General features: G+C 66.6%; 52 protein-coding genes and 3 tRNA genes (2 of these 55 only partly in view). 23 read left to right on the top strand and 32 right to left on the bottom strand.

What is annotated here, in order from left to right; all coding sequences use genetic code 11:
- From EXR94_03565 to EXR94_03550, 4 genes are all read left to right on the top strand, one after another.
- Positions 1–593, top strand: the 3' portion of a protein-coding gene (locus EXR94_03565) for a serine hydrolase (GenBank protein MSR01806.1). 829 nt of this gene lie to the left of the window's left edge; the window shows 593 of its 1,422 coding nt (coding positions 830–1,422); its start codon lies off the left edge, out of view; the stop codon is at positions 591–593.
- A gap of 334 nt (positions 594–927) precedes the next feature.
- Positions 928–2,628 carry a hypothetical protein gene (locus tag EXR94_03560; GenBank protein ID MSR01805.1) on the top strand — a complete coding sequence of 567 codons (1,701 nt, stop codon included), beginning with the start codon at positions 928–930 and terminating at the stop codon, positions 2,626–2,628.
- Positions 2,629–2,669: 41 nt separating this feature from the next.
- A complete protein-coding gene (locus EXR94_03555; GenBank protein MSR01804.1) occupies positions 2,670–3,218 on the top strand; it encodes an ion transporter in 549 nt (182 codons plus the stop codon).
- Between the two features lie 147 nt (positions 3,219–3,365).
- The gene (locus EXR94_03550; GenBank protein MSR01803.1) at positions 3,366–3,758 is read left to right on the top strand and encodes a DoxX family membrane protein; all 393 of its coding nucleotides are present in this window, start codon (positions 3,366–3,368) and stop codon (positions 3,756–3,758) included.
- A gap of 68 nt (positions 3,759–3,826) precedes the next feature.
- On the opposite strand, the gene EXR94_03545 is transcribed toward EXR94_03550, so the two are convergent.
- From EXR94_03545 to thrS, 14 genes are all read right to left on the bottom strand, one after another.
- Positions 3,827–4,639, bottom strand: coding sequence for a YHYH protein (locus EXR94_03545; protein ID MSR01802.1), 813 nt, complete (start codon positions 4,637–4,639; stop codon positions 3,827–3,829).
- Between the two features lie 59 nt (positions 4,640–4,698).
- Positions 4,699–4,775 (bottom strand) — tRNA-Met (locus tag EXR94_03540).
- A 36-nt stretch (positions 4,776–4,811) separates the two neighbouring features.
- Positions 4,812–5,099, bottom strand: a complete 288-nt coding sequence (locus tag EXR94_03535; protein ID MSR01801.1) for a hypothetical protein — start codon at positions 5,097–5,099, stop codon at positions 4,812–4,814.
- Positions 5,096–6,382, bottom strand: coding sequence for a phosphopyruvate hydratase (locus tag EXR94_03530; protein ID MSR01800.1), 1,287 nt, complete (start codon positions 6,380–6,382; stop codon positions 5,096–5,098). The genes EXR94_03535 and EXR94_03530 overlap by 4 nt, the downstream gene beginning before the upstream one ends.
- A gap of 64 nt (positions 6,383–6,446) precedes the next feature.
- Positions 6,447–7,190 (bottom strand): 1-acyl-sn-glycerol-3-phosphate acyltransferase, encoded by a 744-nt coding sequence (locus EXR94_03525; protein ID MSR01799.1) that lies wholly within the window; start codon positions 7,188–7,190, stop codon positions 6,447–6,449.
- A complete protein-coding gene (gene thiL / locus EXR94_03520; GenBank protein ID MSR01798.1) occupies positions 7,157–8,086 on the bottom strand; it encodes a thiamine-phosphate kinase in 930 nt (309 codons plus the stop codon). Before thiL ends, EXR94_03525 begins: the two co-directional genes overlap by 34 nt.
- Positions 8,083–9,636, bottom strand: coding sequence for an NAD(P)H-hydrate dehydratase (locus tag EXR94_03515; protein ID MSR01797.1), 1,554 nt, complete (start codon positions 9,634–9,636; stop codon positions 8,083–8,085). The genes thiL and EXR94_03515 overlap by 4 nt, the downstream gene beginning before the upstream one ends.
- Positions 9,637–9,653: 17 nt before the next feature.
- Positions 9,654–10,079: a hypothetical protein gene (locus EXR94_03510; GenBank protein MSR01796.1), complete on the bottom strand. Its 426-nt coding sequence runs from the start codon at positions 10,077–10,079 to the stop codon at positions 9,654–9,656.
- Positions 10,076–11,362 carry a serine hydroxymethyltransferase gene (locus tag EXR94_03505; GenBank protein MSR01795.1) on the bottom strand — a complete coding sequence of 429 codons (1,287 nt, stop codon included), beginning with the start codon at positions 11,360–11,362 and terminating at the stop codon, positions 10,076–10,078. The genes EXR94_03510 and EXR94_03505 overlap by 4 nt, the downstream gene beginning before the upstream one ends.
- The gene (gene rpiB / locus EXR94_03500; GenBank protein ID MSR01794.1) at positions 11,363–11,806 is read right to left on the bottom strand and encodes a ribose 5-phosphate isomerase B; all 444 of its coding nucleotides are present in this window, start codon (positions 11,804–11,806) and stop codon (positions 11,363–11,365) included.
- Between the two features lie 39 nt (positions 11,807–11,845).
- Positions 11,846–12,688: a 3-hydroxybutyryl-CoA dehydrogenase gene (locus EXR94_03495; GenBank protein ID MSR01793.1), complete on the bottom strand. Its 843-nt coding sequence runs from the start codon at positions 12,686–12,688 to the stop codon at positions 11,846–11,848.
- Entirely contained in the window at positions 12,685–13,080 is a 396-nt protein-coding gene (locus tag EXR94_03490) for a CPBP family intramembrane metalloprotease (protein ID MSR01792.1), read from the bottom strand. Before EXR94_03490 ends, EXR94_03495 begins: the two co-directional genes overlap by 4 nt.
- 9 nt (positions 13,081–13,089) lie before the next feature.
- Entirely contained in the window at positions 13,090–14,277 is a 1,188-nt protein-coding gene (locus EXR94_03485) for an acetyl-CoA C-acetyltransferase (protein ID MSR01791.1), read from the bottom strand.
- Between the two features lie 37 nt (positions 14,278–14,314).
- Positions 14,315–16,240, bottom strand: coding sequence for a threonine--tRNA ligase (gene thrS, locus EXR94_03480; protein MSR01790.1), 1,926 nt, complete (start codon positions 16,238–16,240; stop codon positions 14,315–14,317).
- 198 nt (positions 16,241–16,438) lie between these two features.
- On the opposite strand from thrS, the gene EXR94_03475 reads away from it, so the two are divergent.
- The 9 genes from EXR94_03475 (at position 16,439) to EXR94_03435 (ending at position 27,184) form a co-directional block, all read left to right on the top strand.
- Positions 16,439–16,885, top strand: coding sequence for a hypothetical protein (locus EXR94_03475; GenBank protein ID MSR01789.1), 447 nt, complete (start codon positions 16,439–16,441; stop codon positions 16,883–16,885).
- The gene (locus EXR94_03470; protein MSR01788.1) at positions 16,882–19,569 is read left to right on the top strand and encodes a valine--tRNA ligase; all 2,688 of its coding nucleotides are present in this window, start codon (positions 16,882–16,884) and stop codon (positions 19,567–19,569) included. Before EXR94_03475 ends, EXR94_03470 begins: the two co-directional genes overlap by 4 nt.
- Positions 19,557–20,879, top strand: coding sequence for a hypothetical protein (locus tag EXR94_03465; GenBank protein MSR01787.1), 1,323 nt, complete (start codon positions 19,557–19,559; stop codon positions 20,877–20,879). Before EXR94_03470 ends, EXR94_03465 begins: the two co-directional genes overlap by 13 nt.
- Positions 20,876–22,234 carry an L-seryl-tRNA(Sec) selenium transferase gene (locus EXR94_03460; protein ID MSR01786.1) on the top strand — a complete coding sequence of 453 codons (1,359 nt, stop codon included), beginning with the start codon at positions 20,876–20,878 and terminating at the stop codon, positions 22,232–22,234. The genes EXR94_03465 and EXR94_03460 overlap by 4 nt, the downstream gene beginning before the upstream one ends.
- Positions 22,231–22,791 (top strand): HAD-IIIA family hydrolase, encoded by a 561-nt coding sequence (locus EXR94_03455; protein MSR01785.1) that lies wholly within the window; start codon positions 22,231–22,233, stop codon positions 22,789–22,791. The genes EXR94_03460 and EXR94_03455 overlap by 4 nt, the downstream gene beginning before the upstream one ends.
- Before the next feature lie 6 nt (positions 22,792–22,797).
- On the top strand, positions 22,798–23,388 hold the full coding sequence (locus EXR94_03450) for a phosphoribosylglycinamide formyltransferase (protein ID MSR01784.1): 591 nt from the start codon (positions 22,798–22,800) through the stop codon (positions 23,386–23,388).
- Positions 23,389–23,394: 6 nt separating this feature from the next.
- A complete protein-coding gene (gene purH / locus EXR94_03445) occupies positions 23,395–24,924 on the top strand; it encodes a bifunctional phosphoribosylaminoimidazolecarboxamide formyltransferase/IMP cyclohydrolase (GenBank protein MSR01783.1) in 1,530 nt (509 codons plus the stop codon).
- A 1-nt stretch (position 24,925) separates the two neighbouring features.
- The gene (locus EXR94_03440; protein ID MSR01782.1) at positions 24,926–27,085 is read left to right on the top strand and encodes a DUF2723 domain-containing protein; all 2,160 of its coding nucleotides are present in this window, start codon (positions 24,926–24,928) and stop codon (positions 27,083–27,085) included.
- 12 nt (positions 27,086–27,097) lie between these two features.
- Positions 27,098–27,184: transfer RNA gene (locus EXR94_03435), tRNA-Ser, on the top strand.
- Between the two features lie 41 nt (positions 27,185–27,225).
- On the opposite strand, the gene EXR94_03430 is transcribed toward EXR94_03435, so the two are convergent.
- From EXR94_03430 to EXR94_03420, 3 genes are read right to left on the bottom strand one after another with little or no spacing between them, the layout of a single operon-like run.
- Positions 27,226–27,768: a hypothetical protein gene (locus tag EXR94_03430; protein MSR01781.1), complete on the bottom strand. Its 543-nt coding sequence runs from the start codon at positions 27,766–27,768 to the stop codon at positions 27,226–27,228.
- Between the two features lie 39 nt (positions 27,769–27,807).
- A complete protein-coding gene (locus EXR94_03425; GenBank protein MSR01780.1) occupies positions 27,808–28,326 on the bottom strand; it encodes a TlpA family protein disulfide reductase in 519 nt (172 codons plus the stop codon).
- Positions 28,323–29,930, bottom strand: a complete 1,608-nt coding sequence (locus EXR94_03420; protein MSR01779.1) for a peptide chain release factor 3 — start codon at positions 29,928–29,930, stop codon at positions 28,323–28,325. Before EXR94_03420 ends, EXR94_03425 begins: the two co-directional genes overlap by 4 nt.
- 109 nt (positions 29,931–30,039) lie before the next feature.
- Between EXR94_03420 and EXR94_03415 the strand changes: the two genes are divergently transcribed.
- Positions 30,040–31,068 (top strand): HDOD domain-containing protein, encoded by a 1,029-nt coding sequence (locus tag EXR94_03415; protein ID MSR01778.1) that lies wholly within the window; start codon positions 30,040–30,042, stop codon positions 31,066–31,068.
- A gap of 112 nt (positions 31,069–31,180) precedes the next feature.
- On the opposite strand, the gene EXR94_03410 is transcribed toward EXR94_03415, so the two are convergent.
- Both EXR94_03410 and EXR94_03405 read right to left on the bottom strand, forming a co-directional pair.
- The gene (locus EXR94_03410) at positions 31,181–32,434 is read right to left on the bottom strand and encodes an FAD-dependent oxidoreductase (GenBank protein MSR01777.1); all 1,254 of its coding nucleotides are present in this window, start codon (positions 32,432–32,434) and stop codon (positions 31,181–31,183) included.
- Positions 32,431–33,729, bottom strand: coding sequence for an aminopeptidase P family protein (locus EXR94_03405; GenBank protein ID MSR01776.1), 1,299 nt, complete (start codon positions 33,727–33,729; stop codon positions 32,431–32,433). The genes EXR94_03410 and EXR94_03405 overlap by 4 nt, the downstream gene beginning before the upstream one ends.
- A 96-nt stretch (positions 33,730–33,825) precedes the next feature.
- Here EXR94_03405 and EXR94_03400 point away from each other — a divergent pair, with 96 nt between their 5' ends.
- On the top strand, positions 33,826–34,293 hold the full coding sequence (locus EXR94_03400; GenBank protein ID MSR01775.1) for a hypothetical protein: 468 nt from the start codon (positions 33,826–33,828) through the stop codon (positions 34,291–34,293).
- A gap of 349 nt (positions 34,294–34,642) precedes the next feature.
- Here EXR94_03400 and EXR94_03395 read toward each other — a convergent pair whose 3' ends face one another.
- The gene (locus EXR94_03395; GenBank protein MSR01774.1) at positions 34,643–35,017 is read right to left on the bottom strand and encodes a hypothetical protein; all 375 of its coding nucleotides are present in this window, start codon (positions 35,015–35,017) and stop codon (positions 34,643–34,645) included.
- 301 nt (positions 35,018–35,318) lie between these two features.
- On the opposite strand from EXR94_03395, the gene EXR94_03390 reads away from it, so the two are divergent.
- From EXR94_03390 to EXR94_03365, 6 genes are all read left to right on the top strand, one after another.
- The gene (locus tag EXR94_03390; protein ID MSR01773.1) at positions 35,319–37,025 is read left to right on the top strand and encodes a M28 family peptidase; all 1,707 of its coding nucleotides are present in this window, start codon (positions 35,319–35,321) and stop codon (positions 37,023–37,025) included.
- A complete protein-coding gene (locus EXR94_03385) occupies positions 37,022–38,572 on the top strand; it encodes a peptide ABC transporter substrate-binding protein (GenBank protein ID MSR01772.1) in 1,551 nt (516 codons plus the stop codon). Before EXR94_03390 ends, EXR94_03385 begins: the two co-directional genes overlap by 4 nt.
- Positions 38,573–38,584: 12 nt before the next feature.
- Positions 38,585–39,526 carry an ABC transporter permease gene (locus tag EXR94_03380; GenBank protein MSR01771.1) on the top strand — a complete coding sequence of 314 codons (942 nt, stop codon included), beginning with the start codon at positions 38,585–38,587 and terminating at the stop codon, positions 39,524–39,526.
- On the top strand, positions 39,523–40,308 hold the full coding sequence (locus tag EXR94_03375; GenBank protein MSR01770.1) for an ABC transporter permease: 786 nt from the start codon (positions 39,523–39,525) through the stop codon (positions 40,306–40,308). The genes EXR94_03380 and EXR94_03375 overlap by 4 nt, the downstream gene beginning before the upstream one ends.
- A gap of 27 nt (positions 40,309–40,335) precedes the next feature.
- Positions 40,336–40,426: transfer RNA gene (locus EXR94_03370), tRNA-Ser, on the top strand.
- 18 nt (positions 40,427–40,444) lie between these two features.
- Positions 40,445–41,869, top strand: a complete 1,425-nt coding sequence (locus EXR94_03365; GenBank protein ID MSR01769.1) for a glutamate--tRNA ligase — start codon at positions 40,445–40,447, stop codon at positions 41,867–41,869.
- A 15-nt stretch (positions 41,870–41,884) separates the two neighbouring features.
- Here EXR94_03365 and EXR94_03360 read toward each other — a convergent pair whose 3' ends face one another.
- From EXR94_03360 to trxA, 11 genes are all read right to left on the bottom strand, one after another.
- Complete coding sequence (locus EXR94_03360) at positions 41,885–42,322, bottom strand: hypothetical protein (protein MSR01768.1); 438 nt, start codon at positions 42,320–42,322, stop codon at positions 41,885–41,887.
- Complete coding sequence (locus tag EXR94_03355; protein ID MSR01767.1) at positions 42,319–43,233, bottom strand: hypothetical protein; 915 nt, start codon at positions 43,231–43,233, stop codon at positions 42,319–42,321. The genes EXR94_03360 and EXR94_03355 overlap by 4 nt, the downstream gene beginning before the upstream one ends.
- The gene (locus tag EXR94_03350; protein MSR01766.1) at positions 43,214–44,413 is read right to left on the bottom strand and encodes an aminotransferase class I/II-fold pyridoxal phosphate-dependent enzyme; all 1,200 of its coding nucleotides are present in this window, start codon (positions 44,411–44,413) and stop codon (positions 43,214–43,216) included. The genes EXR94_03355 and EXR94_03350 overlap by 20 nt, the downstream gene beginning before the upstream one ends.
- On the bottom strand, positions 44,410–45,024 hold the full coding sequence (locus EXR94_03345; GenBank protein ID MSR01765.1) for an FAA hydrolase family protein: 615 nt from the start codon (positions 45,022–45,024) through the stop codon (positions 44,410–44,412). The genes EXR94_03350 and EXR94_03345 overlap by 4 nt, the downstream gene beginning before the upstream one ends.
- A gap of 41 nt (positions 45,025–45,065) precedes the next feature.
- Complete coding sequence (locus EXR94_03340) at positions 45,066–47,579, bottom strand: helicase (GenBank protein MSR01764.1); 2,514 nt, start codon at positions 47,577–47,579, stop codon at positions 45,066–45,068.
- Between the two features lie 55 nt (positions 47,580–47,634).
- Entirely contained in the window at positions 47,635–48,816 is a 1,182-nt protein-coding gene (locus tag EXR94_03335) for an asparagine synthetase B (protein MSR01763.1), read from the bottom strand.
- Between the two features lie 107 nt (positions 48,817–48,923).
- The gene (locus EXR94_03330; protein ID MSR01762.1) at positions 48,924–50,657 is read right to left on the bottom strand and encodes a hypothetical protein; all 1,734 of its coding nucleotides are present in this window, start codon (positions 50,655–50,657) and stop codon (positions 48,924–48,926) included.
- Positions 50,654–53,908: a hypothetical protein gene (locus EXR94_03325; protein MSR01761.1), complete on the bottom strand. Its 3,255-nt coding sequence runs from the start codon at positions 53,906–53,908 to the stop codon at positions 50,654–50,656. The genes EXR94_03330 and EXR94_03325 overlap by 4 nt, the downstream gene beginning before the upstream one ends.
- Positions 53,909–54,565, bottom strand: a complete 657-nt coding sequence (locus tag EXR94_03320; protein MSR01760.1) for a DUF4159 domain-containing protein — start codon at positions 54,563–54,565, stop codon at positions 53,909–53,911.
- 8 nt (positions 54,566–54,573) lie between these two features.
- A complete protein-coding gene (gene rsmI, locus EXR94_03315; protein MSR01759.1) occupies positions 54,574–55,401 on the bottom strand; it encodes a 16S rRNA (cytidine(1402)-2'-O)-methyltransferase in 828 nt (275 codons plus the stop codon).
- 80 nt (positions 55,402–55,481) lie between these two features.
- Positions 55,482–55,811, bottom strand: a complete 330-nt coding sequence (trxA, locus tag EXR94_03310; protein ID MSR01758.1) for a thioredoxin — start codon at positions 55,809–55,811, stop codon at positions 55,482–55,484.
- A gap of 72 nt (positions 55,812–55,883) precedes the next feature.
- On the opposite strand from trxA, the gene mce reads away from it, so the two are divergent.
- Complete coding sequence (gene mce, locus EXR94_03305) at positions 55,884–56,282, top strand: methylmalonyl-CoA epimerase (GenBank protein ID MSR01757.1); 399 nt, start codon at positions 55,884–55,886, stop codon at positions 56,280–56,282.
- A gap of 15 nt (positions 56,283–56,297) precedes the next feature.
- On the opposite strand, the gene EXR94_03300 is transcribed toward mce, so the two are convergent.
- On the bottom strand, positions 56,298–56,747 hold the full coding sequence (locus EXR94_03300; protein MSR01756.1) for a hypothetical protein: 450 nt from the start codon (positions 56,745–56,747) through the stop codon (positions 56,298–56,300).
- A 56-nt stretch (positions 56,748–56,803) separates the two neighbouring features.
- On the opposite strand from EXR94_03300, the gene EXR94_03295 reads away from it, so the two are divergent.
- On the top strand, positions 56,804–57,121 hold the start of the coding sequence (locus tag EXR94_03295) for a pyridoxine 5'-phosphate synthase (GenBank protein ID MSR01755.1). 405 nt of this gene lie beyond the right edge of the window; only the first 318 of its 723 coding nucleotides appear in the window; the start codon lies at positions 56,804–56,806; the stop codon falls past the right edge of the window.

Below are 57,121 nucleotides of genomic sequence, written 5' to 3'. Positions count from 1 at the left end.
ACCTGAACGGCGGGATGTGGCAGGGCCGGCGGATTCTGTCGGAAGCCTCAATCCGGAAAATGCACGAGCCCCAATTCGGCGGGGCCTACGGGTTCGGCTTTTTCATCAAGAAAGACGACAAGGGGCATACGATCATCAGCCACGGCGGGAGCATTCCTGGCCAGCTCGCCAACATGATGGGTGACCTCGATGCCCGCGTTGGGGTGTACTACATGACGAACTCCGGGCAGATCCAGGAGCTGGCGGACGCGGCGATCGCGCTGCTCCGGGGTGAAGACTACGTCCCCATCGCAGCGCGGAAGAGCATCGCGGTCGATCCCAAGCTCCTGGACAGCTACGTCGGTGCCTATGAACTGGGTGCCGGCGCCGCGATCACCATCACCCGCGAAGGCGGAACCCTGTACGCCCAGGGTCGGGGGCTCGGAGGCGCCGCCCGAAACGAGCTGTTGGCCGACACTCCGTCGCGGTTCGTAGTCAAGGGCCCCGATCTTCGGGTCAGCTTCCTGAAGAACCAAGCTGGCCTCGTCGATCGGCTGGAAATCGAGAACTACGGCGGTCCGATCACCACGGCCAAGAAGCGGCCGGCCCAATGATACCCGGCCTCGTTGCCGCCGCCGGTGTATTGCTGGCGGCCAACGCGGGGCCATGCGAAGCATTGGGCGCGGTCAAGTTCGTGTGCATTTCGTCGCTGGCGGAGGACCTGGTAGCCATCCCCAACGATGCGCTGTGGTGTTGGGCATCGGGGCCGGATCTGGAATGGCGATGGTGGTTCTCTTCTTTGCATTGGCGTGAGCAAGCCCGTACCGATAGATGGCTCGGTAGGCTACGAGTGGAACATCACGCTGATTAGTCGCTGCAGACGGCGCAATGACACCCGCAGGCCGACAACCAGACTCTCCCAACCCTTGGTAAAGGGGGCAAGGCTTGATGAAAGCCATGGTCCGACTCCTCCTGACAGGGGTCCCGCTCCTCGCCTTGGCGGCCTGTGGTGGAGGGACGACGGCTCCCAATCCGCCGCCCCCGCCGCCACCCCCGCCCGCCGTCGCATCGGTCGCCGTCACCCCAAGTTCGGCAACCCTGATCGCGGGGGCCACGACGCAGCTCACGGCCACCCCGCGGGACGCGCAGGGCAACCCACTCACCGGTCGGACCGTGACGTGGACGTCCTCCCTCGAGTCAGTCGCGACGGTTTCGACGGCGGGGTTGGTCTCCGCGCTCACACCGGGGTCCGCTCAGATCAGGGCGACGAGCGACGGGATCACGGGCGAGGCGACGGTCACCGCGACCCCGGGCCCCGTGGCCGTCGTCTCGGTGACCCCACCGACCCTCGCGATGCTAGTGGGGGCGACCGCACCCCTGTCCGCGACGGCACGCGATGCCCGGGGGAATCTGGTCACGGGTCGGCCGATCACCTGGACCAGCAGTGCCCTCGCGGTGGCCTCCGTCAGCGCGGGGGGGGTGGTGAGTGCCCTGGCGGTCGGCACCACGACGATGACGGCGACCGTTGACGGGATCGCGGGGACCAGTAGCGTGGTCGTCACGGCCCCACCCGCGAATCTGGAGATCCACCAGATCAACGTGGGGTGGGGCGGCTCCATCCTGGTCCGAGGTCCCGACGGCACCACCGTGCTGCTGGAGGCCGGCAACACCGGCGACGGTACGGCCTCGGTGGTACCCTACCTCAAGAGCGTCGGCGTTCAGCCGGGTCAAGGCCTCGACTACACCATCGCCGGTCACCAGCATTGCGATCACGTCGGGGGATTGGATGAAGTGGTCCGGGCGGGATACGACGTCCACAGGAAGAACTATTTCAATGGGTCGTCGAATACCACGTCCTGTACCGATCAGTGGAAAGCCGTCACCCCGACGACCTCGGCGGGGCGGCATGTTGTCCCCGTGCTGGGCTCGACGATCCCGCTCGGCAACGGCGCGACCCTGACGTTCCTTGCCTCCAACGGGAGCCTCATCGGCGGCGGGCACGTGACCGTCTCCGACGAGAACGACCGCTCGATTGCGGTACTCATCAAGTACGGCGGATTCGACTTCCTCTGGGCCAGCGACCTCGGGGGGGGCAGCGCGGACAATGCCTGCACCGGACGGTCCACCTCGCAAACAGATGTAGAGACCGCACTCATCACGGCGATTTCACCCGGAGGGAGTACCCCCCTGATCTCAACCGGGGGCATCGACGTACTCGTCGCCAATCACCACGGCAGTGAGAGCAGCACCAACAGCACCTACATGAATCGCACCCGGCCCACGGTGGCGCTGATCGGTGTCGGGGCCGGGCAATCGAGCAACTTCGCGCTTCCTCGACGGAGCGTGGTCGAAAGCGTGCTCCTGGCCCAAGCCCCGTGTGTGACGGTGCCACCCGCCGTGGTCCTGCAGACCGAGGAAGGCAGCCCGACCGGACCCCAAGCGAGTTTTGCGGGGTTCAGCGTCGGCGATATTCGGATCACGACCGACGGGCGGTCCGGATTCACGGTGGCGGCGTCCGGTCGGGTGTCCCAAGGCCCTTTTGAGGGCGCGTTGGCGGGACTCCCCCGCACGTTCCTGCTGGATGACGCGATGCAGCCAAGCGGGGTCGCCCGGGCCTTGATGGTGGCGTCGAACGGCGGGCACTGGTGAACGCGGCGAGTCGTCCCGTCTTGGGGCCGTTTGCACTCCTGATGTTGTTGCTCTCGGTCGCCTCAATCGGGATCCTGGTGGGGCTCGCCGCCGTGCGGGGGGATCCGGAGATCACGCGGGTCTTGGAGCACGCCGACACGGCGGTCGCCGTCGTGTTCCTCGTTGATTTTGTGATCACCTTCCTTCGCGCCCCGAGCAAACGTCGCTACTTCTTCACCTGGGGATGGCTCGACCTCCTCTCAAGTATCCCCCTCACCCCCGTCCTCAGGCTCGGTCGACTCGGGCGCATCCTTCGACTGGTGCGGTTGGCCCAGAGTATCAAGGCCATCCGTATCGTCTCGGATACGTTTCTGGCTCATCGAGGACAGTCGACGGTCGTGGCGGCGTTGCTCCTGACCTTCTTGGTCGTCACCACCGTCGGGTACGGTGATCGCTTCCCGGTGACCAGCGAAGGCCGATTGGTCGGCGGGCTGCTCATGTTCAGTGGCGTTGGGTTGTTCAGCACGCTGGCCGGCCTCGTCGCGAGCTGGTTGGTGACCCCACCCCAGCCACCCGGAGACGGTACCTCAGAGAACCGGGCGTCGACGTGACAGTCGGAGCCTCCGACGGGGCCGAGGACTGACGGGCCGGAGTGGAGCAGGCGGCCAGGGTCCACGCTGCGACGCTGGCCGAGAAGCATTGGCGAGGAGACATGGTGACTCTTGGCAGGGGGTTCGCGTTCGATGTACCCTTTGGCCATGACCATCACACGGGCGCTCGCAGCCCTCTTCTTCGCCGCCGCCGGCCTCGGCCACTTCATCGTCCCGTCGTTCTACCTGGCCATGATGCCGCCCTGGCTCCCCGCGCCCCTTTTCCTGGTTCAGTTGAGCGGCGTCGCGGAAATCGCCGGCGGAGTCGGCCTGCTGATTCCTCGGCTCCGGCGCCCGGCCGGGATCGGATTGGTCCTCCTCCTCATCGCGGTATTCCCCGCCAACATCCAGATGCTCCAGAACGCCCGGGCCGCCGGCACGCCCGAGTTGGCCCTCTGGATCAGACTCCCCTTCCAGGTCCTCTTCATCGGCTGGGTCCTCTTCGTGAGCCGGCCCGCACCCGCTGCGCCCTTTCAGCCGGGCGCCGCATCTAGACCCTAACCCCAACCAAGTTCGCCCATCAAGGTCAGCTGGAGCCATACCGCATTCCCGTAATGTGGACCTGACGATCAGGGGTGCATCCCCGGCATCGGCGCCACGCTCATCGTCACCTCACCGGAAAAGCACCGAATCGAGGACGTGGCGTTCGCGGCGTTCAGCAGGACATAGTGGTAAATCCCCTCGGGAAACTCAGGCGTCGGGCTGGTGATTCCGCTGCACTGGTCGAGATCGCCGGCGGTCAGCTGCCGGCCGGTCAGGTCCCGGTCGCCGTAGATCGGATAGCCGTCGAAGGCGATCCCGATCAAATGGGAGGGGCCACCCGCCCCGTCGACGACCGCGGTCACACAGGGCGGCAGCGCGTGGTAGTGATACGACCCCATCGGCGTCGGGTGGCCGTTACAGGCATCGAGAAACGCCACGTCCTGCCCTGCCGCGTTCTTGACCGTGAAGTTCGAGGCGGTCGCGACGGTCACGCCGTCGCCCTCGTAGGGGTTGAAAAGCGCCGCACCCGAGATCATCACCCCGATGGTACCGAGACTGGTGGAGGTCGGGCGGGCGGCCTTCCGCGGCGTCGTCGGAATCCGGAAATCATAGTTCTGCGCCACGGTCGGGTCCGGGGCGGCAATGGCCGTCATGGCGTTTGGTACCCGGCCCCCGCCGTTCGGCACCGCGTACTCGGCCTGCCGGGCGTGATTGGGAATCCCGTTGGACCGGTAGCGCACCGACCCGTTCTCGAATGAGATCGTGACGTTGGATCCCCACTTGGCCGCCTGAAGGCCGGCGGCCGTGGAGGCGGTGTCCGGTACGGACTCGACGTCGGTCGAGCCGCACCCCAGGGCCACCAGGGCCGATGTCATTTGGATCACAGTTCGCCAGATCATGGGGCCACTACTTCGGATGGGGACGAGTTTGCCAGCAACGCCCCCGGCGAATTTTCCGATGATAGCAGGGGCGGGACTCGAACCCGCGACCCCGGCATTATGAGTGCCGTGCTCTAACCACCTGAGCTACCCTGCCAGGGGCGCCAATCCTAGCGCCCCGGCCGTACCCCGGTCAAGGTTTCCGGTCCTTGGCTTCGATCAGGCGGAACTCGTGCTCCCCCGGCTTGAGCATTCCGTACCGCTCCCGGGCGATCTGCTCTTGGAGCTCCGGATCCGTCTCCACCTGCTTGGCGTACCGGATCAAGGAGTCGACCGTCCGCCGAAGCTCCCGGACCCGGGCCGCCTCGGCCCGCTCCTCCCGCCGGAGTTTGAACCAGGCCACCGTGCTGTACTCCCCTCCTTGAAGCGCAAACAGGAGCGCCAGCGCGAGGACCAGACCCACCAGCCAACGCGACTTCACAGAGAGTAGAGGTCCCGGCCCGGATAGTGGGCCAACTCGCCCAGCTCTTCGGCAATCCGGAGCAGCTGATTGTACTTGGCGACCCGATCAGTCCGGCTCGCGCTCCCGGTCTTGATCTGGCCGGCACCGGTGGCCACGGCCAAATCGGCAATGAAGGTGTCCTCGGTTTCGCCCGAGCGGTGCGAAATGATGACTCCATACGAGCTGCTCTTGGCCAACTCGATGCACTGCAAGGTTTCGGTCAGGGTCCCGATCTGGTTGACCTTGACCAGCACCGCGTTCCCGGCGCCTTCCTCGATTCCCCGCCCCAGCCGGTCGACGTTGGTCACGAACAAGTCGTCGCCCACCAGTTGGGTCCGATCGCCGAGCGCCTCCGTCAACAGACCCCAGCCGTGCCAATCGTCCTCGGCCAGCCCGTCCTCGATCGACACGATCGGATAGCGATCGACCCATTGCCGATACATCTCAACCATCTGGGCGGCGGTCCGACGGCTCTTGTCGCCCTTCTTGAACACGTATTCTTTCGTTTCCTTGTCGAACAACTCCGACGCCGCCACGTCGAGGCAGATCGCGAGGTCCCGGCCGGGTTCATAGCCGGCACTCTGGATCGCCTGCATCACCACATCCAGGGCGGCCTCGTTGGACGGGAGCATCGGGGCAAAGCCCCCCTCGTCGCCGACCGCGGTCGAGAGGCCCATTTTGGTCAGCACTTTCTTCAAGGCGTGGAACACCTCGACGCCCATCCGAAGCCCGTCCGCGAAGTTATCCGCCCCGATCGGCGACACCATGAATTCTTGGGCGTCGACGTTGTTGCTGGCGTGCGCCCCGCCATTCAAGATGTTCATCATCGGCACCGGGAGAATCCGGGCCATCGGTCCGCCCAGGTAGCGATAAAGCGGAAGGCCGGTCTCTTCGGCCGCCGCCCGCGCCACCGCCAGCGACACCGCGAGGATCGCGTTGGCGCCGACCTTGCCCTTGTTCGGCGTGCCGTCCACCTCCATCATCTCGGCGTCGACCGCAATCTGGTCTTCCGCCGCCATGCCCTCGAGGCGCGGCCCGAGAATTTCGTTGACATTCTTGACGGCATCGAGCACGCCCTTGCCGCCATAGCGCTTGGGATCCCCGTCCCGGAGCTCGACCGCTTCGTGCTCACCCGTCGAGGCACCGCTCGGCACGGCCGCCCGCCCCTGGGCCCCGCTGGCCAAAACGACCTCGGCTTCGACGGTCGGGTTGCCACGACTGTCGATGATTTCGCGAGCGCTGACTTCGATGATGGTTGACATTGAGTTCTAGGGTTGAGGAATAGGTCAAGAATAGGCGAGCAGAAGGGGCCGACACAACCGCCCCTTACTCCGGGGCGCCAAGGGCAACCATCGCGGCGCGGGTTTGATCGGCCAACTGGTCGCGGTCATCGTACCGGAGGCCGGTCGTCGGGATTGGCGTCCCGATTCGAACGGTGACCACGCCCGGCCGAGGCGAGATGCTGCCCTTGGGCAACCGCTCAAACGAGCCCTCGCACACCACGGGGACCACCGGCACCCCGGCCGCGATGGCCAGGACGAAGGGCCCCTTCTTAAACGCCAGTAGCCGACCGTCGGCGCTCCGGGTTCCTTCAGCGAACACGATGGTCGAGGTACCGCCCCGAATCTGTTGGGCCGCTCGCTCGTAGGAGGCGAACGCCGAGCCGCGATTGCCCCGGTCAAGCGGCACATGACCCATCGCGTTGATGGCCGGCCCGAGAAACGGGATCCGGGAAAGCTCCTTCTTGAACACGAACCGGGTGGTGCCCGGCAACGTGACGAGGAGCATCCAGATGTCCACCCAGGAGACGTGGTTGACGATGTAGACAACCGACTGCCCCGGGAGGAGGCGGTCGAGTCCCTCCGCCTTGACCGCAATCCGGCTGCTCTTCAGCAGTTTGTCGCCGTAGCGATGCTGCATCCGGTCGTAGAACCCGCCCGGTACCTGACGGACCCCGACGAGCGCGGCGACCAGGATTCGGGTCCCGAGCCAAATCGTATAGCCACCGATCGCAGCCAGGTACCGGAGCGCGGCCATCATCGGAAATGATCGTAGCCGGCCAACGTCCATTCGGTCCCGGCCAAGGTCGTCGAGACGCCGGGCCCCGGCGTGACGGTCCCAATCCGGGTCAGGGGCGCCGCGTCGATTCCGGGCGGAAGCGTGACCAGGAGTTCGAAGTCCTCGCCCCCGATGGCAGCGAAGACCTCCGGCGGCTGGCCGGCCTGGCGCGCCGCTGCGGCCACCTCATCAGCCAGCGGCAGTCGATCGAGTTCCACCGCCAGGCCAACTTCACTGGCGGCGGCCAGATGCCGGAGGTCGCCGCCCAAGCCGTCCGAAAGATCAAGCATGGCCGTCGCGCCCAATTCGGCCAACCGGCGACCCTCGGCAATCCGGGCCTGGGGCCGGGCAAACCGGTGGCGCGGCCCGGCCTCGGGTTGCCGGCCGGCCGTCCACTCCGCGACGGCAGCCCGGGCACCGCCTAACGAACCCGTGACCCAGATTCCGTCGCCGGGCCGGGCCCCCCGGCGGCGCACCGGGCGGTCGGCCCGGCCGAGCACCGTGACCGCGAGCGATAGGTCCCGGGCCCGGGTCAGGTCGCCGCCCACCACCGAGGCGCCGAGTTCACGGGCCGCGTCACCCACCCCGCCCATGATGGCCGCGATGACCGCGGCCGGTTCGTCACCCGGGGCCGCGAGGCCGACCAGCAGCGCCTCGGCTGTTGCCCCAACGGCGGCCAGGTCGGACAACGCCGCCATGGCCGCCCGCCAGCCGATCTCGGCGGGATCGAGCCATTCGCGCCGGAAGTGGACCCCCTCGACGCTGACGTCGAGGCTGACGCACCAACCCCCGGGCAGGAAGGCGCAATCATCGCCCAAGCCCCGCCCTGCCCCGCCGAGCGCCGTGGCAATGGCCCGAATCCGATCGAACTCGAAACCCGAACCGAGCGGAGTCCACTCGGCCGTCATGTTCGGGCCGGAGCCGACATTTCGTGCAGGATCGGCGCGAGCGGAGCGGCCGGCTCGCGCCGGACCTGGTCCCACCGCCGCCAGACGTCGGGCAGCGCGGCAATCACATCCATCGGGCGCATGGCCCGGGCGGTGAACCGGCGGGCCGCGAGGTCGGCCGCATCGCCTAACGCCAACGCCCCGGCGGCCGCCGCCGCGCAGGTGTCGACCCCCTGCCCAAGCCAGGTGCCGATCATCCCGGCCAAGGTGTCGCCGCTGCCGCCGGTGGCCAGACCCGGATTCCCGGCCGCGATGGTGAGCGGCGCTTGGCCCGGCATCGCGACGATGGTCGGAACGCCCTTGAGCAAGACGGCGGCGCCGAGTCGGTGGGCCGCGGCATCGGCGGCGCTCCACGGATCGACACCGAGTTCTGACGCTTCGGCGGGAAAGAGGGCTCGGAACTCACCGGCATGGGGCGTGGCTACCAGCGCGCGGCCCTCCGCCAGTTGAGCCAAGCCGGCCGGATTGCCCCCGAACGCCATCAAGGCATCGGCATCGACGACGAGGGGAGCCCGGGTCGCGGCCGCTACCGCGGCGATAAACGCGGCCCGTCCCGGAGCCCGGCCAAGGCCGGGCCCAATCACTACCGCGTCGGCCCGGGCCAGCAACGCCGCCGCGGCCTCCGACAGCAAGTCGAAGTCTGAGATCGTGGTCTGGAGATCCGGTTCGGCAGCCGCTAACACAGCAATCGAGTCGGCCGGCGCCGCCACATGCACCAACCCCGCGCCCGCCGCGAACGCGGCCCGCGCCGCCAGCCGAACCGCTCCGGTCATGCCCGAGTGCCCACCGACGATTACCACCCGGCCTCGGTCGCCCTTGTGGCTGTGGCCCGGCAGGAGCGGAATCGCCCGCGCCGCATCGCGGGCGAGGAACAGGCGGGGCCACTCGGCCGCAGGGGCCACGAAACCCAGATCAACCACCGCCAGATCGCCGACCTCATCGCGGGCCAGCAATTGGCCGCGCCGATATCCGCCGAAGGTGATCGTGAGGGTCGCGCGAAGCACCTCATGCGAAATGCCGGTATCGAGATCAAGCCCGGTCGGCCCGTCCACCGCCACGACCGGAACGGCCAGCTCTCCAAGCCGGGCCAGCAAGGCGGCCACATTCGGCCGGGGGCGGCCGTGCGCCCCGGTTCCGAGAATCGCATCGACCACGAGTCCGGCCGCCGGCCAAGGGCCATCGGGCTCCAGTTGCCGGACTCCGGCATCGATCGCGAGCCGCGCCTCGAGGGCATTGAGCTCGGAGCTACTGCCCCCAATCGGCACCACCCACACCGGCAATCCAAGCGCGGCGAGCGAGCGGGCCACGACCCAGCCGTCACCGCCGTTGTTGCCCGGGCCAACGGCCACCACGGTCCCTTGGCGCAGCGCCGTCGGAAACCGCGTCGTGATCACCGCCGCGACCGCGCGGCCGGCATTTTCCATCAAAGCAACGGGAGGAATTCCGGCTTGGGCGGTGAGGCCGTCCCAGTGACGGGCCTGGCTCGAGGTAAGAACAGGAAGCGGCTGCATTCAGCTGTTCGGGAGGATCATCCGTCCCCGATCGAGTCGACCACCCTGGGCCGGTGACCACCGCCGGCGACTCCCATCCAGACGTAGCCGGTGGAAAACGCCTCATCGAAATCGAAGACCGACTCGAAGTCCTGGACCCGGTCGTCCGGCTGGGTCGTGAGGAGGCCGACATCGACCAAGGCGAAGACGATCTTGCCGAGGTCCTCGGTCTGCCGGATACCCCAATGGGACAGGACTTGCTTCGCTACCAAGCCGTACTGCTCCAAGGCATGGTCGCGACAGGCCCGGGCGAGTTCGGGACCCGAGACATGGCGCCGGAGGGTCATCCGCCGCTGGAGATACTCGATGCTCTCGAGTACGAACAAGTAGCCGTTCTCGTGGTAGTGGCTCTCCCTCGCCCTGAGCTTGGCCAACAAGTCGGTGGCCAGCCGGATCTCGATCATGGGCTCGGCACTCGGCGCTCGGCACTCGGCACTCGGCGGGGCTGATAGAGGGGGAAGCCGTGGGTCAGCTCCAGGACCTGGTGGCGGACGCGGAGGATCGTGGTGTCGTCCGGTGAGGTGAGGACTTCGTCGATCATCCCGGCAATGGTCGCCATCTCGGGCTCGCCCATGCCACGGGTCGTCATGGCGGGGGTGCCTAACCGGACGCCGCTGGTCACGAACGGCGAGGCGGGATCGTTTGGAATGGTATTGCGGTTGACGGTCATGCCGGCCCGTCCGAGCAGTTCTTCGGCTTGCTTGCCGGAGACATTCTTGCCGCGGACGTCGACGAGCATGACGTGGGTGTCGGTACCGCCGGAGATAATCGTGAATCCCCTGCCCATCAACTCAGTGGCCAAGCGCTTGGCATTGGCCACGACCTGGGCGGCGTAGACCTTGAATTCGGGATCGAGCGCTTCCCTGAACGCGACCGCCTTGGCGGCAATCACGTGTTCGAGCGGACCGCCCTGGGTACCGGGAAACACCGACTTGTCGATGGCCTTGGCCAGCGACCCGATCGACAGGATCAGCCCGCCGCGCGGACCCCGGAGGGTCTTGTGGGTGGTAGTCGTTACGACTTGCGCGTGCGGCACCGGCGAGGGGTGGACGCCGCCCGCCACCAGGCCGGCGAAATGGGCCATATCGACTAACAGGGTCGCCCCGACCTCATCCGCGATGGCCCGGAACGCCTTGAAGTCGAGGATCCGTGAATAGGCGCTCCCGCCGCAGACGATCAGCTTCGGCAGCTCCCGCAGCGCGAGGGCCCGGACCTGATCCATCTCGATCAGCCCGGTGTCCGGATTGACCCCGTAGTGGGAGGCCGCCCAAATCGAACCGCTGTGGTTGACCCCGTGCCCATGGGACAGGTGGCCGCCATGGGGTAGCGACATCGCGAGCAACCGCCCCCCGGGGGGGAGCACGGCCATGAAGGCGGCGAAGTTCGCTTGGGCGCCAGCGTGCGGTTGCACATTGGCGTGCTCGGCGCCAAACAGTTGCTTGGCCCGGTCAATGGCCAGCTGCTCGACCACGTCGATGACCTCGTTGCCCCCGTAGTATCGCTTCCGCGGGTAGCCTTCCGAGTACTTGTTGGTCAGCGGGGTTCCCATAGCATCGATGACCGCCCGCGAGGCAAAGTTTTCGCTGGCAATTAGCTCGAGCCCCTCGCGTTGGCGGGACAACTCCTGGTCCACGAGACCCGAGACGACGGGATCCGCTGATCGAAGCGGTGCGATGTGATCAAGCATTCACGACGTCTCCGGTTCGATCTTATCGACCCGCCGCTGATGCCGGCCGCCCTCGAAGGGCGTGGCGAGCCAGGTCTTGAGGATGGCAATGCCTTCATCGGTCGTAACAAACCGAGCCGGCAACACCAGCACATTCGCATCGTTATGTTCGCGCGCCAGCTTGGCGATCTCCGGGGTCCAGGCCACCGCCGCCCGAACGCCGTGATGACGATTGGCCGCGTACGACATCCCGAGCCCGGTGCCGCAGAGCAGCACTCCTCGCTTGGCCTGCCCCCGCGCCACTTGATCCGCCACCACGTGGGCATAGTCCGGATAGTCGGTCGACGCCGCCGAGTGGGTCCCCACGTCCACCGCCTCATACCCGAGCGCCGAGAGCTCCTGAACCAACCGCTCCTTCAGCTCAAACCCCGCATGATCGGCCCCCACCGGAATCTTCTCTCGCATCATCCCTCAATCTACCCCAGTAAGCCGAGTGCCGAGTGCCTAGTACTTATAAAACCCCCGCCCCGATTTCCGGCCCAAGTGGCCCGCCGCCACCATTCGGCGAAGCAGCGGACAGGCCCGGTACTTCGGATCGCCCAAGCCCTTGTGCATCACGTCCAGGATCGAAAGGCAGACATCGAGGCCGATGAAATCGGCCAGGGCCAGCGGACCCATCGGGTGCGCCATCCCGAGTTTCATGACCGTATCGACCGATTCGGGCGTGGCGACACCTTCCATCACCGTGTAAATCGCTTCGTTGATCATTGGCATCAGAATCCGGTTGGCCACGAACCCCGGATAATCCTGCACCTCGACCGGCACCTTGCCGAGTTCCTTCGCCATCGCGAGCACCGCGTTGGTGGTCGCATCGCTGGTGGCATGGCCGCGGATGATTTCGACCAACTGCATGACCGGGACCGGATTCATGAAGTGCATTCCGATGACGTTCTCGGGCCGCCGGGTCCGGGCCCCGATTTCGGTAATCGAAATCGAACTGGTGTTCGAGGCGAGAATCACATCGTCGGCGCAGACCCGGTCCAGCGTCTCGAACAACGAGAACTTCACCGGCGGATTTTCGGTGGCCGCCTCGACCACGAAGTTCGCCGACGCCGCCGCGTCAAGGGCCGTAGCGGTTTGGATCCGGCCCAGAATCTGGGGCGGCGCGTCAGCCGGAATGGCTCCCTTCTTGGCCTGACGATCGAGATTGCCCTGGATCGTCGTCCGCGCTTTGTCGAGCGCCGACTGCGACACGTCGATCAGGGTCACGCTCCACCCAAACTGGGCGAAGACATGGGCAATCCCGTTCCCCATCGTCCCCGCGCCAATCACCGCTGCCTGTTTCATACCATCTCCTCTGAGCGCCGCCACCGGCCAACTACCAGAACGCCAAGCAACAACGCTCCGGTCGCCAGCAACCCGCCCTCAGGTCCAAAGTTTCCGCCAGTGAGCCGGACGGGAGTGCCGGGCTCGAAATCAATCCATGGAATGTCGAACGAATTCCCGCTGACCGGCGCCGCGAGTCCCGCCAAAGCCAGGTTCCAACCCAGATGCGCACCGGTGGCCGTCCAGAGCCCGCCCCGGGTGAAGAACGTAAGGCCCAGGAACACTCCGGCAAGGGCAATGTTACCAAGGCCGAGCGTGGTGAGGCCTGAATTGTTCCCGTGAGCAAGACTGAACATCACGGCGGTAATTCCGATCGCCCCGATCCGGGCCCCGGCGCCGGCCGGTCGTTCCATCGGCCCGCCTCAGGCCGCTTCGACGGAGAGCGCCACGGCGTTGCCGCCGCCGAGACAGAGCGTGGCGAACCCGGTCGCCACCCGGCGATCGCGCATGGCGTAGATCAACGTGGTCAACACCCGGGCCCCGCTCGCCCCGATCGGATGGCCGAGGGCAATGGCGCCTCCGTTGACGTTGACCCGGTCCCAGTCCCAGCCGAGCCCGCGGCCGTCGGCCAGGCACTGCGAGGCAAACGCCTCATTGGCTTCGATCAAGCCGTAATCACCAATCGTGGTGCCGGCCTTCTTCATCAGGTTCTGGACCGCGAAAATCGGGGCGAAGAAGAGATCCTTCGGTTCCCCGCCGCCGGTGGCGTAGCCGGTGATCGTGGCCAACGGCTCGAGGCCGTGGGCCTTGGCGAAGGCCAACGAGGCGACAATCACGGCGCTCGATCCGTCATTCAACGTCGAGGCATTGCCGGCGGTGACGGTGCCATCCTTTTGGAATGAGGGCTTGAGTTTCCCCAGCCCTTCGGCCGTGGTGTCCTTCCGAGGACCCTCATCCGTTGACAAGGTCACGGTGCCGCTCCGCGAGGAGACCTCGACCCCGACGATTTCAGCCGTGAACCGGCCGGCCTCCATCGCGGCCGCCGCTTTCCGCTGGCTGCCGGCGGAAAACTCGTCCTGCTCCTGGCGAGTCGCCCCGGCCTTCTGGGCCGTGTACTCCGCCAGGTTCCCCATGTGGACGTTGCTGAACGAATCCCAGAGCCCGTCGTGGATCATCCCGTCGAGCATCGTCTGGTTCCCGATCTTGACGCCACCGCGAATCCCGTGGAGATAGTGGGCCGCGTTCGACATCGACTCCATCCCGCCGGCCACCACAACCTGATTGTCGCCGGCCTTGATCGACTGGGCCGCGAGCATGACCGCTTTGAGACCCGAGCCACAGACCTTGTTGACCGTGAGCGCCGGAATGACGCCGTTCAGGCCGGCGTGGATCATGGCCTGGCGGGCCGGCGCCTGCCCGGTACCTCCCTGCAGGACGTGGCCCATGATGACCTCGTCAATAGCCGCGGCGTCAATCCCGGCGCGCTTGACCGCCTCTTTGATGGCCAAGGCGCCCAGTTGGGGCGCGGAAAATCCGGCAAGTCCGCCCAGATATTTTCCGATCGGGGTGCGGCAGGCAGCGAGAATGACCGGCGTGGTAGCGTCTGACATCAGAAATCCAATCGGTTTGAGAAACGTCTCGCAGACGCTATTCCGGCACCTTGGCCCGGGTTCGAATGGCCTCCGTTACCATCGTCTTGAAAGCCGCGACGGTCATCACATCCTGCTTGCTCCCCGCCCCCCGGGTTCGAACCGCCACGGTGCCGCCCTCGGCCTCGCGCTGCCCGACCACCGCCAGGTACGGCACCTTCATAAGCTCGCCCTGCCGGATCCGGTAATTGAGGGTGTCGTTGCCGTCATCGAGGACGGCCCGGATCCCGGCCGCCCGAAGTTCCTTCGTGATCGCGGCTGCCGCGTCCCGTTGGATATCGGAAATCGGAACGACCCGGACCTGTTCGGGCGCGAGCCAGAGCGGAAACGCCCCGGCAAAGTGCTCGATCAAGATCGCCATGAACCGTTCGAACGATCCGCTGACCGCCCGATGGATCACTACCGGCCGGTGGGCCGTGTTGTCATCGCCGGTGTAGGTCAGATCGAACCGCTCTGGCGCGGCGTAGTCCAACTGAATCGTCCCCAACTGCCACTTCCGGCCAATCGAGTCGGACACGTCGAAGTCGATCTTCGGCCCGTAGAACGCACCGTCGCCCGCCTTGAGTTCGTAGGGGAGGCCGGTGGCGTCGAGGGCCGCCTTGAGCGCGGCCTCCGCGCGGTCCCACATCTCATCACTCCCGACCCGGGTTTCGGGCCGAGTGGCAAACTTGAGCGTGGCGGTCAACCCGAACGTCTCGTAGTACCCGAGGATGAACTGGGTCAGGCGGCGGACCTCGTCGGCAATTTGGCTTTCCATCAGGAAGATGTGACAGTCGTCCTGCTGGAACTGCCGGACCCGGGTCAAGCCGGACAGCGCTCCCGAGACCTCGTTCCGATGGAGCACGTCGTAGGTATTGAAACGGAGCGGGAGGTTCCGGTACGAATGTTTCTTGGCCGCGTACATCAGATAGTGCGAGGGACAGTTCATCGGCTTCAGCGAAAAATCATGCTCGCCGGTCTCGTTGTCGAGCACCAGAAACATGTTCTCGCGATACTTGCCCCAATGCCCCGAGATTTCCCAGAGCCCCTTGTTGTAGAGCAGCGGGGTCCGGATCTCCTGATAGTCGTCGCGCTGCAACTCCCGCAAATAGTCGTTCAACACATTGATCATCGTGGTGCCGCGCTCGGTCCAGAACGCCGCTCCAGGCGCAAACTGGTGGAACATGAACAGATCAAGTTCCCGCCCCACCCGCCGATGATCGCGCTTCTTCGACTCCTCGAGGCGGTGGAGATGGAGGTCGAGGTCGTCCTTCTTGAACCAGGCGGTGCCGTAGATCCGCTGGAGCATCTGGCGCCGTTCGTCGCCCCGCCAATAGGCGCCGGCGGTGGTCAGCAGCTTGAAATGCTTGAGCCGGCCCGTCGAGGGTACGTGCGGTCCGCGACAGAGATCGATGAACGGGCCGTCGGTGTAGATGGTAATGGTCTCGTCGTCACCGAGTTCCGAAATCCGCTCGAGCTTGAGGGCGTCATCGGCAAATCGGGTGTTGGCTTCGTTCCGGTCGACGACCTCTCGGGTAAAGGGGTAGTCCTCCGACGCCACCTCGCGCATGGCGGCCTCGATCGTGACAAGATCCTCGGGCGTGAACGGCCGGGGCACTTCGAAGTCGTAATAGAACCCATCGTCGATCGAGGGACCGAACCCGATGCCAGCGGTCGGGAAAAGTTTTCGGACCGCCGTCGCCAGGACATGGGCCGCCGAATGCCGCAGCATGGCGAGGGCGTCCGGGTCTTTGTCGGTAAGGATCGAGACCGTGGCATCTTGCTCGATCGGACGGTTCAAATCGACGATCTGCCCGTCCAGCCGAATGGCCAGCGCGGCCTTGGCGAGGCCGGGTCCGATGGCCCGCGCCAAATCGAGGCCGGTCGAGCCGGTGGGCAACGCCCGGACCGATCCGTCCGGTAGCGTCAATCGGAGGTCACTCATGGAGCAAACATAGTCGGGGGTCCTAAGAGGTAGTTTCCGTCTCAGCCGGTTGGACAATGACCGGCGTTTCAGGGGCAAGCCAGAAATACAGCCCGAATCCCAGGGCAATCAGAACCGCCAGCGCGAGGATTCGTCCGATCGGTCGTTTGGTCATCGAAAACGCTTCGTGAAGGTGGCAGACACCATTAACTTAACCGTATGCAGTATCGACGCATACGGACCCCGGAATCGACCGGCGCCGGCCCGGCCGCCTGGCTCGGCCTGGGTCTGGGGCTGGGGGCCGGTTTCGTTCTTGGCGAACTCTTCGGTGGCCAAGGTGGCGGCCGAGCTCTGCGTCGGGTCATTCGGCGGCTCCGCCGGCCCGCGGGCACCCGCCAGAGCCGCGCCGAACTGATCGCTCATCTCCAGGCTCTGCTCCATCGGGCGTTGGGCCCCGAATCCGAATTGCTGGATCTGGTCGCCGTTGGCCGGAACGCCGTCGAACTCCACGGCTGGGTGGCCTCGCGACCGACCCGAACCCGGGCGATCCGTGCGGTCCGCGCCGCCTTGCCCTTCGACATTGCCCTCGTCGATCGCCTTCTGGTGGGGGGCGAGGACGATACCACCCTTGACGCCCCGCTCCGCGAGGAGCCCGAGGCCGCATGACCGAGCCGTTGCCGCCCCAATACGACCCCAAGTCCGTCGAGGCCCCGCTCTACCAGTGGTGGCGGGACCATCGCCGTTTCGGCCCCCGGGGCCGCGGCGAGCCGTACGTCATCATGATGCCGCCGCCGAACGTGACGGCCCAGCTCCACATGGGGCATGGACTCAACCTGAGCATCCAGGACGTGATGATCCGCTTCGAGCGGATGCGCGGACGGGACGCCGTCTGGGTGCCGGGCACCGATCACGCCGGGATCGCAACCCAGAACGTGGTCGAGAAGCTCCTCGCCAAGGAAGGGCTGACCCGGTTCGACGTCGGGCGACCTGCGTTCGAGGAACGGGTCCGCGGGTACGTCGCCGAAACCGGGACCACGATCCTCGAGCAGATCCGAAGCCTCGGCGCCAGCTGCGACTGGGACCGGACCTACTACACCTTCAGCGACGACCTCTCGCGCGCCGTCCGCGAGGTGTTTGTTTCTCTATTCGACAAGGGCCACATCTATCGGGGCAAGTACATCATCAACTGGTGCCCCCGATGCCTGACCGCGCTCTCGAACGAGGAGGCCGAGAAGGAGGAGGCCGACGGGAAGATCTGGCGCCTCCGGTACCCGCTCGACGACGGGTCCGGCGAAGTGGTGGTGGCCACCACCCGCCCGGAAACCATGTTGGGCGATACCGGCGTGGCCGTCCACCCCGACGACGACCGCTACCGGGACCTGATCGGCCGGGCGGTTCGGCTGCCCCTCGTGGGCCGGTTGATTCCGATCGTGGCCGACTCGGCGGTTGATCCAGCCTTTGGCACCGGCGCGGTCAAACTGACCCCGGCCCACGATCCGCTCGACTTCGAGATCGCCAAGCGCCACCGCCTCGAGGCCATCGACGTCATGACGCCCGATGCCCGGATCAGCGACGCCGCGCCGGAGCGATTCCGCGGTCTCGACCGGTTCGAGGCCCGGAAACGGGTGGTGGCGGAACTCGAAGCCGGGGGCCTCTTGGTGGGCGTGGACGCCCATCGTCACGCCGTCGGCCACTGCTACCGGTGCGATACGGTCGTCGAGCCGCGGTACTCCGACCAGTGGTTCGTGAGGATGGCCCCGCTCGCCGCGCCGGCCCTCGACGCCTACCGGAACGGCACCCTGACGTTCGTGCCCGAGCGCCGTGGAGTCGAATATGCTCAGTGGCTCGAGGGCATCCGAGACTGGTGTATTTCCCGGCAAATCTGGTGGGGACACCGGATCCCGGTCTGGTATTGCGACGACTCGGCGTGCGGGGCCATGACGGCCAGCCGGACCGACCTCGACCGCTGCCCGGCCTGCGGGGGCGCCGCCCGCCAAGACGAGGACGTCCTCGACACCTGGTTCTCCTCGCAGCTGGTGCCGTTCAGTACGTTAGGCTGGCCCGACGCCACCGGCGACCTGGCCCGCTACTATCCCGGCCACGCCTTGGTCACCGCCCCCGAAATCCTCTTTTTCTGGGTGACCCGGATGATCATGGCGGGTCTCGAGTTTCGGGCCGCCGTCCCGTTCACCACCATTTACCTCCATGGCACGGTCCGCGACACCCAGCACCGCAAGATGTCGAAGTCGCTCGGCAACGGGATCGATCCACTCGACGTCGTGGACCGGTACGGCGCCGACGCCCTTCGCTTTACCGTCATCGGCGGACTCGCGGTCGGCACCGACGTGATTCTCGACCCCGCCGACCTCGACACCTCGTTTGCGAGCGGACGGAATTTCGCCAACAAGCTCTGGAATATGGGCCGGTTCATCCTGTCCAATCTGGACGGACCGGTCCGTCCGCTCGCGGGCAATTTCGCGAACGTGGTTGGCCGAGACGAGTTGGCACTCGGCGATCGGTGGATCATTGCCCGGTGCGATGCCACCGTGCGAGAGGCGACCGAGGCGTTCGAAAAGCTCCGGCTCAACGACGCCGCCAACGCGGTGTATCGTTTCCTCTGGAACGATCTGGCCGACTGGTACCTCGAAGCCATCAAGCCGCGGCTCTACGGCGACGTGCCGGGCGGCGACGTGGCCCGCGCGGTGGTGGTGCAGACGTTCGACGTGGCGCTCCGGCTCCTCCACCCGGTCATGCCGTTCATTACCGAAACGCTCTGGAAGCGACTCCCCGGCCGTCCGGACGACGCCACCATCATGGTGGCCCCATGGCCCAGGCCCGATCACCGCGCCACCGATCACGCCGCCGTCGACGAGTTCGGCGCGCTCCAAGACATCATTGGAGCGATCCGCTCGATCCGCGCCGAATACAACGTCCAACCGGGTCAGTCGATCCGGGCCACCCTGTCCCGCTGCGGCCCAAACGTGATCGCCGCGCTCCGCCAGCAACAGCCAACGATCGAGCGTCTGGCCAAACTGAGCGGCCTCCTCGTGACCGAGGCCGATCCGGCCGGCGCGCCCACCGGCGCCAGCGCGGTCTTGACCGACGGCACCAGCCTGACCGTCCCGCTCGGTGACCTCATCGACGTGGCCAAGGAATGCGCTCGGCTCGGCCAAGAGATCGCCCGCCTCCACGCCGCGATCGGCAATCAGGAAAAGAAACTCGGCAACGAACAGTTCGTGAGCCGCGCCCCCGCCGAAGTCGTGGGAAAAGAGCGGGAGAAACTCGCCAGTTGGCGCGATCAGGCCACCGTCCTCGAAGGCAAACGGGCCCTGCTCGGATGCCCGGCATGAGGTGGCTCGTCGCCTTCGCCCTGCTGGCGTCGTTGGCGTGCTCCCGGATCGCAGAGCCGCCGGGCGGTCCGCCCGACGTGGCCGCTCCCATCATCGTCGGGACGATCCCGGAGTCCACGATCGTCGCGCCGGCGTTCAAGGGCGACGCCGAGTTCCTGTTCAATGAAACCGTCAGCGAGGGATCGAGCCCCAATTTCGGCCTCGGCACCGGCGACCTCGAACGATTGATCGTCCTGTCGCCGACCAAAGACGTGCCGGTCGTGAGCTGGAAACGGAGCCGGATCACCGTCCATCCGAAGGAAGGATGGAAGCCCAACCAAGTGTACCGGATCGAACTCCTGACCGGGATCATGGACCTCCGGACCAATCGGAGCAAGACCGGCCGGGTCATCACATTCACGACCGGGGCCCCGATTCCGACTCGCTTCATTTCGGGACGGGTGGTCGACTGGGGCACCTCCCGGCCCTCACCGCGGGCCCTGGTGGACGCGCTGCTGTTGCCCGACAGCTTGTCGTACCGAACCACCGCCGACTCGACCGGCCGGTTCTCGTTCGGCCCCCTTCCCAACGGCGAGTTCGTGGTCGCCGGGGCCGTCGACCAGAATCGCAACAACCGGCTCGACGCCCGCGAAGTCTTCGATACCATCCGCCTCGCCGCCGGCCGCGACACCGTGGGCGAAATCTGGATGTTCAAGCACGACACCGTGCCCGCCCGGATTCAGGCCATCGCCAATAACGACTCGATGTCGATCATGGTGACGTTCAGCCAGCAACTGAATCCATCGCAGCCGTTCACGCCGTCGCAAGCCCGGGTTCGGCTGCTGCCGGACTCGACCGAGATCGAGGTCGAGGCCGTCGTCACCGAGAAGCTGTACGACTCGCTCTATCGGCGCCCCGCGAAACCGGACTCCTCGAAGCCGCCGGACTCGACCGCCATCCGGGCCCGGGCGGACTCGATTGCCAAGGCCGACTCCGTGGCCCGGGCCGACTCGGTTCGCCGGGCCGTCGGGGCCGCCCGCCGGCCCGGTCGAAATCAACTGCCACCCCGACCCGTGGATGAGGGGCCGTTGACGACGAAGCCTCCGTTGTTCGACCGCCTGATGGTGCGGGTCCGCCAAGCCCTGACCTCGGGATCGAAGTACATCGTGGAGATGCGCGACGTCGAGTCGGTCAGTCGGGTTGCCGGGCGGGCGATCCAGGGCTTCCAAGTGCCGGTGGAGGAGCCGGCCGTCACCGACTCGACCGCGACGGACTCGACCCGGGCCAAGCCGCCCGATCCGAAGACCCCGCCCGCGATCCGCCGCCGATGACCGACGGCCGACGGAGCCTGCCCTCGATCGACCGCCTGCTTCAGCTTCCCGCCGTCGTCGAACTCCTGGCTCGGGTGCCCCGGAATGTGGTCGTCGCGGCGGCCCGGGAAGCGGTGGCGGACGTCCGGCTGTCGGCTGGTGGGCCGCCGGACGACTGGGGCGCTCATTTGGTTGAACGGGTGGCGGCCCGCACCGCCCCCTCGCTTTACCCGGTCATCAACGCCACCGGCGTCGTCCTGCACACCAACCTGGGACGGGCGCCGCTCGCGGCGGCCGCGATCGACGCGGTCGTTCGGATCGGCGGCGGTTACAGCAACCTCGAACTGGACGTCGCCACCGGGAGCCGGGGCAACCGGCTCGACCACGCCACCTCCCTGCTGGCGGAATCCGCCGGCGCCGAGGACGCGATCGTTGTCAACAACGCCGCCGGGGCGCTGGTCCTCGCCTTGAACGCGCTCGCGGCCGGCCGCGAAGTGGTGATTTCCCGGGGTGAACTGGTCGAGATCGGCGGCTCGTTCCGGATTCCCGACATTCTCGAAAAGAGCGGCGCCATTCTCCGCGAGGTCGGGACGACCAACCGCACCCACCTGGCCGATTACGAGCAGGCCATTGGCGGCCAAACCGGTGCGCTCCTGATCGTTCACCGGTCCAATTTTTCGATGGCGGGCTTTGTGACCTCCCCCGCCCCGGCCGAGTTAGCCGCGCTCGGGGCCGCTCGAAACGTCCCGGTGATTCACGACGCCGGCAGTGGTCTCCTCCTCGATCTCTCGGCCTCCGGCCTGACCGGTGAACCGCTGATCTCCGCGGCGGCCAAGACGGCGGATCTTGTCGTGTTCAGCGGGGACAAGTTACTCGGCGGCCCGCAGGCGGGCTGCATTGTGGGCCGAAGGCGATGGATTGCGGCCCTCCGGAAGAATCCGTTTGCCCGGGCCATGCGGGCCGACAAACTGACCCTCGCTGCCCTCGAGGCCACCCTGCAGCTGTATCGCGACCCCCTCCGGGCCCTCCGGGATATTCCCGTCCTCCGAATGCTGACGACCAGCCCGGCAGCGCTGGCCGACCGAGCCACCCGGTTGGCCGAAACCGTCCCAGCGGGGTTCGCGCCGCGACTCGAACCCGGCCAATCGGCGGTCGGCGGCGGCTCCTTCCCCGAGGCTGAGCTTCCGACCATGCTGGTGACCATTGATCCGGGGGCCCGCGGCGCCGCAGCCGTCCTCCTCGAGCTCCGGCTCGGCGATCCGAGCATCGTGGCCCGAGTCACCAACCACCGAATCGTCTTCGACCCACGAACCCTGGCCGACGGTGACGTGGCGTCGATCGGTACGGCCCTCGGCCGACTGGCCGGCCCGGATTGAACCGGCCGGCGGCGTTTCTCGACCGGGACGGCACCATCATCGCCGACCCGGGATATCTCAAGGACCCGGCTGATGTGCGAGTGCTGGACGGCGCGGCCGCGGCCATTCAGGACCTCCGGCGTCGCGGCATGGCCATCGTGGTGGTCACCAACCAATCGGGAATCGGCCGCGGGTTCTTTACCTGGGAAGACTACTACGCCGTTGCCGACCGAATGGTCGCACTGCTCGGCAACGCCGCACCGGACGCCACCTTTGCCTGCCCGCACTACCCGGCCGTGACCGGACCCTGCGACTGCCGGAAGCCCGGCCTCAAGCACTACCTCGACGCGGCAGCCCGATTCGGCCTCGACCTGACCCGCTCGGCCTGGATTGGCGACCGGATCACGGACCTGACCCCAGCCTCCTCCCTCGGGGGACGGGGGATTCTGGTCCGAACCGGCGTCGGCCTGGATCACGAAACGGAGGCCCGGGCCGAGGGTTTCGAGGTAGCCGATGACCTGGCGGCGGCCGCCGCCCTGTTGGCCGACCCTGGCGCCAAACCGCTCAGTTTATATTGACCGGCTATGTCGATGATGGTGGCCGTTTGTGTCTCGGGCCGAGGCAGCAACCTCGCGGCCTTGTTAGCGGCACTCCCGGCGGATGGTCCCGTCTCGATCGCGTTGGTCTTGAGCAACCGGGCCGAGGCCGGAGCCCTCGACATCGCCCGAGGCCGGGGCATCCCGACGGCGGTGCTCGCGCCGAGTTCCGACCCGGGTCAGTGGTTCGGGCCACTCGAAGCGGCGGCGATTGATTTTATTGTCCTCGCCGGGTTCTTGAAGCGGGTCCCGGAGGCCGTAGTCGCGGCCTATCAGGGCCGGATCATCAACGTGCACCCGGCCCTGCTCCCCAAGCATGGGGGCCCGGGAATGTATGGCCTGCAGGTGCACCGAGCTGTCCTCGCCGCGGGCGAGACCGAGAGCGGCGCAACCGTACACCTAGTGACGGCGCGGTACGACGAAGGCCCGATTCTCGGGCAAGCCCGGGTGCCGGTCCTGCCGGGCGATACCCCGGAGGTGCTGGCGGCCCGGGTGCTGGAAACCGAACACCGACTCCTTCCCGCCGCGGTCCTCGCCGCGGCGACGACAGGTCGGGCAGTTCCTTTCACTCTCAGTTAGGCTGGTATGACGAAGCGTGCCCTGATCTCGGTGAGCGACAAACGGGGAATCGTCGAGTTCTGCCGCGGCCTGGTGGAACTCGGCTTCGAATTGGTGTCGACCGGCGGCACGGCGGGAATCCTGGCCAAGGCCGGGCTCCCGGTCACCACCGTGGAGGCCGTAACCGGCTTCCCGGAAATCCTCGATGGACGGGTGAAAACCCTGCATCCCCGAATCCACGCCGGTCTCCTCGCCCGACCGGACATCGAGCAACATCGCGACACCCTGAAGGCGCACGACATCCTCCGATTCGACTTGGTGGCCGTCAATCTCTATCCGTTCCAGGCCACGATCGCCCGGTCCGACGTGACCTTCGAGGACGCGGTCGAGAATATCGATGTCGGCGGGCCGTCGATGCTGCGGGCGGCCGCGAAGAACCACCAGTTCGTGCTGCCGGTGGTCGACCCGACCGACTATCCCAAGGTGCTCGAACTGCTCGCGGCCGGCGGGTTCAGTCCTGACGTGGGACAGGCGTTTGCCGCCAAGGTCTTCTCGCACACCGCCGACTACGACAATGCCATCGCCGGCTACCTGACGGTCAAGGACCAGGGCCTGCCGCCCCGCCTGAACCTCTCGGCCGAACTGTTGTTGCCGCTCCGGTACGGCGAGAACCCCGAGCAGCGGGCGGCGCTCTACGCGTCGGAGGAACCGCGAGGGATTCGGGATCTCAAGCAGCGTCAGGGTAAGGAACTCTCCTTCAACAACCTGCTCGACATCGATGCCGCCACCTCGGCCGTCGCCGTCTGGAAGAGCCGCCCGGCCTGTTGCATCGTCAAGCACACGACGCCGTGCGGGCTGGCCGTTGGCCGGACCGCCCTCGAGGCGTTGGACAAGGCGCGCGCCACCGACCCGCTGTCGGCTTTTGGCGGCGTCATCGCCTGCAACACCGTGATCGACCGCGCCCTCGCCGAGTCCCTTCGCGACTTGTTCTTCGAAGCCATTGTCGCCCCCTCGGTCCACGCCGAAGCGCTCGCGGTCTTTGCCGAGAAAAAGAACCTCCGAGTCGTGGAACTTCCGATCGGCGAGGCCACCGGGTTTGACTGGAAACGGGTCCGCGGCGGCTTCCTGGTGCAGGATCGGTTCCGGTTCGATCCGGGCGAGGCCAACTGGACGGTGCCGACCGGCCGGCGACCCACCGACGACGAACTCAACGAACTTCGGTTTGCCTGGGCCGCCGTCACGACGGTCAAGTCGAACGCCATCCTGATTGCCCGGAACGAACAGGCCATCGGCATCGGCGCCGGCCAAATGAGCCGCGTCGACGCCGTGTTCATGGCCATTCATAAGGCCAAACAACAGCGGCACCCGACCCAGGGCGCGGTGCTCGCCTCCGACGGTTTCTTCCCGTTCCCCGACGGAGTCGAGGAGGCGGCCGCGGCCGGCATCACGGCTATCATTCAACCGGGCGGATCGGTGCGCGACGCCGAAGTGATCGCCACAGCCAACCGCCTCGGGATCGCCATGGTCCTGACCGGCACCCGAATGTTCCGGCACTAAAATGACGACACGCGAACCGCCTCCGTATCTCTGGGCCATGGCCGCCGGCCTGGTGGTCCTCGGGATCTACATCGCCACTCTGGCGCCGACCACGGCGTTCTGGGATACCTCCGAGTACATCGCCGCCGCCAAAGTGCTCGGCATTCCGCACCCTCCCGGCAACCCGCTGTTCGTCCTGCTGGCCCACGTATTCGGGCTGCTGCCCTTGGCGCCGACCTACGCTGAGCGGATCAACCTCTTTGCGGCGGTCACGAGCGCCGGCGCCGCCGGGTTTTGGTTCTTGGTATCGGACCGGTGGCTCCGGGCCATCGTGCCAGTCAAACTGCCCCGTCTAGTGGCCTCCTTTGCGGGGGTCCTGGTGGGCGCGACGATGTGGACCGTCTGGAACCAATCCACCGTCAACGAGAAGGTCTACACGGTCTCGCTGTTCTTTATGGCGCTGGTGACCTGGCTCGCCGTTCACTGGGGGGATGACGAACCGGGACCGCACCGGGATCGCTGGCTGATCCTGATCGCCTTCTTACTGGCGTTGACCTCGACCAACCACATGATGGGCGCCCTCGCGGCCCCGGCGGTGGCGATTTACGTGCTGTGGACCGATTGGCGAGTCCTGACCAGGCCTCAAGTCTTGCTCGGCGTGGTCGTGGTCGTGCTGGTCGGGCTCACGCCGAATTACGTGTTCCTCCCGATTCGAGCTGCCCAATACCCCCCGATCAACGAAGGCGAACCGATCGGCCTCAGCGCCATCTGCGCCCTCACCGCCGGCCTCGCCAAGTGCAGCCAGCCGTTGTCCGATGTCATCAACCGGGTCCAGTACGGCAAGCCGTCGGTGTTCGAGCGCCAGGCCGATGTGGTGGGGCAACTCGGGATGTATTGGCAGTACTGGTCCTGGCAGTTCGCTAAGAACTGGGGCGCCGGGGCTCGGTTGGCCACCGCGTTGTTCACCGTGCTCGGACTGGCCGGCTTGTTCCAGCTCATCAAGAAAGACCGCCGAGCCGGTCTCGCGGCCGGGGCCATGTTCACAACCCTGACGCTCGCGTTGATCCTCTATCTCAACTTCAAGTACGGCTACTCGATGTATCCGGAGCGGCTGGACATCACCTCCGAGATGCGGGAAGTCCGCGAACGAGACTACTTCTTCCTCTGCTCGTTCGCCTTCTTCGGCACGCTGGTGGCCGCCGGAATTGGAACGGCCATGAGCGCGGTGGCCGATTTCTTCAAGACCCGGACCTCGGAGTCCGCGGCCTGGATGGCCGCGCTCCCCGTCGGCCTTCTTGGTTTGATTCCGCTCCTAGGCAATTACGCCTCGGCCAGCCGAGCCGGCGAATTTGCGGCCCGCGACTTTGCCAGAGACCTACTCGAATCGGTCGAACCCTACGGCATCATCGTGACGGCCGGCGACAACGACACCTTCCCTCTTTGGTACGCCCAGGAGGTGGAAGGGATTCGGACCGACGTCACGGTGGCCAACATGTCGCTCATGAACACCGAGTGGCACTTGAAACAGTTGGTCCGGCGCCAAGCCGGCGATTTCGACCCGGCCAATTCGATCGAGCTCTGGAAAGCCGGTCCGTGGACCAAGCCGGCCGGGTCGGTCCTCACCCTCACCGAAGCCCAAGTCGACAGCCTGCCGGAGCAGGCCCGGGCGCCGGAGGCCTCCCTCAAGTTCGGCAACGTTGAGGTCAGTTTCAGAAATCAGCAGGTGCTCGAGCGGAAGGATCTCGCCACGATCTTCCTGATCCGAGACAATCTCGGCAAGCGCCCGATCTACTTCAGCTGGAGCGCGGGCGGCTTCCCCGACCAAACACTGGGGCTAACTCCGTATCTCGTGACCCAAGGCTTCGTTCGAAAACTCTACTCCGAGGCCGTGACCCCGAACGGGCCGGTCGTGATGAGCGCGGGCATGGGCTGGATGGACCTGGAGCGGACCAAGTCGCTCCTCTGGAACGCGTATCGGTGGCAGAGCGCCGCCCGGCCACGGGCCACCGGCTGGGTGGACCAGCCGTCGCGGTCGATTCTCGAGCTCTATGCGGTCATCTATGACGGGATTGGCCGGACCCTGCTGCAGCAGGGCGATAACGCCGGCGCGGCCCAGGCCGATTCCGTGTCCGCTGCCGTGGTCAAGAGCCTCCGGGATCCGGGCCAGGGCAAAAATCCGTAGGACCGCTGTCCAGGCGTGGTGGCAGAGTGGTTGAATGCACCGGTCTTGAAAACCGGCGAACCCGTAAGGGTTCCGTGAGTTCGAATCTCACCCGCGCCGTTGACACCTCAAGCCCCCCCCGGGACAGCCCCTCGGGGAACCTAACGAGCCGGCGCCACCGCGGCCCACGGCGCACACTGCGGCACCGGCGGTGACGATCCGGGCATCGGCGGGCCGGGGTCGCCGACCGCCATCAGCTCCACGTCAAACACCAGGGTGGCCTTCGGCGGAATCACCGGCGGCCGGCCCTTCTCGCCATAGGCCAGCTGGTACGGCACGACCAGCCGCCGCTTCCCCCCGACCCGCATGCCCTCGAAGCCGGCATCCCATCCCGGAATGACCCACCGAGCCCCCTGGGGAAACCCGAGGGGCTCCCGCGGCATCCCCGCCCCGGTGCTATCGTGGGACGAATCGAACTTCTTCCCATCGACGAGCCAGCCGGTGTAGTGCACGTAGAAACACTTGGCCGGCAACGCGAGGGCCCCGGCACCCGCGGCAACCTCCACCACCTGCAACGCGAACGCCGTCCGGGCCTTGCCCTCGAGCAGCGGGATTGGCGCCGGGAACGGTTTCGGACCGCCGGCACACGCCAGCAGGCCGGTGGCCGCGGCGAGGACGGCGGCCGCACGAAACAAAACTGACATGGAGTCTCTCGGTGAACGGTGCCGCCAACGATACTCGGCTCAGGGCTCTGCCAGCAACCGCCGGACGGCGGGTTCGAAGGACAGCATCGCCAGCGGGCCTAACGCCTGGTGCCAGACCTGGCCCGCCCGGTCGATGAGGAACGACGTCGGGTACCCCGTCACCCCGCCGAACAGCCGCTCGGCCTCCGGTCCGACCACTGCCACCGGATAGTCGATGCCCCGCTCCGCCAGGAACCGCTGGACCTCCTGGACCGACCCTCGGTCGCGCGACAATCCCAGCACCACCAATCCGCGTGCCCGGTGGCGTTCCGCCATCGCCTGCAGCAACGGCATCTCAGCCCGGCACGGCAAGCACCACGTTGCCCAAAAGTTGACCAAGACAACCTTGCCACGCAGGCTGTCGCTGGTCACCACCGCTCCGCTGAGCGAGGCAAACTCGAACTGAGGCCGGCCTGACGCGTTCCGAATCCCGGCCATCGTCTGGAGATGGGGATAGAGTCGCCAGAGCAGCACCGCCCAGACCAGGCCGAAGACCACTCGGCCTGCGATCTTCCTCACGGGGCGATCTCGTAGAAGGTCAGGTCCTTCTCGTGGTGTTGGGCTCCCCACAACGCTGAGCTGTTTTCGAAGATCAACACCGGGGCCCCCTTGGCGTCGTACACCAGCATCCGGCCCCGGGCGTTGCCGGCCCGCTCCACCGCCGCCTCGGGTCCGGCCACCCACCGGGGCGACCCGAAGCCAATCGGCTCGAGCCGGCACGGCGCGTTGTACTCGTGCTCCAGGCGGTGCACCATGACGTCAAACTGGAGCCGGCCGATCGCGCCGAGGATGGGAGCCGAACCCGACATCCCGTCGACGAAGAAGACCTGGGCCGCGCCCTCCTCCGACAAATCGCGGAGTCCGTTGTCGAGTTGCTTCCGGCGGAGCGGATCGGCCGGGTAGACGCGGGCAAAGTGCTCGGGTGGAAACCGCGGAATCCCGTCGAACCGAATCGTCGGATCCTCGGCCAGGGTATCGCCGATCCGGAGCGTTCCCCGGTCGAGCACGCCCACCACGTCACCCGACCACGCCTCCTCGGCCTGGGTCCGCTCCCGGGCCAGAAACTGCTGCGGCGGCGCGAGGCGCATCGTCCGGCCGGTTCGGGTGTTGGTCACTTCGAGGCCCGCCTCGAATCGGCCGGAGCAGATCCGCAGGAACGCGATCCGGTCGCGGTGCTTGGGGTCCATATTCGCCTGGATCTTGAACACGACCCCGGAAAAATCGGCCCGATCCGGCTGCACCAGCCCGATCGAGGAGGGCCGGGCCGCCGGCGGCGGGGCCAGCTTGAGGAAATCGTGGAGGAATGGCTCAACGCCGAAGTTGGTCAGCGCACTCCCGAAGTAGACCGGGGTTTGTTCCCCGGCATGGACGGCCGCCAGATCGAACGGATGCCCGGCCTGATCGAGCAATGAAATCTCGTCCAGCAACTGGTCTCGGGCCGCCGTTCCGACGAGTGCCACGAAGGCGGGGTCGTCGAGCGCCAGGTCCGAGGCAACCGAGCGAGTAGCCCCGTGGTCGGAACCCCGGTCGAACAGCATGACCCGCGTGGATCGCCGGTCGTACACCCCCACCAGCCCGGTCAGTCCGAAGATCGGCCAAGTCATCGGCCGGCAATCGAGTCCCAAATCCCGCTCTACCTCGCTCAAGAGCGTGAGCGGATCGGTGCCGGGCCGGTCGCACTTGTTGACGAAGGTCACGATCGGCACTCGCCGCCGCCGGCAGACGTCGAACAACTGGCGGGTCCGCTCTTCGACGCCTTTCCGATTGTCGAGCAGCATCACCGCGCTGTCGGCTGCCATCAACGTCCGGTAGGTGTCCTCGGAGAAATCTTGGTGGCCAGGGGTATCGAGCAGGTTGAGCCGGATCCCCTCGAAGTCGAACTGCATGACACTCGAGGTAACCGAAATGCCGCGTTCCCGTTCGAGCGCCATCCAGTCCGATGTCGCATGCCGGGATTGCCGGCGGGCCTTGACGGTGCCCGCTAAATGAATGGCCCCGCCGTAGAGCAGCAGCTTCTCGGTCAGGGTCGTCTTGCCGGCATCGGGGTGGCTGATGATCGCGAACGTCCTCCGCCTCGCCACTTCGATCGCAAGTCTTTGGGGGGCTTCGGTTTCGGCCGACATCAGGTGACTCCGGGCACGGCATCAGGACGGGTGGACAAGCCGCCCAAGATAACCGGCCGGGGGCCGGATGGCCTCATCCAAATGGCTCCCGTGCCGATAGTCGACCCGTATGGCACTCGAAGACGTTTTCATCGCCCGACAGCCGATCTTTGACCGGTGCAGCGCGGTCGCCGGCTACGAACTCCTGTTTCGCTCCGGGTTCGAGAATCGGTTCATCCCGATGGATAGTGACGTGGCCGCGAGCAAGGGACTCGAACGGGCCGTCATGAGTTTCGGGTTCGAATCGATCACCGACGGCAAGCCTGCCTTCGTCAACTTGTCGCGGCGAGTCCTGTTGAGCGAGCTCTACACGCTCTTACCCCCCGATCACTCCGTCATCGAGTTGCTCGAATCGGTGGAGCCGGACGCCGACGTGATCGCGGCGTGCCGCCGGCTCAAGGAATCCGGGTATCGCCTGGCCCTCGACGACTTCGTCTACCGGCCCGAATTCGAGCCGCTCCTCGGACTAGCCGATATCGTCAAAGTGGATTTCCGGAACGAGGCCAGCCGGTCGCCCGAGACACTCGACCGCCTCAAGGGAAAGCCCTCCCTGCTCCTGGCCGAGAAGGTCGAAACCCTGGGCGAGCGGGTCCAAGCCGAGCGACTCGGCTTCGAGCTGTTCCAGGGCTATTCCTATGCCAAGCCGGAGATGATGGCGAGTAAGGCGATCGGCCCGAGCAAAGCCAACTACCTCCGGCTGCTCAAAGAAGTGGGCCAGGGCGAGATCAACTTCGACCGGGTCGAAACCATCATCCGCCAAGAAGTCGCCTTCTCGATCAGGCTCCTCCGCTATCTCAACTCGGCCGGCTTCGGATGGCGGTACAAAGTGGAGTCCATCAACCACGCCCTCCGGCTGTTGGGGGTCCGCCAACTCCAGAAATGGGTCGCGGCCGTCGCCACTGTGGGCCTGGCGGAAGGCAAGCCAACCGAACTCCTGGTTACCGGCCTGCTGTCGGTCATGGACGCGGTGTTGGACCAGCCGCTCGACCAAGTCGTCGAGTCGATGGGAGCGTCGCCCGAGCTGACCGCGGGGCTCCTCCGGCGGGAGCCGCCGTTCGGGCCGGTCCTCGACCTCGTGGTGGCCCAAGAAGCGGGGTGACTGGGGCCGCCTCGACGATCTGGCCGGCCAGATCGGGACCCCGACGGCCACGGTCCAAGAGGCCTATCACACGGTGGCCTCCTGGGCGTCGTCACTGGCCACGGCCTAACGATCAGGCGTCGTCGAGACACGCCTCCGCGGCCGCCCGCCCGGACCGGAGCGCCCCGTCGATGCTGGCGGTGTCGAGCAGGTCGCCGGCCGCATAGAGGCCCCGCCGGACCCGAACCGGCCAGTCCGGCTTGGTGTACCAGGGCGGCGATTGCCCCGGGAGCCCATAATGAATCCGGTCGCATCGAAGGAGCCGCCACTCTCGGACAATGCTCCCAAACCATTGGGTGAGTTGGGCCCGCACCAGTGGTTCGAGAGTCGCGCCGTCACGCGCCGCGCCTAACACTGTAACCGACACGAGCGACTGGCCCGCGGGCCCGAGCGCCGGGCTCAAGGCCGTCGGCACCGAGAGGTTGTTGACCGGACCTTGGCCGTCGCCATTGAGCACCAGGAACCGGCCCGCCCCCTCCGGAGGGCTCTCGGCCGCGAAGTACAGACAACTGACCGCCCGCCACACCGTGGGCGCCCGCCCCGGCAGCAAATTCGGCAGGCCGGCGCCGGCCGCGACGATGACGGCCCGCCCCCGGTACGACACCCCGCCCTCCAGTTCAACCACGCCGTCACCGACCCGGGCCACCCGGGCCCCGAAAACGACGCTTCCGGCGGGAAGCCGGGCGGCCAGTTGATCCGGAAGGGCCTGCATCCCGCTGGCCGGGATCGCGGCGTCGCCGAGACTGAACATTCGGTACACGAACTCGAACATCCGGCTCGAGGCCGTCAAGTCGGGGTCGAGGAAGATTCCCGCAAAGAACGGCCGGAAAAACCGGGCAATCACCTGGTCCGAGAACCCGGCGCTCGCCAAGTACTCGGCCGTCGTAGTTTCGGCCCGACGATACCGATCGAGCGGGGATCCGCGGGTGACCTGGGACTTGAGCCGCGCGATGCGGAACTTGTCGGCGAGCGTGCCAACCCGCGAGAGGGCCGTCGCCACCGCCAAGCCCGGGCGCCGCCACGGATCGGCCACCGTCATCCATTCCCCGCCCGCGCGGATCCGAGCCCCGGGCTCGTAGGCCCGGAGGTCGAGGGCCGCATAATCGAACAAGGCCCGCGCTTCCGGGTACGCCGTCAACAGGACCTGGAAGCCTCGATCGAGTCGGAAGCCCTCGACCGAATCGGTCCGGACCCGGCCACCCACGCCGTCGCCGGCTTCGAGCAGCACCACGCGCTTGCCCGCCCGGGTCAAGTAACACGCCGCGGCCAGTCCACCCAGCCCGGCGCCGACGATGACGACGTCAGCCGACCGATCGGGGCCCGTCATCCGAAAGGCGTCTCCAGCGAACGGCTCTGCGGCGTCATCAATTCGGCGCCGGCCTCGGTGATGACCATGTCGTCTTCCAACCGGATCCCGAATTCGCCGGGGATATAGATGCCGGGCTCATCGCTGAAGGTCATGCCGGGTTCGAGCGTGAGCGGATTGTCCTTGACCAAGTACGGCCATTCGTGCCCGTCCATTCCCATCCCGTGGCCGACCCGGTGGGTGAAGTACTTGTACCCGGGGCCGAACCCGGCGGCCTCGATGACTTGGCGCGCCGCCAGGTCGACCGCGCCGCACGCCACCCCCGGCCGCGCGGCCGCGAGCGCCGCCGTCTGAGCGGCAAACTCGACGTCGAAGACTCGTTTCATTTTGTCGGACGGGCGCCCCAGCACGAACGTCCGACTCAGATCGGACGCGTACCCCCCGACACTACACCCGCCGTCGATCAGCAGAATCGTCCCCTCCCGAATCACTTGGGGGGTCACCGACCCGTGGGGCAACGCCGAGTACGGCCCGACCTGCACCCCGGCCCCACCGGAAAACCCGAGCCGATCGTGGGCCATCCGGACCAAACCGCCGAACTCATTCTGGGTCATCCCGTCTTTGAGCGATCGATAGGCGGCCTCGTAGGCCTTGAGGGTCACCGCGGAGGCCAATCGCATCAGGGCCAGTTCGGCCGGCGACTTGGTCATCCGGCATCCGGCGGTGATCGGGGTGGCGCTGGCTGCGCGGGCCCCCGGCAACGCGCCCGCGATGCTGTGGCTGAAGACGAACCGGACCGTCTCCTCGAATCCGATCACACCGGTGGCGAGCCCTCGGGACCGGAGCCCGTCGGCCACGAGGGCAGAGGGACTCTCGTGTTCGTCCCAGGTCATCACGTCGGTGCCGGCGCCTAACGGTCCGGTCTTGACCTGCTCCAGCGCCCGGTCGCGCTCGAACATCGGACAGACCAAGAAGGCGGTGCCCCGCACCGGAACGACCACCGCCAGCAGCCGTTCACTCAAGCCCCAATCGATGTTCGTGAAGTACTTGAGCGACGTCCCGCCGGTGAGCACGATCGCGTCCATCGCGGTGGCGCCCATCAGCCGCCGCGCCTTCTCGAGCCGCGCCACCCGTTCCGCGGTGGTAATCGGCACCATCCGGCCGGCCATCGAGGTGAGCGCCGCGATGGCCGGCGGAACCGGGCTCTGCTGGATCGAAAGCGGCGTCAACGGCAGCTCCGGCGACCAGCCGGCGCCCATCCCAAACGCCGACGTCGAAGCCGCCACCGACCCGAGGAAATCCCGGCGAGTTGTCATTGCAATCCTAGGAGAGGGGTTGACAGATCCCGAACTGACCAAGAAAATGGCACATAGTTCGCCTCTTCGACAGTCGAAATCTTCGACGGTGGTCCAGTGCAGATTTTGTCGCGGCCAAACTACAGTCGTCACACTCTCGGCATTCGCCTCGGCGTCATGGCGTTGGCGGCCGCCATGATCGGAGGCTGTGCGGCCTTCTCGCCCTCGCTCGCCCTGCCCGCTGGGGCGGTCCAAATCGCCGCTCGGGCCGAGTTCGCGACCTGGTTCGACCGAACCGAGGCCTGCTCGGGAATTCGGGGCCAATTCCAACAGATTCAATGGTTTGTCGTGCCCGGCGCGGAGATCTTCGAGACCGGCGATGGCGCCAAAGTCAGGATGGGGGAGAAGAACGGGTCGGTGACCCGGATCATCATCGCCGGGCGCTACCTCGGCCACGAGATGGTGGTCCGCCACGAAATCTTGCACCACCTCCTGGATCGCGAGGGCCACCCGGCGGAATTCTTCGCCGACCGGTGCCATTTGACGTGGGAAACCTGGGCGAACGCGGGCGGCGGTGGCGGTTGAATCTGAATCAGCCTGGTGTCGGCTTTCCCGGTGGCGGGTTCGAACCAGACTCGAAACGCGCCGGCCACTTGGCCCGCGGTATAAAGCCCGGTCGCGGTCACCTGGCCACCGGTCGCGCGGTACGTCCCCTGAGCCGGCACGGTCGTCCCATCCGACATCCGTCCGGTAGCGGTGAACTGGGCCGCCGCCCCAACCTGCAACACGGCCGTGGCGGCAGGGTGGACGCGGCTGAGCCGACGCGGCAACCACGACCGTCCCGCTGTCGGGAAACAGCCGGCCGGCGATTGTGACCGAGCCGACCACGGAGGCCTTCAGGGCGACGGAGCCGGCGGTGAACCAGCCGCTCGAGTCAATCACTCCCCCGGTGGACCGACGCTTCCCCCGCGAGTTCGCGACCGGCCGCCACCGGCACTACCGCCCGGACGACGAACCGCCCCGGCGGAGCGGCAGCGCCGTAGAGCCCGGTCGCGTCAATGGTGCCGCCAGTCGTTTCAAACCGGGCGACCGCAGCTCGCTCGCGAGCTCCATCGCGCCGAACGACGTCAACCACGAACCGAATCGTGGCGCCAACGACAACCGCCCCTTCGCTTGGCGAGAGCTCCACCCACTCGGGATCAGCCGGGTTGCCATCGAGCCCAGCATTCCGCTCCGCGGAGCAGCCAGTAAGCAGGAGGAGGCCGAGAGTGCCGAGGGAGGGTGATCGCCCGGCTTGAGGCGGCCTCATCCTCGCAACTTAGCTATCCACGAATTGTTCAACAAGACTAAAAATAGTACATTGCAACTTTTCAACACCATGTTAAAAGTTAATAAGCTGTTTAATAACAATTGTTTACGATTGACATCATGCTGTGACACTCACAATGTCAATGTACATAAACAATACTGTGTTGAAAGGTAAACGGCGCGACTGGACAGTAGTTCCAAATTGGCAATAGATTGGGGGGGTCCAGCGCCTCCCACCACCTCACTGCTCAGCCGAATTCGAGGGTTCCGTGCTCCGACCCGAAGTGCGTCACGCGATTGGAATGGCCACCGTTGACCACGCCTGGCCTCTGATCGAACGGTTTTCGACCCTGAAGCGCGAACACCCCCGAGATGTCGAAACCGCCGCCCAGGATATCGTGGCCCGCTTGACCGCCCTCGGCATCCCGGTCACCGTGCATGAGCCTGAGCTTTTTCTGAGCATCCCGGGAGCGGCGGAGGTCAGGGTCGGGAGCGGCTCATATCGAGCCAAGCCCATGGCCATGAGCCGAGCCACCAGCGGAACTACGGCCCCGCTCCTCTACCTTCCGAACCAACAGGATCCGAGCCTCGAGGAGCTCTTCTCTCGCCCATCGGGGTCCGACCGCGATCCCGAGGTCCGCGGCCGGATCGTGATTACCGAAGGGTTCGGAATGCCCGGCAAGGTCGCGCACTACGAGGCGCTCGGCGCGGCCGGCCTGATCGCGGTCAATCCGGGAAAGAACGCCCACTGGGGCATCTGCACCACCGTCTGGGGCACCCCGGATCTCTACGACCTGCCTCGGAAGCCTTCGATCCCGGTGGTGGCCGTCAACGCCGCCGACGGCCAAGTCTTGATCGAACGAGCCCGCCGAAACGAGATCGGGACGATCGAGTCGCACCTGGAAGAGGGGTGGTACCGGTCGCCGATCCCCGTGGTCAAGATTGCCGGGACCGACGAAGCCGAGCCGTTCGTGCTGCTCCACGGCCACTACGACTCCTGGGACGTCGGCGTCGGCGACAACGCGGTCGGCGACGGCACCATGCTGGAGATCGCCCGGGTGCTGTGGACTCGCCGCTCGGACCTCAAGCGGTCGGTCTGGATTGCCTGGTGGCCGGGGCATTCCACCGGCCGGTACGCCGGCAGCACCTGGTTTGCCGATCACTACGCGGCCGAGTTGTACGAGTCGTGCATTGCCCAGGTGAACTGCGACTCGCCCGGGTGCCGTTGGGCCACGGAGTATCTCGAGATCGCGTGGATGTCGGAAACCGAGGCCTTCGCCAAAGCGGTGATCCGGGACATCTCCGGCAAGGAGGCGAAGGGCGAGCGTCCCTATCAGGCGGGCGACTACTCGTTCAACAACATCGGAATCAGCGCCTACTTCATGTTGCTGTCCACGATGTCGCCGGAAGACCGGGCGGCCAAGGGGTACTACGCCGTTGGGGGTTGTGGGGCCAACATCGCGTGGCATACTGAGGACGACACGATGGAGATCGCCGACCGGACGATTCTCCTCACCGACATCAAGATCTACCTGGCCGCCGTCATGCAGGCCGCCAACGACACCATCGCGCCGTTCGACTTCGGGGCCACGCTCCGCGAGTTCTCCGGCACGCTCGACCGGTACCAGCGGGCGGCAGGCTCCGATTTTTCCTTCGAGCCGAGCCGGCAGGCAATCGCGGCGTTAGGCGATGCGGTCGCCTCGCTCGGCGCCGCGGCGGCCCGCCTGACCGGCCGGCCGGCCGGCGACCCTGCGGTCCGCCGGATCAATCGGGCCATCCGCCGGCTCGCCCGGCACCTTGTACCCGTCAACTTCACGACCCGGCCCGGATTCTTCCACGATGAGGCCGAGTCGATTCCGCCTCTCCCCGACCTGGCCCCGGCCACCGGAATGCCGGCCGCGGATTCGTCGCGCCGAGGCTTCATCCGGACCCACCTCACGCGAGGGCAGAATCGGTTCGTGGCGGCGCTGAACGACGCCTGCCGGGATGTCGAGATGGCGTTGGCATGAGGACCGCGTTCCGGGGTTGCCTCGTCCTTGCGACGTTGTTCGGATGCAGCCGGCAACGACCGCCGGAGCGTTCCCTCCGGCTGGCGATCATCAACGATCCGATCATGAACGCCCCGCTCTCGCCGGACATCGGATCGGTCCTGATCAACAAGATCATCTTTCCGGGGCTGGTACGTCCAAGCGACTCCCTGACCCCGGAGCCCGATCTGGCCACCCGTTGGACAATTTCAGCCGACGGCCGCCAGTATACCTTCGCGCTCCGGAGCGGCGTCGCGTGGCACGACGGCCGGCCGTTCTCCGCCACCGACGTCAAATTCACCTTCGACCAGATCCTCGATCCTTCGTCCGGGACGCTCCAGTGGTCGGATTTCTCGGTGGTCGACTCGGTAACCATCGTCAATAGCCTCACCGTCCGTTTTTGGCTCAAATCGCCGCTAGCCCCGTTTCTTACGCTGCTCGGCCATAACGCCGGCATCATCCCGGCCCACGCATTCCTGGGCCGAATCGCCGATGCCGTCGGCTTCAACCGGTCCCGGCCAATCGGCACCGGCCCGTTTCAGGTCGTCGAATCGGTGCCCGGCAGCTACATCGTCCTGACCGCCAATCCTCGGTATTACGGCGCCAAGCCCGGCCTTGACCGGATCATTTTCAAGATCGTGCCCGACGTCAATGCCCAGGTGGCCCAACTCCAGGCCGGTGAGCTTGATTTAGCAACGCTCGAGCCGGCAAACCTCCGGGGGCTCGAGTCGGACCCGGAACTCCGGATCGAGCACGTCAGCGTTCCCCAGCACTACTACATCGGGTTCAACCAGGGCAACCCGCTCTTCCGGTCGTCGGCCGTGAGGCGCGCCCTCACGCTCGCGATCAATCGCCAGGCGATCATCGACGGAGTCCTTCGGGGCTTTGCCGATTACCCCCAAGGAACGATTCCGGTCGCGCTCCGGGACTACTTCGCGGACTCGTTGCCCAAGATCCCTTACGATACCACCGCGGCGCTCGCGCTGATGGCCGAGGCCGGCTGGCGACGCGGCGGGGACGGCGTGCTCCAGGATCACGCTGGTCGGCGATTTGCTTTCACGTTGTTGGTCGACAAGGGAAACCCCAGCCGCGAACAGACCGCCGTCGCCGTCCAACAAGATCTGAAGAAGGTCGGCGTGGCCGTCACCATCAATACGATGGAGTTTGCCTCGATGGTTCGTGACTACGTGGTGCCCCATCGGTATGAGGCCTACCTGGTCTGGTGGAACACCCCGCTCGATCCCGACCAGTTCTCTTACTACGGCTTGGGTCAGTCGAACAACGACGTCGTCTACTCCAATCGGACCGCCGACTCGCTGTTGACCGTCGGCCGCGTGACCCTCGACCCGGCAGCGCGGCGCCAAGCATACCTCGCCTTTCAGGCCGTCGAGGCGATCGATCCCCCGGTCCTCGTGCTCTACTATCCCCGGGAAATCCAGGTCCGCCGGGCGGGTTTGCGGGGACTGCCGCCCCTCGGCATTCGCGACGCCATGCGTCACAGCGAGCGGCTTCACTTCGAGCCGCGCTGACCGGTGCTCCGGATGCTGGCCGCCCGGCTGCTTCAGGGGCTCATCGTCCTCTGGATCGTCACGACCGCCACCTTCGTGCTGATCCATGCCGCCCCCGGCGGGCCCGCGGTCCTTGCGGACCCCAAGCTCTCGGCAGTCGAGCGGGCCGCCATCGAAACCCAACTCGGGATCGATCGCCCGCTGCCGGTTCAATATCTGACCTGGCAATCGAACGTGGTCCGGGGCAACCTGGGCCGGAGCTTTCTCTACCAGACGCCCATTCTCGATACCGTGCTCGACCGGCTCCCCAACACGATCCTGCTGGTGGCGCTGGCGGTGGCGGTGGCCCTGCTGATTGCGGTACCGGTCGGGCTCTACGTCGGCGCCCGGCCGGGCTCCCCGATTGACCGGGTCGTGACGGTCGTGAACTTCACGGCCCTCGCCATTCCGCCATTCTGGTTCGGCATTGTCGCCCTGATGGTCGTGGCAGCCCGATGGCGGCTGTTGCCGGCCGGCGGCATGATGACCCCGGGCGAGGAGGGATCGTTCGTCGATCGGCTCCGCCACTTGGTCTTACCGGTCATCGTCCTGGCGCTCCCGATCTCGGCCGAGCTGATCCGGTTCACTCAGGCAGCGGTCCGGTCCAATCGGGGAGCTCCGCACGTGACGCCGGCGGTGGCACGGGGGCTCCGCCCGCGGGAGGTGACCGGCCGCCACATCTTTCGAAACGTACTCCTCCCGGTCCTGACCGTCCTTGGGCTCCAGGTCCCGATCCTGGTCGGAGGCGCGGCCGTCACGGAGACGGTGTTCGCCTGGCCGGGAATGGGCCGGCTCGGGGTGGAGGCGGCGCTCGGCCGTGACTATCCGCTGGTCATGGGCATCGCCGTGGTCGTCGCAACCACGGTGATCCTCGCCAACCTGCTGCTGGACCTGGCCTACAGGTGGGCCGATCCGCGGGTCCGGGTCGGGCCGTGACACGAGCCCTCCTGCCCCTCGCCCTGCTGGTGCTGTTTGCCTTCGGCGGGCCACTGGTCTATCACGCCGACCCGACCGCCATCGACCTCACCCTGACGGTCGCGGGAATGTCGGGCGCCCATCCGTTAGGCACCGACGAAAGCGGCCGGGACGTCCTGGCCCGGCTGATGTCGGGCGGCCGGGTCTCGCTGGTGGTGGGGCTCCTGGCCGGTGTGGTCGCGGTGGCGGTAGGTACGGCGGTGGGCGGCCTCGCGACCGCCCGGAACCCCTGGCTCAGCGTGGCCACCAGCCGGCTGCTCGACGCCGCGATGGCCGTTCCGTCCTTCTTCATCCTCTTGGTCATCGTGACCCTCTTCGGCGGTTCGACCACCACTCTGATTGCCGCTATCGGCTTGACCGCCTGGATGGGCATCGCCCGGCTGGTCCGGGCGGAGAGCCTGAGCCTCCAAGAGCGGGACTTCGTCCTGGCGGCCCAGGCCCTCGGCCAGCCCCCGCCGGCCCGGTTTGCCCGCCACGTGCTCCCCCACCTCGTCCCCACTCTGATCGCCGCCGCCGGCGTCGGGATCGCGCAAGCCGTGCTCACCGAGTCGGCCTTGTCGTTCCTGGGGCTTGGGATCGAGCCCCCGATGGCCAGTTGGGGCAACATGCTCACCGGGGCGCAACAGAATTTGGGAGAGGCCCCCTGGCTGGCGCTTTACCCCGGCTTGTTGATCGTTCTGACCGTCCTGGCCGCCAACACCGTCGGGGAACAGATCCAGAGACGGGGCGGGTTGCATAAGTGAGCCCCTCGCCCCAATTTCCCCCCCGCTGGAGTGGTGGCCGAGAGGCTGAAGGCGGCGGTTTGCTAAACCGTTATAGGGGCGAAATCCCCTATCGAGGGTTCGAATCCCTCCCACTCCGTTTTTGGCTCAAAATCCCATGACCGCTCCCCGGCTCCGTTTTGCCCCGTCCCCGACCGGCTACCTCCATGTCGGGGGTGCCCGGACCGCCCTCTTCAACTGGCTCTATGCCAAGCAGTCCGGCGGGACCCTGATCCTCCGGATCGAGGACACCGACCAAGCCCGGAGTACCGACGCCCACACCCAAGTGATCCTCGACGGCCTCACCTGGCTCGGGGTTACCTGGGACGAGGGGCCGTACTTCCAAGGGGCGGACGGCCCGCGCCATCGGGCCGATGCCGAGCGGTTGCTTCGGACCGGGAAGGCGTATCGGTGTTTCTGCACCAAAGAGGAACTCGAGGCCGCGCGCCAAGCGGCTCCGGGCGGAGCGGACACCTACAAGTACGATCGCCGGTGCCATCGGCTGTCCGAGGAAGGCATCGACGAGCGGGTCCGGGCCGGCACCCCGTTCGTGATCCGATTCCTGATGCCCGACGAAGAGATTGCTTGGGACGACGCCATTCACGGCCGGATCTCGTTTCAAGGCCGGGACCTCGACGATCTGGTAATTCTCCGGACCAACGGGACGCCGATCTACAACCTCGCCGTCGTCTCCGACGACGTGGCGATGCGGATTACCCACGTCATCCGGGGCGACGACCACATTTCCAACACCCCGAAGCAGATCGCCCTCTACCAGGCGTTAGGCGCCCCCCTGCCGGTGTTCGGTCACGTGCCGATGATCTTGGGTCCCGATGGCAAGAAGTTATCGAAGCGCCACGGTGCGACGGCGGTGGGAGACTACCAGGCCCAAGGCATCCTCCCGGCGGCGATGCGGAATTTTCTGGCCCTCCTCGGCTGGTCCCCAGGCGACGACCGGGAGATCATGCCGGAAGCCGACCTGACTGGAGCTTTCTCGCTCGGAGCAATCCAAAAGAAGGCCGCCGTCTTCGATGTCACCAAACTCGAATGGATGAACGGTCAGTATCTCTCCACCTTACCGGCTGCGTCGATCGAAGGCCTCATCGCGGGCCATCTCGCCGATCTCGGCGTGGCCCTCGCGGGTCGGGACCTTCGCCCCGCCATCGACGCGGTCAAATCCCGCGCCCGGACGCTGACCCAGTTGGCCGAGCGGGTGGCGGTCCGGCTCGACCCGAGCCGGGCGGCCCTCGAGCCCAAGGGCGAGGCACTGATCACGAAGATGGGACCGGCTTACGCCGCGAGCCTCCGGCTGGCGATCGAGGCGCTCGGCACCATTCCGGACGCGGAGTGGCACCCCGAGCCGATTCTCGAGGCGATCAAACGGTCGGCCGAGGCCGCGGGGATCAAGTTGGGCGATGCCATGCAACCGATTCGGGTTGCCCTGACGGGCGATACCGTCTCGGAACCGGTCAACGAACTTGTGGCGGTGGTCGGGAAGGCAACGGTCCTCGCCCGACTGGCGGAGGTCGCGGCCCGGAGCTAAGCGGGGCGGCCCCAGCTAGACGATCGCGACAGGCTTGAAGCGCCAGATTCGGTCCAGCAGGAGATCGAGCAGGCCCTCGCCAACGAACGCATCAACCGCTCGGCTGGTGGCGCCGGCGTCCATCCCCCAGATCACCACCCGCTTCGGGATCCCCTCGATGTCCCCCTGCACGAACGCCCGTTCGTCGGATTGCCACATTTGCGGGGCATCGGCCACCAGTCGCTGCGACACGGCGTTGACGCCGGGACCTCCGACGGCAATCGTGGGGTGCCGATGCAACTCGGGGCGGTCGAGATACTCCTGGTCGCCGACGACCAAGGCTCGGCGATAGAACTGGCCGTTGCCTCGCGAGTCGATGGCATCGCGCACCGTCACGGCAAAGGGACGATCACGATTCGCCTCCCCCACCCCGACGACGACCATCACCGTCTCATCTCGATCGACCAGCTTCATGGTGGCTTGACCCCAGTGGAATCCGCCGTCTTGGGGGGCGGAGTCCGTTGATTCTTGTCGAAATCCCGCTGCCGCTCGCGCTCGGCCCGGAGTTCCCGAATAGCCCGTTTGAAATCGGCCATCGTCGCCGCGCGGCGGGCCGCGATCTGCGTGTCTTCGCGCATTTGCTGGAGGGCCCGGAACTTGGGATAGTCGGCCGTTTCAGCGCTCCCCCCGGCCGGCAGGGCCCCGAATGCGCTCAGGATCCCGGCCACCAGCGCGGTCGGCACCTTGATCGGACCAAGATAGATCCATTGGGCGTCGATCCCCAGTTGCTGGTCACCGACTTTGGTAACCCACTTCGGGATCGGATCGCTGGCCGCCGCCACCGTCAACACCGAGTCCAGATAGGCTTGGACAATGGCCGTCACGGCACTGTCCACCAATTCCGTTTGGCTCCGAGCGACGTATCGAGCCAAGTCCCTGGGAGGGAGCGGAAGCGGCCGTGCCCAAAGCTTGCCCTCGCCCTGGGCCGGACCGATCCGGCCATAGCGGGCCCGCGCCGCATCGCCCGGGACACCAGAACCGGTGTCCGCCGTCGGCGGCGGAGCCACCACCGTTGGCGCGTCCGGCTCCGGGGGTGTTTCCGGTTCCGGACCGGTATCCAGAGTTGGCAATACCGAGGCGCCCGCGTTCGGCGGCCGGCGCCGGGCCCCACCGGCCGACGGCTCTCGAAACGCCATCTCGACGGCCTGGGGACCAACCGTGCCCAGCGGGTAGTACACGACCTGCCGCCGGGTCTCCCGCGGCGGGAGCCACGCGGCAACCTTGACCAACAGCAATAAGGAATGGACCCCCAGGCTCGCCACCATGGCGAGCCAAGGGAACCGCCGCCCAGTCGGCGGCAGGATACTACGCGGCGGAGTGGTCACCCCGAGCCTGGAAAGCCGCGAGCGCCCGGCCGAGCCGCCCAACCGCATCGGTCAATCGGTCCTGGCCCACAGTCAAGGCGATCCGGAAATATCCCTCACCGGCCGGTCCGAACCCGCTCCCCGGAAGGGTCACGACCCCCTCGGTCTCCAACGCAAACCGCGTAAACGGCGCCGACGGGATTGCGGACGGTAACGGCACCCACAAATACATGGCGGCCTTCGGCGATTCGATCGAGAGGCCAATCGTCGCGAGGGCCCGAACACCGGCGTCGCGGCGGTGTGCCAACTCGTCCCGAATCGGCGCCGTGAACTCCTCGGCTCGATCCAGCGCGACCACCCCGGCCCGCTGGGTGGCGAGAAATGGTCCGGTGTCGGTGTACGACTTGACCTTGTTCAGACCGCCGATCAAGGTCGGATTCCCGATCGCAAAACCGACCCGCCACCCGGTCATCGAAAAGCTCTTCGAGAGCGAGAAGAATTCAACCGCCACATCGCGGGCACCCGGCACGTCGAAAATGCTGGGCGCCTGGTAGCCATCGAACGTGAGATCGCAGTAGGCGTTGTCGTATGCGAGCACGATCCCGTGACGGCGGCAGGCGGCCACGGTGCGCTCGAGGTAGGCCATCGACGCCACCGCGGCGGTTGGATTGTTCGGATAGTTGACGTACACCAAACGGGTCCGCGCCAGCGTCGCGGCCGGCACTTGGTCGAGCTCGAGCAGGAAGCCGTCGCGGGCGACGAGCGGATACTGAAACGGGATCGCGCCCGACAGCACGGCCCCGCCGATGTACGCCTGATAGCCTGGTTCCGGCAGAATGACGACCTCGCCCGGATTTACGAACGCAAACGGGAGATGGGCCAACCCGTCCTTCGACCCAATCAGGGGCAAGACCTCGGTCGTCGGATCGAACTGATGACCGAATCGCCGGTGGACGTAGCGAACCGCCGCCTCGCGAAACGGGAAATACCCCTGCTGGAAACCGTACTTGCTCATCGCCGAATCGGCGAGCGCCTCACCCATGGCGGCCACCACGGGGGCCGGCGGCGGCGTGTCGTTGTCGCCGGCTCCAAGGTCAATGACATCGACCCCAGCGTCGAGCAACCGCCGCTTGATGCCCGGGATCTCAGCGAGGGGATAACCGGGCAGTTGTCCGAGTCGAGCACTCCCTCTGATCGTCATCCGGCCACGACTGGATTCCGAAGCACTCCGACCCCGGGAATCTCGACCTCGACCACATCGCCGGGATTCAGGCGGCCCACCCCGGCTGGCGTCCCAGTGGCGATGAGATCGCCCGGTTCGAGGGTCATGACCTGGCTGATGTGGGCGAGGAGGAACGGAATCGAGAAGTGCATGTCCCGGGCTTTGCCGTGCTGGCGCACCTGGCCGTTGACCCGGCCAATGACTTCGAGGGCGGCCCAATCGAGCCCGCCGACCACGTCGTCGCCCACCGCGCAGAAGGTATCGAACCCCTTGGCCCGAGCCCACTGGGATTCCTTCTTTTGCCAGTCTCGAGCCGTCACGTCATTGAGACACACGAACCCCCGAATCCCCCGCATCGCCTCGTCCTCGGTGGCCTTCCGCAACCGGGTCCCGATGACGAGGCCGATTTCGGCCTCGTGCTCGACATGAGTGGACAGCGTGGGGAGCACGATCGCTTCGCCCGGCCCGATCAGACTGCTCGGCGGTTTCAGGAACAACAGCGGATCGGCGGGGAGTTCGCTCCCCATTTCCTTGGCATGCTCGAGGTAGTTCTTCCCGACACATACGATTTTCGACGGTGTGGTTTGCATCCCTGAAGAATAATGCGTGGCGGGGCCGAATGGTCGCCCGCTCAGGTCGATGCGCCGATCCCGTGCCGGGCAAAAAAGTCCTCCGCGGCGGTCCGGACCGCCGACCAGGGTCCCTCGATTCTTGACGCTCTCGGGAGGCCGCTCAGGAGCCAGGGACCGTAGCGCCGGGTCAACACCCGGCTATCGAGCAGCACCACGACCCCGACATCGGTCTTGGAGCGGATCAACCGCCCGAACCCCTGCTTCAGTTTCAGGGCCGCGTGCGGGAGCAGATACTGCGCGAACCCATCGACCCCTTGCTCCGCCAGCCGCTCGAGCCGGGCCGCGGTCAGGGGTTCCGAGGGCACCTTGAACGGCAGTTTTCCAAGCACCAGCGTCCGGAGCGCCCGACCCGGGACATCGACGCCTTCCCAGAACGAATCGGTGCCGAGGAGGATTCCGTTGCCCGACTCCCGGAACCGCCGGAGGAGCTGGTCGCGGCCTCCCTCGCCCTGGACCAGGAGCGGCCACCGGGGGTCGAGCCCGCTCCGAAGCCGGACCGCCGCTCGGCGGAGCGCCCCGTGGCTCGTGAACAACGCAAACATTCCGCCGTCGGACGCGGCGGCCAAATCGGCAATGACCTGCGCCACCGCCTGATCGTGGGCGGCTTCGTTTTCACGGGGATCGGGCATGTCATTCGGAATCCCGAACAGACACTGCGATGGGTAGTCGAACGGAGACGGGAGCATCTCCCGGACCGTCACCGGACTGGGTGCCTGATCGAGCCCGAGCCGGGCCTCCAGAAACTCGAACTCACCACCGGCGGCTAACGTTGCGCTGGTCAAGACCACGGTTTTGTTGCGATCGAACACCAGGGCGCGGAGCACCGGCGCCAGGTCCAACGGCACGGCGGCCAGCGACACGCCAAGGCCTTTGTGACCACTTCGTTCGATCCACCGAACGACCGGAGGACCGCCCCCGACGGGACGGAGCGTTTGGTTCAAGGCGTCGGTGCCCGATTCGAGCCGCCGAATGACAGCCTTGAGTTCGAGCATCAGTTGGTTCCGTCGATCGGTCATTTCGCCCTGGCTCAGCCGGTCGGCCACGGTGGCCACTTCGTCGGCTACCCGCCGGAACGAGCCGAGCAAGGCGTCGACCTCCCGTCCCAGTCCCTCACCCCAGATCGGATCGGCGGCAAACTCGTCCTGGAGCCGAATCGAACCGCCACCCTCAGTGATCAACCGGCCATAGAGCCGCTCGAACATGGCCTCGGAGAACCGCCGGGCATCATTGATGGCGGGTGCCAGCTTGTCCCGGACCAGCTCGAGGCTGGCGCGCGAGAGGACATCGCCGTCCCGCATCAACTCCCGGACCAGGGTCGGCACCAACCCGCGGCCGTTCCGTTCCAGCCTTCCGAGCAGCCGTCGAACGCCGGTACTCGACAGCTGCCGGCCCAAGTGCGAGGCGGCGACGTCTTCGAGGTGATGGGCCTCATCCAAAATCAATCGCTGGTACGGGGGAAGCACGGCGGCATCGTCCCAATTGTCGGACGCCGCCCGCACCGCGAGATCGGCCGCGAGCAAGTGGTGGTTGACGACCACCACATCGGCCTCCGCGGCCTTCCGGCGAGCCCGGAACAGGAAGCACCGATCGAAGTGCGGGCACTTGAGCCGCGGGCAGAGATCGGACTCTGCCGCCACCTCGTCCCACACCTCGACACTCGGCGGGGTGGCCAAATCACCCACCGTTCCGTCGCCGGTTCGGCCGGCCCACTCCGCAATCGTAATGAGTTCGCCGATCCGGCCTTCCTCGAGGAGCGACTGCTGGCCCGCCGTGGCAACCTCGAGGCGGGCCAAGCAGAGGTAGTTCCGCCACCCCTTGAGCAACGCAAACGTCGGCTGCCGGACCTCGTCGCCTAACGCCTGGCGGAGGAGCGGGAGATCCTTGCCGACCAACTGCTCCTGCAAGTTGATGGTATTCGTCGAGATCACGGTCCGTTCGTCGTTGGCCCGGGCCCACGCCAGCGCCGGAACCAGGTAGGCGAACGACTTCCCAACCCCGGTACCCGCCTCCAGCACCAGAGTGCCGCCGTCGTTGTAGCCGTCCGCGATGTACGCCGCCATGTCTCGCTGGCTCTGCCGGTCTTCGTACTGGCCCATCAGCTTCGCGACCGAACCGCCCTCGCTCAACACGGCCACCACCTCGAACGGGTCGAGCCGTTGCTCCACCCGAGCTCGGGGAACCTCCACCACCACATATAACGCCGACGCCTCGTTGTTGACGATCCCGAAGCCCACCCCGGCGTCGTGGAATCGGGCCGCGACGCTCAGGTCGGCATGCGAGGGTTCGAGATGCCCCGTCGGGTGGTTGTGAAGCACCATCTCTCCGCGACGGGCGGTACCCGGCAGCGCTAAGACCATGTCTGGAGTACCCCGGGCCACCGCGCGGGCCTCGGTCACCACGCCGGCGGCCGAGACCACCGCCACGAAGCACACCTCCCGGCCTCCCGCCGCGGCGATTTCTTGGGCAATCACGTCCTGCGCGACAGGGAGGATCCGGTGGGGAGGAGCGGACATGCTGCAAGATAGCGGCGCCGGAGCTCTGCGCCGTACCAATTAAACGCGGCAACCGTCAGGTCTTGAGCTCTTTCTTCTTCGCGGCGGGGAACAGCACGTTATTGAGCAGCAACCGGTATCCCGGCGAGTGGGGATGCAACGACAAATCGGTCGGTGCGTCACCAATCTGGTGCTGGGGGTCTTCCGGATCGTGCCCCCCGAAGAACGCCCAGGTCCCCTGCCCCCGCTCGCCCCGGATATACTTGGCCCACGGCGCCCCAGGTTCATCCGCCAGTACCGTGATCCCCGGCTTGAGCCGGTTCTTCATGAACGATGTCGTCAGTCCGTAGAAATCCGGGATCACCTGTCGATGGTTCTGGACCAGCATGGTCGCCACCGGATCGATCTTGGCGCTGAAGTTGAAGAGGGTGAAGGAGCCGAGCGGTTGCCGCCGGTCCGGCGAGTTCACTTGATGACCGTCGATATCCGAGTACAACGCCATCGACGGACTCTGCTCGAGCCGGGCTCCCTGGAACGCCAGCGCTCGATCCCAATCCATCTTGCTCGTCGCATTTCCGTCCATCGGCGAGCCGTCGGCAAAGCTCGCGGCAATGTCGACCCCGTCGCTCGCGAGCGCCAAATCGAGGGTTTCGGTGGCCGTACACATCGCGAACAAGAACCCGCCTCGGTCGACGAACTGGTGGATCGCAAACGCCACGGCCCGCTTGTCGGCCGGCACATCCTTGAAGCCGAGTTTCCGCGCCATCCGCTCGTTCCGCTCGACCATGTCCTGGAGCCAGGGGGCGCCATTGTAGTTCAAGAAGAACTTCGAATACTGCCCCGTGAAGTCTTCATGGTGGAGGTGGAGCCAATCGAAGGTCCAGAGCTTGTCGCCAACCACCTCTTCATCCCAAATTTTCTCAAACTCGATCCCGGCATACTGAAGCGACATCGTCACGGCGTCATCCCACGGCGCGGCGCCCGGCGGCGCGTACACCGCGACCTTCGGCGCCTTCTCGAGCGGCACGGCGTCCATGTTGGCCTGCGCGATCTCGGCCTTGATCTGAAACACCGTCCCGCTATCGACCGGCTCGATGGTCACGCCGGCCAGCGCGGCATCCCGGGCCGTCGCACTGTCGCCGGGAAGCAGGAACGACCCCGCCCGATAGTTGAGGAACCACTCCGCTTTCCCGCCCCGCGCCAGCAGCCGGTAGGTCAGGCCGTACGCTTTGAGATGGTCGGACTGGGTCTCGTCCATCGGGACCAGAAAATGGTCGGCCAGTCGGCGCGGGGTGCCGGCCTCGGGCCACCGGGTGGCGGCCGCCAGCGAGGCGGCGCCAAGTTCGAGGAAACGCCGTCGGGGCATCATCCCGGGGGAATCGCTCCCTTCGCCATATCAAGGAGTCGGCGGGCCTGGGGCGCCACGGCACTGGTCGGATAGGCCACCAACAGTTCCTCGAGCCGTTCGATCGCCTGGGCCTTCCGGTCGGTGGCCACCAGAATCCGGGCCAACTCGTAACCCGCGGCCGCCGCACTGGCCGGAATCTTGAGCCCACAAACCTGCTGGAAGAGCCGCTCGGCGTCAGGCCGGCTGCCCAGGCCGCCATGGACCCGGCCGGCCAGCAAGAACACCTCGGCCCCGCCCCGATCCGGCGGCAGCGTGGCCGCCACCAGTTCGAGGTCGCCCGCCGCGCCCACGCTGTCGCGCCGCTCGAGCTTGAGCAGCGCTCCGCCTAACGTCGGCAGACTGTCCTCGTCGATCACCTGGATCAGCGACAACGCCGTCGTTCGGGAGACCGACGCGTCCCGGGCCCCGGCAAACGGCCCGGCCATTCGCATCAGACTCGAGGCTTCGCCGAGATCCCCGAGGTAGAGCCGGATTCGCCCGCGCACCGCCAGACCTTCAACCGTACTGTCCTGGGCCACCGCGTGCTCGGCCCGATCGAGCTTCCCGGCCCCGATCCACCCCTCCGCCAACCGAACTTGAAGGCCCGCCCGCTCCTCCTCGGCCAGCACGGCCTTGAGCTGGCCGAACTGCTTGGTAGCTTCCTCCATCTTCCCTTCAGCTACCAGCACCGTCACCAGCGTCGACGTCGCCGACGCGGCCATCGTTGGTGACGCTTTCGGATCGGCCGCCAGCCGCGACAGCATCCGCCGGGCCGACCCCTGATCGCCGGCGTCCGCATAGGCCTGGGCCGATTCGAGCCAGTACCGAGTGGCTTGCCCCGGCACCTTGGTGCCTAACAGTTCGAGCGCAATCCCTTTTGCCATCCCGAACTCCCGGCCGGCTTGCCCCCGGATTTCATCGAGCCCGTCCTGCAAAGCCTCAACCGACTGCTCCGCCAGCACCAGCATGGCGCGTTCAATCCGCCGGATCCCGCCCACTGGGTCGCCCCACCGAATCGTCAGCGTCGCCGCAATCCGTTCTGCCTGGCCGCTCTTGGCCTGATCGAGCTGCCGAAGCACCGTCGGTCGGCCGGCCACGGCAGCCTGCGCCAGGAGAGAGACCGCGGCGGACCGATACGGCGGCGTCTTCAGAACCGCCACCAGCCACTCCCGAACCGCTGTCTCGTAGTCGGACTCAATCGTGGCCAACTGGGCGAGTTCCGCGGCCAGCGCGTCACGGCCAAGGCGTTCCCGGCCCAGGAGATAGGCGGCCTTGGCCTGAATCCGGTCGCGGGCGCCGAGGGCGGCCGACCCCCATTCCTGATACGGCGACTCGGACCCGGGCTCCGCCGCCACCCACCGATCGACAATGGGCCGGACGCTGTCAGCCAAACCCGCCACGGCGTACACCCGAACGGCAATCCCGAACAGCGCGCCGGACGGATCGCCGCTGCCAAGGGCCCGCCGAACCGAAGGGACCATATCGGCCACTTTGTTCTGCGGGGTCAACGACCGTTCCAAACCCAGCAGGGCCCCGAGGTCGGCGGGGCGAGCAGCCAGCATGGTTCGGTAGATCTCGGCGGCGGCCCCGTGTTGTCCGCGCCGCTCCAAGTCGAACGCGCGGGTCGCCGGATCCGGAGGGCGGTCCTGAGCCCCGGCCGCGGTTCCCACGAGGACCGAGAGGCACCCGACGACCCGGACCCAGCCGATCACGGCTTGCCTTGGGCGGTCAGACGGCGGAAGTAGTCGGTTACCAGCCGCCGCTCTTCGGGACTCAGCCGCTGCAGCTCGTCCCAACTCGGCAACCGAATCTGGCCGGAGCGGTCGAGCAGTCGCCGGAGCGAGACCGGAATGCTCAACGAATCAGTCTTGGCCGTCGTGCTTTCCCGTTCCTTCTTTTCGTCTTTTTCTTCGCCCTGCAAAGTCCGGCCGGCGTCGAGCATTCGCTTGAACAGACGTTCCTGGCGGTCCACCGTTTCGCGGTCGATCCTCCCCGCCTCGAGCTTGCGGGCCAGCTCGCGGGCTTCTTCGGCCAAGTCGCGGGTGCCGGGGGCCTGGGTCTCGGCCCGAAGCCGTTCTAAATCCCGGGCCAACTGCCGCTGCCGCTGGGCCATGGCCTGAAGCTGCCCCTGCATTTGCTGGCTGGCGAGCATGGACAACAGATTGTTGCCCTCTTGGCTCATGCTGCCCTGCTGGCCGGCCATCTGCTGCATCTTTTGCATCGCCTCGGCCAGGCCGGAGCCGGAGGAGGACCCTTGCACGTCGTCCCGGGCCCGAAGCATCTGGAACGCCGCCACATTGAGCGCGTCGACCGCCTCGCCCGCTTGCTCCGCCGCCTCCCGCAGGTTGGCCGATGCCGAGGAAATCGCTTCGCGGGCCCGGGCCATCTGGAGCCGGGCCTGGACCAAGGACACCCCGATCTGGGGCGACACCAACGCGTTCTTGCCGCTCACCGCCAGGACCTGCTCGACGATCTTCTGGACGCCTTCTTCCAGCACCCCTTGTTCGAGCCGTGATTGCGCGATCGAGGTGCCCCGACCGACCGAGTTGCTCACCGCCAACTGTCGCTGGCTCAACCGGGCGGTTTCCGCCAACGCCCGGTCCAGTGCATCGATCACTTCCTGGCGCCATTCATCCTGTTGATCGTCCTTCTGCTCTTTCACGTCCTTCTGAACCTCTTCCATCTTGGCCGCGGCATCCTCGCCCTGCTTTTTCGCCGCCTGCTTCTTGCCGCTCTTGGCGGACTTCGCGGCATCCCGCATCGACTGCGCGGCCTGCTTGGCCTGTTGGGCGCTCTCCTTGAGGGCCTCCTGGCGTTCCTCCTGCTTCATCTGCTTGGCCGCCTGCTCCAAACCCTGGGCCACCGAATCGGCCCGCTCGGCCAGGGCCTGTTCCTTTGCGCCGGCCGCGGAACTGTCCGCCTGATTGACCTGTTCGTTCCAATTCTTCTGCTGCTCCGCCACCTCTTTCGACTCTTGCTCCAAACTGCCGAGTTCGCCCTCGAGGGCCGCCCGCTTGAAGAGCTCACGGGTCCGCTCCAAAGCCTCTTTGAGTTTCTCCTGGGCGTCGGCGAGCTTTTTCAGCGCGTCTTTGGTTCCCTGGGGATCGAGATTCTTGAGCGCCTCCCGCAGTTCGTCGAGCCGCTTCCGCATCTCCGGCGTCAACGCCTTGTCGAGTTGTTGGCGGATGTCGTCGAGTTGCTTCCGGAAGGCCGAATCGGCCACCCCGCTCTTCTCGGTAGCCCGATCGAGCTGTTCAAGTTGGTCCTTCAGCCCTTCGGCCTGATCCATCAGGTCCTGCTGGTCGCGCGCCACTTGCTCGGCCTTCTTGGCCTCCTCGAATCCGAGGGACGGATCGCCCTTGTCCGACGAATTCCGCTGCCGCTCGCGGCTCAGGTCTTCGGTTTCGCGCTGGAGTTGCTTGGCCTGGTTGACCAGCGAGTCGATGATCTTGGCGACTTGCTTGGATGCCGATCGTTGCTCGGCTCGGGCTTCGACCGTAGTCGGGACCACCAAGACGAACGTCCGGGACCGGGTCACGTTGGCCTGCGGGGCGTTGTCCCGCACCACCACCCAATAGGCGAGCGTGTCACCGGCGGTCAACGCAAAGCGGGCCAAGTCGAGCCGAGTCGAGAGCAATGCCCGGTCGGTCCCGGTGGAGGGCAACGGAATGGCGTTGCTCATCGGCGCCGAACCAGAGCGTCCGAGCTGCGCCATGACGACGACCGACGCCAAACCGTGATCGTCACGGGCGTCGATGACCAACGCCAGCTCGTTGCCTAACACCGGCATGGTGTCCTGGCCGGGAACCGGCACGTCGACCTCCGGGGCCCGGTCCGGCACCACCACGACCGGGATGCGGATCGGATCGCCGCCGATCGGCGCGCCGTCGGCCGTCTGGAGTTCGAGTTCGAGCACGCCGGTTGCCCGGGGCAGGACCGCCCCCCGGAATTCCCGGCCCCTGACGTCGAGGGGCACCGACGCCCCGCCGAGGTTCCACTGGGCCACGGCCAAGTCGGCGGTACTTTCCCCCACGGTCGAAAGCCTCGTCCCGGCCGGCAGCAGCAACGTGTCACCGGTGGTGGGAAGGGTCTCGTCCTCGAGCCGCAGGTAGGCCGGGTAGTTCGCCGTCACCGCCAATCTTCCGAGGAAGGCCGGCATCCTGACATGCACCAAGACGGTGTCGGAGGTCCGGCCGCCGCTCTGTAGCAAGGCGTAGAAATCTCCTTCGAGCGGCCCGATGGTCTTCGTGGCGCGGCCGGTGGAGTCAAGAGCCACCGACTCGGACCGCCACGGCTCGCCTTTGGCTCGGAGCCATAACTCCGCGTCGCTCCGGCCCGCCGCCCGGAGGTCGAGCCGGACCGACTCGCCCCGATCGACTGTGGTCCGATCGGACATTAGTTGCACGGGCGCCAGAAACGACGCCCAGGCCGCCCCTGGCGACCACAGCTGGCGGCCCACCCCGCGATGGGGGCCGACGGCCGCGAACCCCACGACGCCCGCGGCCAGCGCCCAGTGACCAATCCGGGCCCACCCGGCCCATCGGCGGCGTTCCGGCTCGAGCGCCGCGGCCCCGCGTTCGCCTAACGAGGTGGCACAGGACTGGTCCGCGGCGGCGAGCAGCTCGAGGCTGGTCCCCTCGGAGGTTGCCTCCAGCAGCGACGTGACCGCGCCGTGGCGCCAGCCCCCGCTCCGCTCGACCGTGAGCGCGACCGTGGTGGCGGAAAAATGCCGCCAGACCCGTCGGCCCACGATGACCGACAGGCCGGCCGCCAGGAAGGCCAGCAGCCACGCCACCACCACCCACAACGGCGATCGGACGATCCCGAGCCGGGCGAGCCAGGTCGGGACCGCAAGGCCCGTCAGCACCAGCGCCAGGCCGCCGACACCGACGAGCCGCACGCCGGCCTGCCGAAGCGGGGCCACCAGTTGCGCCAGCGCGGCCGGAGTCAGGCGCGGGGCCATCTACCGTCCTCCGACCGCATACGTGAACAGATTGATCCCCATCCGGAGGGCGGCCTCATGCTTCTCAGGCGGATCCTTGTGCACGTCGGGATCCTCCCAGCCATCGCCCAAATCACTTTGGTAGCTGTAATAAAGGACCAAGCGGCCGTCGATGAAGATCCCGAACCCTTGAGCCGGCTTTCCGTCGTGCTCGTGAATCTTGGGGAGCCCTTTCGGAAATTCGTACACGATCCGGTAGACCTGATGATCCCACGGCACTTCCGTCAACGGCCGGCCTGGAAAGAGCCGGGCGATCTCTCGCCGAATCGACTCGTCCATGCCGTAGTTGTCGTCCACATGAAGAAACCCGCCCTGCTCCAGGTACCGACGGAGCACCGGGAGTTCCCGCTCGTTCCATTTGACATTGCCGTGCCCCGTCATGTAGAGATAGGGAACCTGCCAGACATCGTCATCGAGCAATTGGACGACTTTTTCGCGGCTCGCCATCCGGAATGGGGTCCGCTCTCCGACCGCTTTGAGCAGGTTGGGCAGGCTCGAGGGGTTGGCGTACCAATCGCCGCCGCCGTCGTAGTGGAGGCGACCGATCGTCATCGGTTCCTGGCCCGACAGAGGGCCGGCACCCGACGCGACGGCCACCGCCACGATCCAACCCTTCATTGGTCCCCTCATTCTTCCATCGCCAGTCGATAGCTCTCGTTCCGGGAAAGCCCGAACGCGTCCGCCACGGCCTTGGCCACCCGACTTCGCTCGATCCCCGACTGCACCAACGAACGGGCAATGAGCCGAGCCGGGCCCTCGTCTGGCACCGGGTCGACCGAAGGAGCCCCTGCCACCACGACCGTGACCTCACCGCGGATCTCGGCTCCTGCAAATCGAAGCCGCAATTCCTCCAAGGTCCCTCGTCGATATTCCTCGAATCGCTTGGTCATTTCCCGGCCCACGAAGGCCGGTCGTTCCGGCCCGCACACCGCCACCAGATCCGCCAGCAGTTCACCCAAGCGGCCCGGGGCCTCGAAGCACACTACAGAAAACTCAGCGGTTTGGATCCGAGCGAGCCACCCATCACGCTCCGCCCCCTTCCGGGGCCCGAAGCCAAGAAAGAGATACCGGTCCGCCGGCATCCCCGAGGCCATCAACGCCGTCCCCACCGCGGAGGGCCCGGGGATCGGGACCACCGCGAATCCCGCCGCCAGGACCGCCGCGACCAAGCTCGGCCCGGGATCGCTCACCCCGGGCGTTCCGGCGTCCGTGGCCAAGGCAACATCCGCCCCGCCAGCCAACAGCGCCACGATTTCTTCGAGACGGTGCCGATCGGAGTGGGCGTGGCAGCTGATCAGCCGGGCCTCGGAGCCGGCATGGTCCCGAAGCTTCCGAGTTTCCCGAGTGTCTTCCGCCGCGATGACCGATACCCGCCGCAGCGTATCGGCCCCCCGGGGCGACAAGTCGCCGAGGTTCCCAATCGGCGTCGCGAGGACAAAAAGAGTTCCAGCCATCACCCCCCCGCAGCCGAGCGTCGAGTGCCGAGTGCCGAGTGCCGAGCGCCGAGTGCCGAGTGCCGAGTACCGAGTGCGCCCTATGCCGCGTGCTTGTTGATGCGGTCCTGCAGCGCGTTCTTCTGCACCAACCCGACCACGGTGTCCACGTGCTTGCCATCAAGGAAGAACAGCAAGGTCGGGATCGACCGAACGTTGAACCGCATCCCGGTTCGCTGGTTCGCATCGACGTCCAATTTGGCGATCTGCACCTTGCCCGGATTGGACTTCGCCAAGTCCTCCAGAATCGGGGCTATTGCCCGGCACGGGCCGCACCATTCCGCCCAAAAATCCACGATTACGAGGCCTGTGGCCTGCTCGACGCTGGCCGCGAAGGTCTCGTCGGTAACGTGGGTAATCATCTCGCTCATCGACGACCTCATTTGGTGAACCATGTTAATTTGCCTACCGAACGTTCCCGTGACGCCCCCTCTGGAGGCACCGTGTTTTCGAAATCCCAGATTGCTCATATCGGCGTCGCGGTCGCCGACATCGACCAGAGCCTGGCGTTCTATCGCGAGGTCCTCGGCCTCGAACCCCATCACGGACCGGAGGAACGAGACGGCGCCACCATCGTCTCGCTGTCCTTCGGCGAATCCGAGGTCGAGCTGCTGCAGCCCATCGGCCCCGATGGACCGATTGCCAAGTTCCTGGCCAAGCGGGGCCCCGGCATCCACCACGTCTGCTACCGGGTCATCGACCTCGACGCCGCCCTGGCCCGCTGCCGGGCCGCCGGATACCGCCTGATCGACGACCAGCCCAGGATCGGCGTTGGCGGCAAACGGATCGCCTTCATCCACCCGCAGGCCACCACCGGGATCCTGATTGAGCTTACCGAATAAGTCCGCCCGGCCCGCTCAGGTTCCCGTGGCGCCTTGGCACGACCGACCCGGCACCCCCGCGGCGTTCAGATCGATCGCGTTCACGAGCCAGGCGCCTTGCTTGGTCCGGATCATCGTGAACGGAACGGTCTTGACGCACCCGTCGCGGGCTAACTCGATCAAGAGAACCCGGCGGTCGCCCTTCGCCAGCCCTGGATTCTCACCCACGACTTTCGAGGCGCCGCCTTTCAGATACGCGTGCATCACCGCAACCCGCTGGAGCCAGTTGTTCGGCGCATTGGTGGCCATCGCGGATCCCTTCGCGGTGCCCCAGAGATCGCCCATTTGCGAGAAGTTGCTGTCGGCAACCGCCCGCAAGAACGCCGACGCCACGGCCGCCGGAGCCGTGGCCGGAGCGACCGCCAGGGTCTCAACCTTGATTGAGCAACCGGTCACCAGCACTACCGCCAATAACCATTTTCGCACTGTGTCTCCCCGTGCCTGCATTGGGCGAAAGTAAATCGACCCGGAGGTCCTCTGCAATGCGTCTCTATATCAATATCGATCACGTCGCGACCATTCGAGAGGCGCGAAAGACGACCGAACCCGATCCCGTCGAGGCCGCCCGGATCGCCGAAACCGCCGGGGCCGACGGGATCACCGCCCATCTCCGCGAGGACCGCCGGCACATCAATGACCGGGATATCGACCGGTTGGCGGCCGCGGTCACGACGGTCCTCAACTGCGAACTGGCCCTCGCGCCCGACGTGGTGGCCCTGGTGATCAAGCTCCGGCCCTTCCAGGTAACCCTGGTTCCCGAGCGCCGGCAGGAGGTCACGACCGAGGGCGGCCTCGACCTC

The organism is Gemmatimonadota bacterium, from assembly GCA_009692115.1.
Classification (GTDB): Bacteria; Gemmatimonadota; Gemmatimonadetes; order Gemmatimonadales; family GWC2-71-9; genus SHZU01.
The sequence above is the reverse complement of the archived record's forward strand: the minus strand, read 5'-3'. Positions and strand labels throughout refer to the sequence as shown.

Excerpts from the sequence above, each read along its gene's own strand:
- EXR94_03415 (MSR01778.1), top strand. The coding sequence starts at position 30,040 with ATGGCACTCGAAGACGTTTTCATCGCCCGACAGCCGATCTTTGACCGG.
- EXR94_03495 (MSR01793.1), bottom strand. The coding sequence starts at position 12,688 with ATGAAACAGGCAGCGGTGATTGGCGCGGGGACGATGGGGAACGGGATT.
- EXR94_03390 (MSR01773.1), top strand. The coding sequence starts at position 35,319 with ATGGCCACCGTTGACCACGCCTGGCCTCTGATCGAACGGTTTTCGACC.
- EXR94_03380 (MSR01771.1), top strand. The coding sequence starts at position 38,585 with ATGCTGGCCGCCCGGCTGCTTCAGGGGCTCATCGTCCTCTGGATCGTC.
- EXR94_03320 (MSR01760.1), bottom strand. The coding sequence starts at position 54,565 with ATGAAGGGTTGGATCGTGGCGGTGGCCGTCGCGTCGGGTGCCGGCCCT.
- EXR94_03475 (MSR01789.1), top strand. The coding sequence starts at position 16,439 with ATGCAGTATCGACGCATACGGACCCCGGAATCGACCGGCGCCGGCCCG.
- EXR94_03550 (MSR01803.1), top strand. The coding sequence starts at position 3,366 with ATGACCATCACACGGGCGCTCGCAGCCCTCTTCTTCGCCGCCGCCGGC.
- rpiB (MSR01794.1), bottom strand. The coding sequence starts at position 11,806 with ATGCGAGAGAAGATTCCGGTGGGGGCCGATCATGCGGGGTTTGAGCTG.
- EXR94_03450 (MSR01784.1), top strand. The coding sequence starts at position 22,798 with ATGTCGATGATGGTGGCCGTTTGTGTCTCGGGCCGAGGCAGCAACCTC.
- EXR94_03530 (MSR01800.1), bottom strand. The coding sequence starts at position 6,382 with ATGTCAACCATCATCGAAGTCAGCGCTCGCGAAATCATCGACAGTCGT.
- EXR94_03560 (MSR01805.1), top strand. The coding sequence starts at position 928 with ATGAAAGCCATGGTCCGACTCCTCCTGACAGGGGTCCCGCTCCTCGCC.
- EXR94_03350 (MSR01766.1), bottom strand. The coding sequence starts at position 44,413 with ATGACGATCAGAGGGAGTGCTCGACTCGGACAACTGCCCGGTTATCCC.
- EXR94_03385 (MSR01772.1), top strand. The coding sequence starts at position 37,022 with ATGAGGACCGCGTTCCGGGGTTGCCTCGTCCTTGCGACGTTGTTCGGA.
- thiL (MSR01798.1), bottom strand. The coding sequence starts at position 8,086 with ATGACGGCCGAGTGGACTCCGCTCGGTTCGGGTTTCGAGTTCGATCGG.
- EXR94_03470 (MSR01788.1), top strand. The coding sequence starts at position 16,882 with ATGACCGAGCCGTTGCCGCCCCAATACGACCCCAAGTCCGTCGAGGCC.
- EXR94_03365 (MSR01769.1), top strand. The coding sequence starts at position 40,445 with ATGACCGCTCCCCGGCTCCGTTTTGCCCCGTCCCCGACCGGCTACCTC.
- EXR94_03325 (MSR01761.1), bottom strand. The coding sequence starts at position 53,908 with ATGGCCCCGCGCCTGACTCCGGCCGCGCTGGCGCAACTGGTGGCCCCG.
- EXR94_03555 (MSR01804.1), top strand. The coding sequence starts at position 2,670 with ATGTTGTTGCTCTCGGTCGCCTCAATCGGGATCCTGGTGGGGCTCGCC.
- EXR94_03340 (MSR01764.1), bottom strand. The coding sequence starts at position 47,579 with ATGTCCGCTCCTCCCCACCGGATCCTCCCTGTCGCGCAGGACGTGATT.
- purH (MSR01783.1), top strand. The coding sequence starts at position 23,395 with ATGACGAAGCGTGCCCTGATCTCGGTGAGCGACAAACGGGGAATCGTC.
- EXR94_03430 (MSR01781.1), bottom strand. The coding sequence starts at position 27,768 with ATGTCAGTTTTGTTTCGTGCGGCCGCCGTCCTCGCCGCGGCCACCGGC.
- EXR94_03515 (MSR01797.1), bottom strand. The coding sequence starts at position 9,636 with ATGCAGCCGCTTCCTGTTCTTACCTCGAGCCAGGCCCGTCACTGGGAC.
- EXR94_03410 (MSR01777.1), bottom strand. The coding sequence starts at position 32,434 with ATGACGGGCCCCGATCGGTCGGCTGACGTCGTCATCGTCGGCGCCGGG.
- EXR94_03345 (MSR01765.1), bottom strand. The coding sequence starts at position 45,024 with ATGCAAACCACACCGTCGAAAATCGTATGTGTCGGGAAGAACTACCTC.
- EXR94_03460 (MSR01786.1), top strand. The coding sequence starts at position 20,876 with ATGACCGACGGCCGACGGAGCCTGCCCTCGATCGACCGCCTGCTTCAG.
- EXR94_03485 (MSR01791.1), bottom strand. The coding sequence starts at position 14,277 with ATGTCAGACGCTACCACGCCGGTCATTCTCGCTGCCTGCCGCACCCCG.
- thrS (MSR01790.1), bottom strand. The coding sequence starts at position 16,240 with ATGAGTGACCTCCGATTGACGCTACCGGACGGATCGGTCCGGGCGTTG.
- EXR94_03525 (MSR01799.1), bottom strand. The coding sequence starts at position 7,190 with ATGGACGTTGGCCGGCTACGATCATTTCCGATGATGGCCGCGCTCCGG.
- EXR94_03395 (MSR01774.1), bottom strand. The coding sequence starts at position 35,017 with ATGAGGCCGCCTCAAGCCGGGCGATCACCCTCCCTCGGCACTCTCGGC.
- trxA (MSR01758.1), bottom strand. The coding sequence starts at position 55,811 with ATGAGCGAGATGATTACCCACGTTACCGACGAGACCTTCGCGGCCAGC.
- EXR94_03465 (MSR01787.1), top strand. The coding sequence starts at position 19,557 with ATGCCCGGCATGAGGTGGCTCGTCGCCTTCGCCCTGCTGGCGTCGTTG.
- EXR94_03405 (MSR01776.1), bottom strand. The coding sequence starts at position 33,729 with ATGACAACTCGCCGGGATTTCCTCGGGTCGGTGGCGGCTTCGACGTCG.
- EXR94_03490 (MSR01792.1), bottom strand. The coding sequence starts at position 13,080 with ATGGAACGACCGGCCGGCGCCGGGGCCCGGATCGGGGCGATCGGAATT.
- EXR94_03545 (MSR01802.1), bottom strand. The coding sequence starts at position 4,639 with ATGATCTGGCGAACTGTGATCCAAATGACATCGGCCCTGGTGGCCCTG.
- EXR94_03505 (MSR01795.1), bottom strand. The coding sequence starts at position 11,362 with ATGCTTGATCACATCGCACCGCTTCGATCAGCGGATCCCGTCGTCTCG.
- rsmI (MSR01759.1), bottom strand. The coding sequence starts at position 55,401 with ATGGCTGGAACTCTTTTTGTCCTCGCGACGCCGATTGGGAACCTCGGC.
- EXR94_03510 (MSR01796.1), bottom strand. The coding sequence starts at position 10,079 with ATGATCGAGATCCGGCTGGCCACCGACTTGTTGGCCAAGCTCAGGGCG.
- EXR94_03420 (MSR01779.1), bottom strand. The coding sequence starts at position 29,930 with ATGTCGGCCGAAACCGAAGCCCCCCAAAGACTTGCGATCGAAGTGGCG.
- EXR94_03335 (MSR01763.1), bottom strand. The coding sequence starts at position 48,816 with ATGGACGAGACCCAGTCCGACCATCTCAAAGCGTACGGCCTGACCTAC.
- EXR94_03440 (MSR01782.1), top strand. The coding sequence starts at position 24,926 with ATGACGACACGCGAACCGCCTCCGTATCTCTGGGCCATGGCCGCCGGC.
- EXR94_03360 (MSR01768.1), bottom strand. The coding sequence starts at position 42,322 with ATGAAGCTGGTCGATCGAGATGAGACGGTGATGGTCGTCGTCGGGGTG.